Below are 57,671 nucleotides of genomic sequence, written 5' to 3' on the forward strand. Positions count from 1 at the left end.
ATCCTTGCTACGCAAGAATCATGGAGATTAAAAAAAGCAATTCTAATAAAACAGGCTTTTGATTCTGTTAGAGCCTTTGCTACTTAAGGGTTTAAGCTCATTTAAATTGCTAATTTGCCATAACCAGTCTAAGAGAGCCAAATTTTCCTGCTAATTTTAGTACTGGGGAATACCCTTGAGTCATTTCTAGTTGCTGCATTGGTTTTGTTGGCTTTTGGCTATAAAACAAGAATGGCGACTGTCTCTGTCCTGTTAATTGGCGGTTTGCTGGAAGCGTTATCGGCGGCTGTAGATGGGAAAAGAACGTTGCTACCTATGGTATTTTATATTCCCTTCTTCATGTCTATCATTAACGCTTGGGGACACACCTACTCCATAGACTCAATGCTCAGGAGACACAAAAGTGGAACTCAGGTTGATCCTCACGCTTCTAATTGGGACTATTTCTTGCCTGCTCGCGCCCTGCTTATCGTTTTTTCAATCTTATTCTTCGGTTCGGCAGTTTTTAAGATGGGTTTTGGAGGTGCCTGGCTTAGGCACTCTGATATGATGGCTAACTTTTTTCTCAATAGAAATATTGAGGCGGCAATATACAATTTACATTTAAATAGGTTGGCTCCCTTTATTTCTCAAATGCCATTAATATACCTGGCGGCACATGTCAATACACTTGTTTTTGAAACCTTTTTCTTTTTGTCTGTGATCAATCGAAAGGTAAGAGACCTGATTGTATCCATGACACTGATATTTCATGCTATTAATGCACTCTGGCTAGTCGTAACGACTACGCCTATTTTAATCGGATATTGCCTATTTATTGACTGGCAGGCAATTAAAGATTTTTTCTTTCCCTCTCGCAGACAAGAATTGGGCGATCCTACGGTATCGCCAAAGGTGTTAACGTTTCTAGCGCTCTTTGTAGCAACTATCTTGGGCTTGCTATGGCACAGTGACTTAGGAATCCGTACTTTGTTTCATTTGAATGGTCTAATTAATTGGAGAACGATTTGGTATCCAGTTCTTCCTCTTGCTTTAGCGTGGTTTGTGGCTACACTGATTCGTTTCCGCCAACCAGCCAGGACTTGATCATTTTTGTTCAATTGGGGTTGCTCAACGGAGTACTGCTATTAATTAGTTAGAGAGGATTGAACTAATTCTGTGCTTGTGACTTACCCAAAACCACAGAACCATAGCGTCGTGCCAATAGCGAGAATTAATACTAATCCCCAAACAATCAAGAAGACTAGGGAAACTTTACCTAAATCCGGATTATTGGCAGCCTCTTGACGAAGAGTAAACGGGAGAAAATTGAGGTGATTCAAATGGTTTAAATAGGGTCTCTTGTCCGGATTACTATTGACACAAAACTTAGACAATGAGCCGTTGCTCAAACAAACAATATTAATCAAACGCTGACCAATACGTAATTCAAGCCGAGACCCCGGCATTCCTACGTTAGCTTGATAAATTTCTAAGTTCATCGGCATTGCCACCGACGCAATTTGGAATAGAATCGCTAATGAGAGGATTCCTCGTAGTAGCCACACTTTTACCCCTTTAGCCGATAGAAGATGCTGGATAAACAGACCCGTCAGGGGAATAAGTAATAGGTGAACAGACGTCAGATGATACCTTGCTCCCCAAGCGCTATCCCCGTGCCAAAAACTGAGACGACTGGTGAGAATGATATGGATACCCACGTTGAGGATTCCCGTCACCAGATACCACTGTAGGTAGGGAGAAAGTCGCCGCCAAAATCTAATCGCTAACACCAAGCCCGGTAGTAATAATGGATCATAAATAAAAATACTTTTGGCTGGCGAAAAAAACACGCCCCAGAGTCCAGGATATCGATTTCTGGAAAACTCATCAGGCATATCAATTTTAGGTGCATTCGATGAATTTGATTCGGGGTTGATTTGATGCAATTGTAAGCTTTGTCCATGGGTTAAAAAATTACCATAGCGAATGTAGTCCAAAAGGCGTCCGAGGAAAGCTAAGGGAATAAAACCGACAATCCACAATCCAATGACTTTAATAACTTTGCGCGTATTCCGATTTTGATAAGCAGCACAGCCGAATAAGAACAAGACTACGGTGAAGGCATGAATAGCACTGGTCACCCGGATCAGCATAGCTGCCCCCAGTGCTAGTCCACTCCAGATCAGAAAACGAGGGTTTTGGCGCAGTAGAAAAGCCAGTGCATTAGCGTAACCGAGAGTAACAAATAGCAGGACTTGATTATTCTGATGATGAACTTGAGAGTAATGCAAAACTGTTGTCCCCAGTAACCAAGCAATACTCGCTAAACCCGCGATTCGTTCTTCAAATTTAAACAGTCTAAGTAACCAGAAACAGGAGACAACAACCGCCACGTTTAAAGGGATAAAAATTAACAGACTGACAACTAAAGCTCGAAAATCCTTCGCGGGTAATATGGGAAACCATTGATGAAGCTGAGTTCCTAACCAGTCACCCGGAAGCATCAGCATAGACTGTCCCGGTTCATAGGCGATGTAACGCTTACCCCCAACGCCGACGACTCCTAAACGAATGTCGGTTCGTCCTCTGGGTTTATAATCGGGAGCAACTTGTACTTCTTCGGTTCCTGTCCACCAACTATGAGCCATCTGCAACCTGAGTTCTGTATCTAGAACACCCAATGTTCCTGAGTTGATGACGGTAATCCATAAGAAGGCAATCAACGTTATCTTGGAAATTGTTTTCATGTAGCCTACTGGTTACCTGTTGCATGGTTGATGGTTCATGGTTGATGGTTCAAATTTTTGGGGAGATAGTTCCAAACAGGGTGCGATTAACGCTACAACTTGATTAGCGATCGCCTCATCGCCGCCGTCTGGCTAAGAATTGTTGCCCTGTGTGTCTCCCTGCTGGCAACCTTCCTGAGCTTATTGTACTACAAGATACACGTCAAATTGAAGTACAACATACGGGATACAAAACTATATACTATGTGAATCCGGCGCAATTTTATAGAATTGGCAGACTATTTAAAAGCTTGGGAACTCGATGAGTAGAATACACAGAAAGGCAGATTGCTTGGACAAGACATGCACAGGAGCGTCAGCAACAATGGTAACAACGATTAGAGAGCACTCGCGAAGAACTTGAAACAGTTTTGATGAATCCTCAACAAGTTATAGTAGAAGATAATGTCTTCATTGCACAATCTAGGCGTGGAGGGGGTTTACTGAGAGTTATCTTTGTTGAAATTGGTAACACCAAACGAATTTTGACCTTGTACTGGACAAATCAAGTCAATCGATACTGGCAGGGGTAAACTGATGAATGTTAAATATGATTCAGATGCAGATATTCTCATCTTTGTTTTGCGTGATGCTTTTCCAGCCAATGCTATTTCTGAACCAGGAGGCGTGATTGTTAGTTATGACGAAACTGGTAAGTATGTCCTGTAGGGGCGAGTCGCTGGATTATCTGGTATGGGAAAGCCTATTAATTTGATCGACTCGCCCTCATCGGTCATCTGGAAGCCTATAACAATGTGGCACTAGCAATAAAATTGCTACAGTCCACGCGGTCTAATAACGTACCTTTTGGGCGTAAAGTAGATGAAAATGAGAAATAGCAACGATCGCGCTAGTCATGACTAGAGGTGCTGAATGCTTTATTTTATGATTACCTGGCTTTTTCTGATTGGTGTTTGTTTCTCAATTGGCACAGCTATTGTGAATCGGTTGAAAGCCGATCGCATTGATCGTAGAGGCGATCGCTTCATCGCCGCCGTCTGGCTGGGAATCGTTGTCCTGTGCGTCTCTATGCTGGCAACCTCCCTGATTTTACCGTTATCCAGCGCCGTTGGCTTTGTCCTTGTCGTCGGTTTAGTCGCCGTATCTCTTCTGTCTCAGTCAACCCGGCGTGAACTGGCTGCGGTGCGCTCATTTCTTTCTCCCAGCTTTATCGTTGGATTTATTACCTTAGAATTAATTATTGCCGCTTTTACCAGTCAAAAAATAGTCTGGTTTGACACCGGACTTTATCACTTTGGTTCTATCCGTTGGATGTCTCAATTTGGCGCGGTTAATGGATTAGCACTCATTCATGGTAAGTTTGGCTTTACCTCTTCTTGGTTTGCTCTCGCTGCACCACTTACATCGCCAATTTTTGGCAGTCGAGTCAGTGCAATTACCAATGGTTTTGTCTTCCTTATCGCTATTTTACAATCTCTAATTACGCTGAATCAAATAGTCAGCCGCAAAGGACGCTTATCGGACTGGTTTTTACTGATATTTTCAGCGATCGCCATTCTCGTTTATACAGGAACCGTGTTGACGGGTTCACCAATACTTATTTCATTTTCCCCTGATGTAACCGTAGCGTTTCTTATTGGCGTGACAGCCTGGTCAATTCTAGTTATTTCCAACAGCGCTCAGTCTTCGTTAGGGAATAGTGATGGCAAAATGCCTCTCTTCGATGCCAAAACTATTCCCCTAATCCTATCAGCCGGAGCCGTAACTGTTAAGCTTTCGGCGCTACCTCTGCTCCCCATAGGATTTCTTTTTTATCTGATGGGTAATCAGTTGGAACTACAAATTAAGCGGCTATTGACAGGCAGTGCTATTACTCTATTAATCCTATCACCCATGGTTTTATATAGCCTGACCACATCCGGATGCCCCCTGTATCCTTCAACCTTTATGTGCCTAGACCTGCCTTGGTCAGTTCCCATCGAAGAAGCCATAAAGGAAACTAAGCCCATCAAGTTTTGGTGGGTGTTTTCGGATTCAAATGAGTCGGGAGTGACAGCTATAGCTTTAGGTGTTTGGCGATGGCTAAAAGGTTCGGTTAAGTCTCAAATAATGGCGTTTATCACAATTTTTGTTATTGTTTTCTCTATCCCTATATTCCGAAACTTTAGAAAACACCTCAAATTAGGGACTACCTGGATAGTATTATTGGGATTACTCGGCATTACATTTATTATGCTGCAAAGTCCTTTAATTCGGTTTGGCTTGGGCTATTTTCTGCTTATTCCAGCTTTATTTGGGGCGATATATGGTCAAACTTTGTTTGAGAAAATTCCCTCTAAATTGACCCAGCCGCTGTTTCGATTCACTCATACCCTAAAACAACCTCAAACAATCCTGTTGACTTCCCTATTTTTCCTTGGCTTAACTACCGTTGGTCTGATTCAGGGCAATGCTCAATCACGATTGATTTTACCTCCTCCCTTACCCAGTGTTAATCTAGTATCTGATCAAGTAAATGATGTGACTTATGTCTATCCAGCCGACTGGACAGTCCGATGTTGGGCATCTCCGTTACCCTGTTCAGCCGTACCGATTAAAAATATCAGGCTTCGCGACCCGTCACAAGGAATTGGTGCTGGGTTTGTGTCTGTCAAATAAGTACCTGGACATCAATTTTGTCGGACTGAGTTAAAGATTGTCAAAACCATGCTCTCTTTCCGAAGCGAAGGGTCAAAACTCTCGCACTCAGTCGGGGCGGGTTTAGTTACATCTAGGTGCTAAGGACAGGATAGTGGTGAAACCCGCCCCTACACAATCACGCGCCATGTCCGACTAGCGAAGCGAAGGATCATTTCTGTTCCCTGTTCCCTAGTCTCAACCGTAAACTTTAATGCAAGTCCGACTACTTAGTCTATTGTCAGATATGGCGACTTATCAAGACCGAGAAGCGTTTATTCCCTATCGCCGCAGCGACTTAATCGAACTGTGCCTAGACGATGGACAGTTGCCTCACGAGAAGGTGCAACAGTTCCGAGAATTCTGCACGCTACTTTCCGCCTATTATCATTTTAAATTTCATGCTTATTTGGAACGGTTAAAGGATAATTATGATCCGTTCAACCCTGATGCTGATACTCAATCGAGGATTGAACTCACTCCCGATAAGTTAGCCGAACGCGAAGCGAATGTGGTGACCGACTTTCAGACGATTCTCGAACGCGCCAATTATGTGCCTCTATCTCCGAATAGTTTACAACGCGCCTTTAAAGAAAAGTCCTTAATTCAACTGAAAACTGATGTTGATTTTGATGAATTTGGCCAACTCGTCTGCTACTGTCGCGGAGATTATGAAAAAACAATTCAGGTTAAAAAGTTTTTAAAGAAAAAAGACAAAACAATAAATCTTTTTGAACGAGTTGTTTTATTGATCAAATTCAAAGACGCCGATTATTTCAAGTACAAAGGCGATGAACTAGATTCTCTCCAGTTCACACCAGGGAAGATGTATCTCTATTTTTACAAGAATATCCCTAAGTTTGACTTGGAACTCCTTTTCCCCAATATCAAAATTAGCATGACCTGGAAAGACCGCCTCTTCTTAATCGTTCCGGCTATTGGCGCTGCTATTCCAGTCATCTTGAGAGTTCTGCCTAAACTTCTTGTTGTGATTGCAGCTATTTTATTTTTTACCATGGGACCATCGGTTCTGGACACGATTCAGGCAAGTGAAGAGGATGTCCGGGATATTATGCCCGTCCTCGTTGCTGTGTTATCGCTACTGGTGACATTAGGGGGTTTTGCCTATAAGCAGTATAGCAATTATAAGAGTAAGCAGATTAAATTCCGCCAAACTGTGACCGAAACCCTGTTTTTTAAGAATATGGCAAATAATGCCAGCGTGTTTCATGCCTTAATTGATGCGGCGGAAGAGGAGGAATGTAAAGAAATTATTCTAGTTTATTACCATCTTTTAATTAGCCAGAATCCCCTAACTCCTGCACAGTTGGACAACCGAATTGAAAGTTGGATGGATAATAAGTTTGGCACAAAGATTGATTTTGATATCAATGGTCCGATTCATAATTTAGAGAATATTCGGGGTAAACTGATGCAAGATGGCAAAGATACGGCAAGTCTCCCGGAAATTCCGTTATTGACGAAAGATAAGCGAGGATGTTGTCAGGTTCTGCCTTTAAATGATGCTAAACGATTAATCGATTACATTTGGGATCATATCTTTCTCTATACCTGAATCATTACAGCGCTTCGCGCTCTTATGGAGTACAGTATTAGCCCGCTATCCCTCAAACTGCTAGATTGATGTTGTACCTCATAGCAGAGGAAAGCGCTGTAAGCTTCGCTGAGGGAACGGGAAACAGGTAATAGGTTGAGTGTGGAACAAGTGGCGGAGGCATTAGGGTTTGAGGTGAAAGACGTGAGAGATTTCTGTCAAACGTAACTTTTGTTTCGGATATTGCGATTATCTGGCGGTATCGTTATACTGAATGTATCTTTTACCGTGTATACACGGTGTAAATAGGGTTTATATACTGTACTTCGGTACTTACACCTAATTCTTTATCTTACGCAAGAATCATGCCGAAAGAACATAAGACTTCTGTGCAGTTTATGGCTGAGGAGCGTGAAACATCACATATCAAACGGTTAGAACGCCTTTTGAATGCACAGAAATCACAGCCCCGATTGGTAGGAAGCAGCGGAGAAGAGATTCTACTGCCTGATTCTGTCTACCAAGCACTACGGCAAGTCATACACGCAATGGCATCTGGGCAAGGGATAACCCTTGTTCCCAATGATCGTGAAATGACAACTCAACAGGCGGCTGACTTCTTAAATATGTCGCGCCCTTATCTGATCAAACTGCTGGAACAGGGAGACATCTCTTACACAAAAGTTGGAGCGCATCGGCGTATTCGCTCCCAAGATATCATGGCATACAAGCAACAACGAGATGCTCAACGTCGCCAGCACCTCAGTGAATTTACGGCTTTCCTGGAGGATGAAGGGTTTTATGATCAGGAAAGTCATGAAATCGAGCGATAAATATTGTGCTTCATCGAGTTGTTTTAGATGCTTGTGTTATTTTTCCAATGCCCTTGTGTGATACTTTACTCCGTGCGGCTGAAGCAGAATTTTATCGTCCTTACTTTTCCCAAGAAATACTAGATGAGGTGACTCGTAATCTGGTCAAGCAGGAAAAAATGACAGAGGCTAAAGCAGCACGATACCAGTCACACATAAAAAGTGCATTTCCAGAGGCAATGGTTGAACTATCTGATCAGTTAGTCAACCTGATGACCAATCATCCGAAAGATCGCCATGTTGTGGCGGCTGCGGTCAAGGCAAAAGCTGAAGTAATTGTTACCTTCAACTTGAAGGATTTTCCCCAGAATTCTCTTGAACCTTTTGGGGTTGAGGCACAGCATCCAGACGATTTTTTGCTTGAGCTTTGTGAAAATTGTACAGCAAGCTCACTGTTACAGATTATCAAAGAGCAAGCAGAAGCTCTTAAACGACCACCCCATACTGTGAAGGATATACTCAGGAAGTTAAGTAACCAAGTCCCTCTTTTTGTAGAAAGGATACTATCTCAGGAGGGACAATATTGATCAGTAGAAAGAAATTAACCAGAGAGGGGAATCGGGTGTGGGAATGTTCCAGAGGTGTCATGGTACATCTGTAGGGGCGGGTTTTACTATTATCGTTTCTTCGCCTAACCCCGATGTGACTAAACCCGCCCCTACATCATGGCGACTATTCCACTTCCCATTCTGTTTGAAGACTCCCAAAGTGCTGTCCTGATTCAGCACAGTCGAGAGCAGTTGCGCGTCTCTATGAGAGATGCCGAAGCCTTGGATGGTCTGATTACCACTTTTGTGGAATACGAACGCCCAGAAGTGCGGGACTTTCGCTCTGCTATCAACAAGTTTAAAGAAGACATTCCCCACATTCTGAAAGCTCTGCGGGACATTATCACTCAACAGGAAGCCAGCAATAGAGAATTTAGGGAACGCCGCAACACTTTTCTGGAAGTCTGTCGCCAGTCTATCAACCCCGAAATCGAGATTTTTGACATCCATGAGATGTTAATTCAGCACATTCTTACGGAGGATATTTTTACCAATATTTTCCATGAGTCACAGTTTCATCGGGAAAACAATATTGCGCGGGAACTGTCGGAAATTATCAACACGTTTTTCACGGAAACCATTCGTAGGAATACTCTCAAGAGTATTGAACACTATTATGTGGTGATTCGTCGTAAGTCAGAAAACATCGCTAACCACCACGAAAAGCAGAAGTTTCTCAAAGCAGTCTACGAGAATTTTTACAAGGCGTATAACCCCAAGGCAGCAGATCGGTTGGGCATTGTCTACACGCCTAATGAAATTGTCCGCTTTATGATTGAGAGTGCGGATTATCTTGTGCATAAGCACTTTGGCAAATTACTGAGTGATCCGGGGGTGGAGATTCTTGACCCTTGTACGGGTACGGGAACCTATGTGACCGAACTGATCGAATATTTGCCGCCAGATAAGCTGGAACATAAATATAAGTACGAAATCCACTGCAATGAAGTGGCGATTTTGCCTTATTACATTGCTAATTTGAATATTGAATTTACCTATCAGCAAAAGATGGGGCAGTATGAAGAGTTTAAGAATATTTGCTTGGTGGATACGTTAGAGCATTGCGGATTTGAAGGGAAGCAGATTGATCTATTTGCTATGAGTGTGCAAAATACAGCACGAATCCAGGAGCAAAATAGTCGTAATATTTCAGTGATTATTGGAAATCCACCTTACTATGCAAACCAAAAAAGCGAAAATGATAATAATAAAAATCGTTGTTACAAAGCAGTAGACGAGCAAATTCGCAAAACTTATGTTGCCGATAGTACTGCTCAAAAGCTTAAAATCTACGATCCGTAAGAATTGTTTTATTGCGTGTAGTAATGGTCGAACCAAACCATTTGGAACTTTAGCTACAAACCAATGTGTAGACTTACACCTAATTGGTGACACAATTTGTCTTCCCCTCTATCGCTATGACGAAAACGGGAACCGCATCGACAACATCACCGACTGGGGTTTAACCCAATTCCATAAACACTACAACGACACCACTATCACCAAACAAGACATCTTCCACTACACCTACGCCGTTTTCCACCATCCCGCCTACCGCACCAAATACGAAATCAACCTCAAACGTGAATTTCCCCGCCTACCCTTCTATGTTGACTTCCATAAATGGGCAACCTGGGGCAAAGCCTTGATGAATCTGCATCTTACCTATGAAACCGCCGAACTTTACGGTTTAACTCGCAACGAAATCGCCACCAAAGCCACCCCTAAAGTCAAACTCAAAGCCGACAAAACGAAGGGCGTGATCATCTTGGATGAAAACACCCAACTCACAGGTGTTCCCGCTATTGCCTGGGATTATAAATTGGGCAACCGCTCCGCTCTAGAATGGATTCTCGACCAATACAAAGAGAAGAAACCTAGAGATCCTACCATCCGCGAAAAATTTAATACCTACAAGTTTGCCGATTACAAAGAACAGGTGATTGATTTGCTCCAACGAGTCTGCACTGTCAGCGTTAGGACAATGGAAATTATCCAACAAATGCCAGAAGATTGTATCTGAAACACTCATCGAATACTGCAATGAAGCAATTATCCCCACTCTAAATCATTCCCCTAACAGTCATCGGCATCCTGACCTTTCTGTAATTCGCGATCGCTCTGACTAAATTCTGTGCTATTCATTCCATCGGGGATTGGATACCGATAGAACTTTGATTAAATTAAATAATACACTTCCCAGTTAACATCGGTGGGTTACGGCGGATTGTTCATTAAATGGTTATCGCTTCCGTTTAAATCCCGCCTAACCCACCCTACGTTACTTGTGTTCTGGTAAACTGTTCGGCATTTAGACCTTAATGTTAACAATGGTGAAATCTTTGTAATGCGAGCCGGAAAGCTCGCTACTAATACCCAATTTAAATGCATGACAACTTATGGTAATCTTTACGCGATCGCACCCCATCCTCCACACGCTTCCTAACCCTTCCCCAAAGAGCGCTACACTAGAAAACGCTGCCTCACATTCGAGACTATGCCATCTTCTCACCAACCTCTGACCTACCCTACCACCCGCCAAGCTGATCAAGTAGACAACTATCATGGCACGAACGTCGCTGATCCCTATCGCTGGTTAGAAGATCCCGACTCTGACGAAACCAAAGCCTGGGTAGAAGCGCAAAATAAAGTCACCTTCGGCTATCTCGAAGACATCCCCCAACGGGAATCCCTGAAGCAGCGCATCACCAAACTCTGGAATTACGAAAAATATGGCATTCCCTATAAAGAAGGGAACCGCTACTTCTATTTCAAAAATAACGGACTGCAGAACCAAAGCGTTCTCTACACCTTAACCTCTCTCGATGGAGAACCCAGACTCCTGATTGACCCCAATACCCTCTCCGAAGACGGGACTATCGCCCTATCAGGTATCGCGATTAGTGACGACGGGAACCGCATGGCGTATGGTTTATCTACCTCCGGTTCCGACTGGCAAGAATGGAAAGTGCGGGATGTGGAAACCGGAGAAGATTTATCCGATCATCTCAAATGGGTGAAGTTTTCCGGTGCATCTTGGACAACGGATAATCAAGGCTTTTTCTATAGCCGTTATGACGAACCCAACGATGCCACAAAATTAGAAGATGCTAATTATTATCACAAACTCTATTATCACAAACTCGGCACAGACCAATCCGATGATCAGTTAATTTATCATCGCCCTGACCAGAAAGAATGGATGTTTAATGGATCAGTAACAGAAGATGGGCATTATCTGATTATTTATGTTAGTCAAGGAACTGATCCAAAAAATCTGGTTTTCTACAAAGACTTACAAACTCCCGATTCTCCTATCGTCGAATTAATTTCAGAATTTGAAGCGAATTTCAGTCTGATTGATAATGACGGGTCAATCTTCTGGGTTCAAACTGACTTAGACGCCCCACGAGGTCGGGTGATTGCCATTGATATTCATAACCCAGAACGGGAGAACTGGCAAGAACTGATTCCCCAAGCTGAAGAAACATTAGAAGATGTCGGTGTTCTGAATAACCAGTTTGTCGCCGATTACCTCAAAGATGCCCGTTCTTCGATTAAGATTTTTGACCTCAATGGTGCCTTTGTTCGGGAGGTGGAATTACCGGGAATTGGTTCAGCCGGGGGATTTGGCGGGAAGCGGTATGATACGGAAACCTTTTACGTATTTACCAGTTTTACCACCCCAGCCACAATTTATCGCTACGATATGGTAACCGGGGAACGTTCCCTATTTCGCCAACCAACCGTAGACTTTGATCCGACTCAATACGAAACGCGGCAAGTGTTTTACCCGAGTAAGGATGGGACACAAGTGCCGATGTTTATTACCCACAAAAAGGGGTTAGCATTGGATGGCTATAATCCCACCTATCTCTATGGTTACGGTGGGTTTAATGTCTCCCTAACTCCCAGCTTTTCGATTAGTAATCTGGTGTGGATGGAGATGGGAGGCGTGTATGCGATTCCGAATCTCCGAGGCGGTGGAGAGTATGGCGAAGATTGGCATCAAGCGGGAACAAAGCTGAACAAGCAAAATGTGTTTGATGATTTTATTGCGGCGGCGGAATGGTTAATTGAGAATAAATATACTCGTCCGCAAAAACTAGCAATTGGTGGCGGAAGTAATGGTGGTTTATTAGTCGGGGCTTGTATGACTCAGCGTCCTGATTTATTCCGTGCTGCACTTCCTTCTGTTGGGGTTCTGGATATGCTGCGCTTCCATAAGTTTACGATTGGTTGGGCATGGTGTTCTGATTTTGGTTCACCGGAGAATCCAGAGGAGTTTAAGGCGCTTTATGCCTATTCTCCGTTACATAATCTCAAGCCAGGAACGGCTTATCCAGCCACATTAATTACGACGGCGGATCATGATGACCGCGTGGTTCCAGCCCATAGTTTCAAATTTGCAGCAGCGTTACAAGCGGCACATTCTGGGGATAATCCGGTCTTAATTCGCATTGAAACTAAGGCGGGTCATGGTGCGGGAAAACCGACGGCTAAGATTATTGAAGAGATTGCCGATAAGTGGGCATTTTTGCAGCGAGTTATGGATGTATAGTAGAAGGCAGAGGGCAGAGGGTTCTAAGGCAAAAGAATCTAAGTGTTCAAGGGAGTTACTGAAGTAGATTTGGTATGACGAATGACGAATGACCAATGACAAATGATTAACAATAAGCACTGATATCTTCCCCACATTGATCAGCCAAGTAGCACAGGGCGCGAAAGCGAAGGCTAACAAATTCATCATAGAAAGGATTGAGTTTGCACAAGGGAGGAATGTGAGCAACCCGACGCCCAAGGAAACAGATATCGCGTTCAAAGGGACATTGGGCGGGAATCATTTTGCAGAAGAATCTAGCTTTGGTGGGGTTGTGAATTTCGATGTTCTCTAACCATTGCTTGATGGTTTGCAGTGGCTTGATGGGTTGTTGGGGCGAGGTGGGAGGGGTGATGGGGTTTGTCTTGGCTTCAACAGGGGTGGAATTGATCAGTCCGTTTTGGTAGGTGGTATACATGGTTGGATTTGCTCCGTGTGTGTGGTTTGTTTGTCTCTATTCATAATTTAACCCAATTTAGCGGCGGTGCAAATATAAAAAACTATTATCATTGATTAGCTCTGCTTGTAGGAATCGTCCTGTTGGGGGCAGATTGGCGGTGGGGGAAGCAGGGGGAGCCGGGGAAGCGGGGGGAGCGGGGGAAGCAGGGGAAGCGGGGGGAGCGGGGGGAGCGGGGGGAGCGGGGGGAGCAGGGGAAGCGGGGGAAGCAGGGGAAGCAGGGGAAGCTGAGGGAGCAATGATACATTTTCCCTGATAGCGGTGTAAGGGTATGAAAGAGTTTTACCTTATGTCCTTGAAGATGATCCAATGTCCATGTTACTCAAAGCATTGATAGATAATGGTTTTGGAGTTGTGCAGTAAACCCTAAGTAGGAAATCTCCTATGAATTAAAAGTTGGGCGAGTCGCCAACTTTAAGTGTTTATAACTTTAAGTATTTATATTTCCGTGGAATATTGTACTGATCGCAACACTTTATAATAGTAGTTATTAAGCTAGGGTGCGCGATGATGATGTTAACGTTACCAGTACCTGTTGCTTGTCAGCGTTAGAACACTGAGAACTGAAGCTAAAAGATGATTCAGATTACCGGACTAGATGGGACATGTTCTTGGTCAAATCTGGCGCTGTTGGCGTGGTAAAGGATTAAGGTTTGATCCTTGGCTTCGCTCAAGAACAGGGTTTTGATAATAAGGATAATTCGCAATGAGACAACTCTACAGCAAATCTTGGTTCATTGGCGCGATCGCGACTGGATTAATGAGTACTCTGGCAACGTCTGTGCAAGCTCAGGATATCTTTGATAATCGGGCAGTGCAATTCCCAGAGGATACGATTGTGGAATTTGAATTCCTGCAATCTCATGGCTCATACCTAGCCGCGTTTGGTGTACGGAATGAAACAACCGGGGAAGAAACGATTCTGTTTCAGGAAGTCAAACCCTATGATGCTTTTGGCACAAACCAGCCGATACAAAGCTCTCGTGGTCAAAATGATCTGGGAACGCAAGCGGATTTTGTCGGAACAGTTGAGGGGGGAACGATATCGAATCAATTCAACGAGTTTATGTTTAAAGCCAATAACCGCTATGTTTTCTTTCTTGAATCCGTAAGTCCTACGGGTCAAACCCGACGTCGTATTGTTTCGACCCAAAACTTGGCTCAGTTTAATGGTCGTTTGGACGGGGGGAGAAAGGGTACTATTACAGGAAGTCGCGTGTCTTGGGAAGATGGGGGACGGGTAGAAGTTGGCAGTGATGATGATTTCGATGATTTTGTGATTGAGGCAGGGGGATATTTAATTGATTTGAATTGTCCGCCGATTCGGTAATCTTAAGTTTATATGACGGATGCCTGAGTGATTGTTCCAGAGGTAGTCGGCTACCTCTGGAACGTCCCCATCTCCCTTATCCTCCTGAGAGAAGCGAAGGAACAGCGGTGCAGGGTACGTCACGAGCATTCCTGCACCCTGCACTCCCAAATTCAGCCAGATTGCGGAACTTGAGTGACCTGAAATCAGCCTTATGACCATATTTTGTCGCTCAGAGGAAATGTTATAATACCTGAAAGCTAGAGAGCCATAGTAGGTATAGGTTGTTATGAGTACAGTGTTAGTCGTAGAGGACGATCTCACCCAACAACATTTGCTCTCTAAGCTGCTTGAGCGTGTAGGGCTGACAGTGATTGCGGCTGGGGATGGTGTGGAGGCGCTGGAGAAAATTCAGCAGTTTCGCCCAAATTTGGTGATTTTGGATATTGTCCTTCCCCGGATGAATGGCTATGAAGTCTGTCGTCGTCTGAAATCGGAACCTGACACTGAGAATATCCCAGTGTTAATGTGTTCGGCGAAAAAAGAGGATTTTGACCGCTACTGGGGAATGAAGCAAGGCGCGGATGCTTACCTAGCCAAGCCTTGTCATCCCCAAGAAATTGTCGAGACTGTAAAGAAATTATTAAAGTCCCATCATCAAGCTGCTAGCTGATGGGCAATCGTCATTCGTCATGGCTTTAGTTATATTTACAATTAACTAATTCTAGAACTTAACATTAAGTCAGGGCAGGTTTAGTCACATCTGGGAAGACAATGATAGGAGTAAAACCGCCCCAGAAAGAAGCGCCAGAAAGACGCGCCATGGCACATCTCTACATTCAACACTCAAAACGTCCTAACCCCACAGATTGCAAAAGCCCTGCCAACACATCAGGATGAGTATGACGTAATTGTAGCGCGATCGCGAGTGACTCATGCCAAATTCAGGCTTCTGCATAGAGTTGGGCTTGCTGGAGGAAATCTCCTGTCTCCAACTGACTGACGGACTAATTCTGTGGCTAATTCTCGACGCTACTCTATTTTTGAAGAGGTAGAATATAATAAGTATAAGTAGCACCGCTCTAAATACAGCGTTTTCCGACTTGCTCATCTGTTCGGCATTTAATTAAACCTTATAAATGCCAAGAATGGCAAAATCCTTGTAGTGCGAGCATCTTGCTCGCTGCTAATACCCAATTTAAATGCATGACAGCTTATAATCCACCAACACAAGAGTAGGAAAAAACTATTTCCTGGTGACTGGACTACACTGTGTTAGAAAGTGCTGTAAATCCTAGCTCCAAGCTTAACAATTCACGGGGCAGACCATTTTTCCTTAAAAAGTAAGTTGCATACACCCTCTAGAAGTCTTTGAGAGGAAGATGTATTGATCGCATCTACAGTGCTTTGTCTGACGCCGAACAACTCGCGACTCAGAGAATTTTCCTCAAGTTAGTTGATATTGGCACAGATACAAAATCTGGAACAGACTGGAAACCTGTACGACGACGCGCTAACCGCTCAGAATTTAGCGCTCCACTGGAGCAAACTGTTTTAACTCAGTTAGTGAATCAAAACCTGCTGGTGAGTAATCGGGTAAAAGAGTCTCAAGACAGTACAATCGAGATCGCCCATGAAGTGTTACTTACCTCTTGGAAAACTCTAAATACTTGGATCACGGAAAACCGTCAGGCGATCGCCCTGCGTAACCGTTTGAACGATGATGTGATTCAGTGGCAAAAGACACAATCATCGGAGGATTTGTGGTCAGGATCTCGCTTAGAGCAGGCTTTAGAACTGAGACTGAATGAAACTTTTAATCAGGTTCTTGGAGGGTTTAGTCCAACCACAAACCAGTTTTTAGATGAAAGTCGGGATAAGCGCGATCATCTGGAAAAAGAGAAGCTGAGAAGGACTCAGTTAACAGCGATCGCTGCTGTCATAGTCGCAGCGTTATTAGGCGTTTTCTGGTTAAGAGCTGAACGATTGCGCCAGGAAACCAAACTAAGACAAGATATTGCTACGGCTAGAAATTTACTCATAACACAACCAACTCAAGGTTTGGTATCAGCAATTCAAGCAGTTGGCGCAAGTTACTCTAATTTTACTGATTTATTAGGAGCTGCTGAATCCAGTCTTTATAGCGCATTAGAAGCATCCAGAGAAGTTAATATTCTTCGAGGGCATGATGGAGCAGTTACTTCTGTAGCAATTAGCAAGAATAACCTCATTGCTAGTGCAGGAATTGATGGCAAGATTTGCCTTTGGAAAAAAACTGCCGATAATTCACTCGGTTGTCAAAAGTTGCAAGATCATAGCGGAGCAGTATTGACCATTACTTTCAGTCCTGATGGAAAAAACCTGGTAAGTGGTGGGGAAGATGGACAAATTTTGGTATGGAATCTAGAAAATTACGCTGCATCACCTATTTTACAAACTCCGAACTCACCCATTCGGGCTTTGGTGTTTCATCCACAACACAATAATACTCTCTACAGTGGTGGGGATGACGGTACGGTAAGGGAATTCAATATTAATCCTAGTCAAGACAGTGCTGATGTTCGGGTGATTGGTAATCGTCCAGGTGCTGTGACTGCGATCGCTGTCAATCCTGAAGGGAAGACTCTTGTAGTAGGAGGAGAAGGACATTCCTTAAGACTTTGGAATTTGGAAAGACTAGATATTGAACCACAAATATTAAGTGTAGTAGGGCGTAATGAGCCAGAACTGGCAGATATGCGACAAGTTGTTGGGCAAGTAACATCTATCGTTTTTGCTAAAGATACATCGAATCATCAGTTAATTGCTAGTACAGCACTGGGGAATGAACCCCATCGAGATACTATTCACATCCTCAGCATTGACCAGTCAAATGATTATACTCAACCAGTTAGTATCCAAGCCCATGAGTTTAATTCCTATGCATTAGCTTTTAATCCTGAAAATAACCAAATAATTAGTGCTGGCGATGATGGAACTATAAGATTTTTTCAGTTTTCGTATAGATTTAATAAATGGAATGAGCTTGACTATCCATTACTAGGGCATAGCGGTGGACGCATCAATGAAGGAAAAACTGATTTATTGAATAGATATGGAGGCTTAGAACAGCCTAATATAAACACTCTAGCTCTTAGTGATAATTATAATACTATTGTCAGTGGTGGAAATGATGGAACTGTTATAATTTGGGATATTGAACCTTTCACTGGCATTAGAAAATCAAAAGTAATTGACGATATTAAAGGGTATGAATTAAAGACGGTAAAGGTTAATATATACGAGTCGATTGATGATCCCATTCGGCGGTTTAACCCCTCTGATTTAAATACAGGATGGTTAGAAATAACCCAGGAAAGAGCATATTTAATATTACGAAAAGTTGCAGATACATCAGCCGAACCCAAATTTAACCAAAAACTCTATCCTGAATATTTTTTCAGTGATGATGCCCAATATATCGCAACGGTAGATAAAAATAACAACATCCAAGTTCTTGACAAGCAAGGAAATGCTTTAGGGTCGGATTTTGCTATTGGTAATGGCATAAATACAATCGCACTGAGTTTCGACTTCCTTCCAAGTTTTACCAGGTAGATGGGATACTGTTTTAGATATTGCCTGTCGCCGCCTTCGTCATCATCCTATCCTGACTAATCCCCAAGATGAGATTGCCAGAAGTGCCAGGGAAACGTGTCAGAGTTATGCTCCAAGCTGGCAAGCCGAATGATTGAAAAAGGTGTTAATGCTTGGTCAAAGTATTGGTGATTTGGCGTTTGTTCTGTGGGCTAAGAAATAGAGCGATCGCGTCGGCTCGTAGTTGCGCTGTGTTCGCCGACAATTCATTTGATCGCCACACCAAAATACTCTATGCCATGTTTGGCGCTTGACCCAACTAAATCAGGAGCGTTTGTCCATTGCACTTCCTCCAGGAATCCCCCAAGTTGCTCAGGCAGAATACTCCACAGCCATGGTTCCCCACCTACCTTGAGAATCCAAAGCACAAGTCCCGTCCAATCGCCAGCATCGGGCTGTCCGTCCGCACCCGTGCCAACATAGGTAAAGGCAATCCGACTCCCGACACCGGTCATCGCCGCACATTGGCGAAACAACTCCTGGGGAGCTGGGGGAGACAGATACATCAGCAGACCTTCAGCGATGATCACGGTAGATGCGGTTGTATCCCATAATCTATTAGTCTTCAGAACATCGACCAGTTTTCGTTGACCGAGATCCTCTGCCAACAAATAAAGATTCTCTCTGTCACCCATCCGTTCAATTCCCTTTGCTTTCAAGACGGCTGTGCCAGGATGATCGATCTCAAAAAAGTTAACCTCTGTAAATTCCGATGCCAGACGCCAACTCAAGGTATCATATCCGGCTCCCAAGACAAGAACCTGTGACGCCCCGGAACGAATTCCTTCCCTCACCTGACGTTCACAGAACGCTTTTCTATGTCCAAAGGCTTCAAATTGTCCTTTCATCATCCAGTCAAAAGCCTCGTACACCCAAACCATTCTGCGGGAACGAGACCATTGAACGGCAGTGGCACTAACCGCACCCGATGCTACCAGTAAATCTGCGGTGGCGTTGACAATTCCGGCTGGCAGTATCCTGTCCATTCCGGGCTTCGCACCCAGAGTGACAATGTTCAGTGCTACCTTACGCGCTGTGTTACTGGGTTGATCTTTGTACATTTAAACTTACCTATCAGAAAAATAACATTCAAAATTGCTAAGTAGTCGGACAAAAGAAAACGGCACTGTACTAAGTGCAAGTAAACAAGCCTCAAATCCTTACAAATGACGCAGCTTGCTTCTCGCTCTCGCGAGTACGACGAACGACGAATGACGATCTCCACCGTTCACGTTAATTATGTCCACCCACTTACAAGGCTAGTTGTCAAGATTTTTTAACGACTCCTGGGTATAATTCCTCACGATTGCGCTGGTGATAGAGGTTTGGTAATATTACACCTATTTAGGACTCGCGATCGCCAGAGTAACCCAGACCCTAGGACGTCGTCAAAATCAAGAACTTTATCGGCACTGATTTATTCATAGAATTAACCAATCAAATGACCTATCATTCATTGTCTAGACGTTCTTTTATTCAGTATGCCGTGGCGGGAACCGCCACGGTAAGCCTATTAGGGAGTTGCCGCCAAAAGCGATCGCACTCTCAATCTCAAGACTTGGAGTTGCCGCCTTTATCTCCCCAAGCCGATGGTTACAACATTTTGTTCATCTTCACCGATCAAGAAAGATATTTTCGTCAAAAACCATCAGGACTCACGTTGCCCGGACATGAACGGTTACAACAAACTGGTATTACGTTCCACAATCACTACACCTCATCAACGATGTGTACTGCATCACGATCAGTGCTTTTAACGGGGCTATCGACTCCAGTCAATGGTATGTTTGAAAATACCGATGTACGTTACGTTTCTAATCTATCCACTGACATTCCCACCTATGGGCATCTACTCCGTAAATCTGGCTATTACACTGCCTATAAAGGAAAGTGGCATCTCAGCCGTGATTTTGAGTCCGAGCATAAACCTTTAGATTTAACTCAGGCAATGGCAGAGTATGGCTTCTCAGACTACTACGATCCTGGTGATATCGTTGGTCATACTTTAGGCGGCTATCTCAATGACCATTTAGTAGCAGGAAGCGCAATTCGTTGGCTACGAAATCGTGGGCGTATGCTGAATGATCCTGATGTAGAAGGAGGGCAAAACTGTCAGGCGTTAACCTCCCATATTGATCTAGTTCCCACATTCCTGTCTCTGGCTGGAGTGAAGGTTGAGGAACAAGCTGATCTAGTAGGAAGCGAGTTACCGGGTAAAGATTTGACAACTTTATTGAGCCAACCCGAACAAGCCTCTGTCGATGCAGCGCGTGACAGTATTTTATTTACCTATAGCGGTTTAATGACCAATGACAGTGAACTGGTTCGCTTTCTATCTATTGTCAAAGATGAAGATGGAGGCATAAGAAAAGCGATTAAAGAAGGAACTCGCCCCAATCTGAAGAAAAGAGGTAGTCTTCGCACGGTCTTTGATGGTCGATATAAATTCACTCGATATTTTTCTCCCACTGAACATAATCAGCCCTCAAGTCTCGAAGATTTATATGCTGCCAATGATGTGGAGTTATTTGACTTAAAGGATGATCCACAAGAAATGAATAATCTTGCTCTAGACAAGTCTAAAAATGAAGATTTACTTTTATCAATGAACCAAAAGCTACAACAGCGGATTCAATCCGAAATTGGAAAAGATGATGGGAGTGAGTTGCCCAATGTCCCTGGGATTAACTGGTCGTTAGCCAAAATAGACTTGTAGTGTAGCTCAGTCACTTGTCTGCTATTGGAGATTTGTTAGCAACGTCTAAGGAATCGGATTTGGTATTAATTGTCATCCTCCAGCGATAAACTGGATTAATTATGAGAACTCTAAAGTGATGAATAATGATGCGATCAATACTGCCCTAAACTATCCTTGGACAGCCCGATATGCCAAGTTTCTGGCGTTGATTCTGCTCTACGGAGCTACCGTTCACATTAGCAACATCGCCGGATTGACGGGGACTCCTTGGTTATCTACACCACTCCTCTGGCGCGTCATGGATATTACCTTGTTGCTCTTTGATGTCGTGACAGCGATCGCTCTTTGGTGCGGGTTAGCTTGGTCGGTGTGGCTCGTGTTTGGCGGTATTACCCTGCTTCAATTTTTGCCTTATACGCTGTTGCGATCGCATTTTATCCTCAAACCTGAAGATGCCCAAACCTTGAACGGACTGTTGGAGACAGAAGCCTTACTCCTGATGGTTTTTGCACTGTTGCTGTGCTTGAAGAAATAGGGCGATCGCTCATCAGATAAAATTTTGCATGAGTTAAACATCATCAGAATCCTATATTTAGATTACTCTCAATAAACCACTATAATAATTAAGCCGCTTATCTTGAAATAATAGGACGAAATCTGTCAAAATAGATTCAGTAGACGTTTTCCTAAATACCGTTATGCCTCCAACCCATATCCGATTTGATTGGGCGATTAAAAAACTCCTGAGAAACAAAGCCAATTACGGTGTGTTGGCAGGTTTCTTGAGTGAGTTATTGAAAAAAACGATCGCGATCCAATCAATCCTCGAAAGTGAAAGCAATCAACAAGACGAGGCGGACAAGTTAAATCGAGTCGATATTCTTGCGGAAAATGACCAGGGAGAATTAATTCTGATTGAAGTACAAAACAGTACAGAGCAAGATTATTTTCATCGGATGCTTTATGGCACATCCCGATTAATTACCGACTTTCTGGAAAAAGGAGAGGCTTACGGGAAGGTCAAAAAAGTCTATTCAGTAAATATCGTCTACTTTTCACTGGGACAGGGAGATGATTATATTTATCAAGGTAGATTGGATTTTCTGGGCTTGCATCTAGAAGACAGGTTGGGGCTATCAATAAACCAGCGAAAGCTGTTTAATATCCAAGAGGTATATGAGATATTCCCGGAGTATTATGTAATTAAAGTCAACAACTTTAACGAGGTAGCAAAGGATACCTTAGACGAATGGATATATTTTCTAAAAAAGAGCCAAATCAAAGAAGAATTTACCGCCCAAGGATTAGCAGAAGCGAAGGAAAATTTACTCGTTGATAGTTTGAGTGAAGAAGAAAGAGCCAACTACCTAAGATTTATGGAGAATCGGCGCTATGAAATCAGTCTAATAGAAAGTTCACGCTCAGAGGTTCATTTATAACCTGTACTCTTGTCCTAAAGATTGAACCACTTATCTTGAAAGAATAGGACGAAATCTGTCAAAATAGATTCAGTAGACGTTCCCATCAATGCCGTTATGCCCCCAACCCACATCCGATTTGATTGGGCGATTAAAAAACTCCTGAGAAACAAAGCTAATTACGGTGTATTGGCAGGTTTCTTAAGCGAGTTATTGAGGAAATCGATCGCGATCCAATCCATCCTCGAAAGTGAAAGCAATCAACAAGACGAGGCGGACAAGTTAAATCGAGTCGATATTCTTGCGGAAAATGACCAGGGAGAATTACTTCTGATTGAAGTACAAAACAGTACAGAGCAAGATTATTTTCATCGGATGCTTTACGGCACATCCAGATTAATTACCCACTTTCTGGAAAGAGGAGAACTTTACGGAAATGTCACAAAAGTCTATTCAGTGAATATCGACTACTGTTCTTTGGGACAGGGAAATGATTATATTTACCAAGGCAAATTCTATTTTCGTGGTCTTCACTTAGACGATAAGTTAAGGCTATTAATCAAGCAGCAGGAGTTGTTTAATATCCAAGATGTCTATGAGATTTTTCCAGAGTATTATGTGATTAAAGTCAACAACTTTAACGAGGTGGCGAAGGATACCTTGGATGAATGGATATATTTCCTGAAAAAGAGTCAAATCAAAGAAGAATTTACCGCCCAAGGGTTAGCGGAAGCGAAGGAAAATTTACTCGTCGATAGTTTGAGTGAAGCAGAAAGAGCCAACTACCTGAGATTTATGGAGAATCGACGCTACGAAATTAGCCTAATAGAAAGTTCACGCTCAGAGGGAAGATTGGAGGGTTTAGAAGAGGGCATGGAGCAAGGTAAACAGCAGGAAAAGATTAACATAGCCAGAATCTTAAAACAACAAGGAACTGATCTTGACACAATCACAGCAGCAACAGGACTGACTAGAGAAGAGATTGAGCAACTGTAAATCATTTGAGTCTACAATCTATGCCAGTAAGATCCGCGAATTCTTTGAGAAATTGGGGATCTGGTAATCACTGACTGCTGAAACTATGAACCAGCCAATCATTCAAGTCGATGCCTTCACCTGTACCCCGTTTAAGGGTAATCCAGCCGCTGTCTGTGTTTTGCCGACTCCCCAACCGGATAGCTGGATGCAGAATGTGGCACAGGAGATGAATCTGTCTGAAACTGCCTTTTTGGTTCCCCAAGAGGATGGGTTTAATCTGCGTTGGTTTACCCCGATAGTAGAAGTCCCCCTTTGTGGTCACGCGACCTTAGCTAGCGCCCATGTGTTGTGGTCAGAGGGTTATCTGTCCCCGGAGAAACCCGCCCGTTTTTATACTCAAAGCGGGATACTCATCGCCCAGCGTCAGGGTGAATGGATTGAGTTAGATTTTCCGGTGAATCATTCCCAACCCATAACCGCCCCCCCAGATCTTGCGTCAGCGTTAGGCGTACCGATTCAATCAGTTTGGCAGAATTCTTTGGGCTATTTGGTGGAAGTGGAATCGGAAGAGATGGTGCGACATCTACAGCCCAATTTTGGCTTACTCAAAACTTTACCGATATCTGATGTTATTGTTACCAGTCAGACTGATTCGGGTTCGGAGTATGATTTTGTTTCTCGTTTCTTTGCACCGGGGTTAGGGATTGATGAAGATCCGGTGACGGGTGCAGCCCATTGTTGTCTAGCACCGTTCTGGCGCGATCGCCTGAATCAAGATGAGTTCTTAGCCTATCAAGCCTCCCATCGAGGCGGGGTAGTCAAGGTACGTTATACCGGGAGCGCTCGCGTCATTCTGGGCGGACAAGCGGTTACTGTGATGCGGGGGGAATTGACGGGGTAATGGAGAATCAGACGACTTAGTAGCGAGCAAGATGCCCGCACTACAAGGATTTCGTTATGATTGACATTACGGTTTAAATGCCGAACGGCTTACTTCATAACCTCGCTCTCTCTAGATATTCTAGATATATATATAAAGGAGAAGGCGTTTCTGCTTCCTCTTGCACTTGCAAGAAATCGCACAGAATCGTAGCCGCTAAATCTGCCACGCCAAATCTCTTTTTATAGACTTCTAAATGAGCGTGGGGAATCGCTTCAAACAGGAGGCGCTGTTGGGGAAATAGAATCCGCTCAAAGTACCAATTGGGAATATCGGTGATCCGAATGATCTGAATCTGTTTGCTAGTATTTGTATAGTAACAGAGAATTCGATTGGTGTATTCAGTCGGTAAGGAATTAAACATGGGAAGTGATACCACAGGAAGGAACAAATTATCGATGCGTTAAGCCACAGTCCACCCCATCGAGGTGTTCAGCATAGGTGGCAAAGGGGGAAATAGCTAAAGGACAAGCTTTCCATTTTCCCTGTACAGCCACGCCTAGCTGTTGACAGTAACCTCCCCAGCCTTTTTGGGGTTGATAGTGACCGCAATGACGACAGATTGATACTGCATAGTTTATGGTTCTCATGATTTGATTAGAATGGGTTGATTAAAAAAGAATTCAATGAAAGCAGAATGTAAATAAAAGTATTGCCTATTGCCTATTGCCTATTGCCTATTCCCTATTCCCTATTCCCGAAATTGAAACCGTGGTAAGTATCTGACAATAAACAATTCATGCCTTCACGAATATAGGATTCCAGATGTAATCGCATCTCCAACGAATAATAGGGAAACGTATGCTTACTGCACAGTTTTTTGCCTTGTTTAACCGCAACAGCCTGGGGATCATTCGATAGTTTACACAAAACGTAGCATAGTAAGTCCTGGCGTAGGTTGGTACAGGTAAAAAAAATTTGGCAAAACTTGTTCGGATAAGCGTCTAAGGCGTTTTCAATTTCTTCTTGAATGACTTTCAAGAGGCGGGTTTGGACTGGCACATTGTTGCTCATGGTTATAACTTCAAAGTTGATTCAGGGGTTTAGGTTGTAACACAAGTCAAGGATATCGATTCAGTCGTTGAACTTTAACCCCAAAATTGTCTTGACTAGACACATCATTTTGTGTCTATAAGTAGTCAGACAAAATTAAGGTTAACAATGAAAATTAATACTCGCTTCCCGAAAAGAAGCAAGCTACATCTATGGTTAATTTCGGATTGTGCCAAAGGGACCAAAGTAGTAAACACACCAAGGATCATGGGTAATGACTTCCAGCCAATAGGCTAATCCTAGTTTGGACAAGATTTCTAAAGACGGTTCTGTTTTTAAGTTCATATCATGATCATCTCCCTCAATGTTATCAGACGGCTGGTTAACTAAAGGTTAACCAGTTTCGGCGACAAAATCCTCGATCGCCTCCTGTAAGGCTTGAGTCATCTGGTGTACCGAGTCTTGAATCATTTGCAGATACTCTAACTGTTGATCGTCGCTCAGGTGTCCCTGGGAATCTTCTAGGAGTTTGAGGAAAATCTTGATCAGGAGCATCTGCTCTTCTAGCTCTTGGGAGATTTTATAGGTAAATCCGTACTTTAAGCGACTCAAGTTAGTTTGGGGGGAGTCAGTGGGTCTTACCTGTTGTAAAAGTTGCATTTTATCAAAACCTACCTTCTCATTTTTCAAAAGCTTGTAAACTTATAATCCTTATCTGTCTTACAGACTACACGATCCCCGGAGTTCGTCAAGGTTTTTGTTGATTTTTTCTTCCCTTAATTTGTCTGATTTAAATGATAAATGTTTTCGTTTGATGTTTTTTTACGCAACTTAAATAATTGGATGATTGTTTTTAAGTTAATTTAACACATGTATAGTTTAGATAAACTTATGCTAGACTCCAGTTTGAGGAGCTTTATCCTAGTCTATAGGGTGATATATCAACATCGCGTTGAGATTTATGGTCAATATGTATAAGTTGGTATGATTTGGTGTGTTTTTTCTATATCACCTAAATCGGTAGCGCCAATCAGAGAACTGAATTGAGGTATCATAGAGTACATGGATTCAGTCATCCCAGTTGAGGAGAACCAGATTGGATGTTGATATGCACCTTGTCGCGTCCATTCAATATAAATAAAGAGGTTATTGGATAGCTGTGTTACCATTTTTTCAGAACCTCCCTGACAGGATGCGATCGCTGAATCAGTGTCCGAGGAGGGTTAAGGTGTGATATGGGTAAACGATCGCTTTCGGCAAATACAAAGGGTATCGTCCAAGCCAAAGAAGCGATGGCGCGGAAACAGTGGATTCATCAAGTGCTGGCAAAAAAGGTCGGCGTTAAGACTCGCCTATCCATCAGTAAATTTTTTGCGGGTCGTCCCGTTGAGCGACGGATTTTCATCGAGATTTGCTCGCAACTTGATTTATCCTGGCAAGCGGTGGCGACTCAGGTTCCAGACGAGAGGCTATCCCAACCGATGAATTTTTCGGGAAATCAGCCCGTTGAAGTCAACGCCTTAGTTGCAGAGGTTCGTGCTTGCTGCCAGGATCAGATTGAGACTCAATTGGGTACCGTGCAGTTATGGGATTTGCCGAAACCGATTTCCCTAGCGGATATTTATATTGATGTGGAGGTTTGGCAAGATATCCCCAACCGATGCTGGTTCGACTTGGTGGATTGGCGGCGACATTTTCAAGTGAATCGGGAGAGGGGTTATGGGTTGAGTGTGGATGGAATCTCTCAGGAACGAGTGTTGGCAATGGCGGTGTTGGCAAGACAAACCAACCTAATCCTTTGGGGGAAACCGGGAACGGGTAAAACTACGTTGTTGCAGTATGTGGCGATTCAGTGTAATCAAGGCAAATTTGCGGCAGATCGGGTGCCGATTTATATTGAATTGAGGGTTTTGGTGCAACAAGCCAATACGCTGAGTTTGCTGGATTATATCTGCCAAGATTTTAGCGATCGCGGTGTCTCTGGGGAAACGGTGAAAACCTTACTCCAGGAGGGTAAACTGCTAATTTTGCTAGATGGCTGGGATGAAATCTCCCCGTCGAGGCGTTTTTCCCTATTCAACAAACTGCGTTGGTTCTGTAATCGTTATGCTAAAAATCGCTATGTGATCACCTGTCGCACTGGGGTGGAATTGTATCGGTTTGGCGGATTTACTGAGGTGGAACTTGCCAATTGGACGTTGACTCAAATTAGTCATTTTGCCCGGAAGTACTTTGTGGCTTTGGCTGGTGTTAATTGGGAGAGGGGGTTAGCGAAAACGACTGAGTTTATTGCCCAACTGGAGTATCCGGAAAACCAGATAATTCAGGACATGGCGAAAACCCCTCTATTACTCAGTTTCATCTGCCATGTCTTCCAATCCCAAGCCCGTTTTCCTCGCCAACAGGCTAGACTTTATCAGGAAGGATTGGATATTCTGCTCCAGAAATGGGATCACTCGAAAGGGGTTGAGCGAGATTTCGCTGAGCAACCGTTGTCCTTGGTGAATCGGTTGAAGCTGTTGGATCAAGTGGCGTCTGTTACCTTTACCCAACAGCAGTATTGCTTTGCCCAATCTCAGTTGGAACACTATATTGGCGACTATCTGCAAACACTCCCAGATTATCAGGAGGTTGATCCGGTTGGCTTACAGATACAGAGTCAAGGGATTTTAAAAGCGATTGAATGTCACCATGGAGTATTGGTGGAGCGATCGCGGCGCATCTATTCTTTTGCTAATTTGAGTGTTCAGCAATACTTCACCGCTAGAGAGTTTACCACGAAAACGAATCAGAACTCTAACGCGATCGCGGAATTAGTGACGCACTTGACTGAACAATCCTGGCGAGAGGTATTTTTATTCACTTTCACCCTATTGCGTCACCCTGAACAATTAATCCAGGCGATGAAACAAGGGGTGGATCAGTTATTGATACCGGATCAGCGATTAGGGCAATTCGTGAACTGGATAGACCATCAATCCAAATCTAGTCCATTATCCCACAAGTCATCCGCTGTGCGATCCTTTGATTTTGCCCTGGCTTTAATTTTGGATCAGGCGTTAGCCCAGACACTCAATTCATATCTGCTTGATCAACCTTGCGAAGCGCCACCGTTACAGCAATTACTCTCATGCTTATCCTTACCCCGAAAGTTAGACGTTAAGTTTATATTACCGGAGGCGTTAGCGTTTAAGGTGGCGGATTATTTGCCCAACGAGTCGTTTTCGCCACCGTTATACCGGGCATTAATTCTGAACGCTACCTTGAATTATAGTCTAGCATTTAACCTAGCGGTTGATCCTGAGCGTCTGGGTACATTAGCGCGATCACTAAACACTTTACTCGATCCGGTGTTTGAGTTTCAATCTAACCTGGAGATGTTGAACCAATGGTGGTTTAATCATCGTCAATCTTGGATCAGACGAGTTCGCTTTTTCCTGGGACAACATGAACAGGAGCAACATGATTGGCAGTTTAGCACAAACCAGACGCGATCGCTATGGGATTATTATGATGCGAATCAATTATTGGTGGATTGTTTAAGGATCAGTGATGAGATAAATACTGAGGTGCAGCAAGATATTGAGGACGAGTTATTTTTGTATCGGGAATAGGGAGATGGGGGAGATGATTTAACCCTGAGTCAGGGCGGGTTTTGTATCAACGTTAGCATCAATCGCCACAAGAGAGTTCCTAAACCCGCCCCTACACCATCAAAATTTGGTCATTTGGGCGGGTTTTGTATCAACGTTAGCATCAATCGCGACAAGAGAGTTCCTAAACCCGCCCCTACACCATCAAAATTTGGTCATTTGGGCGGGTTTTGTATCAACGTTAGCATCAATCGCCACAAGAGAGTTCCTAAACCCGCCCCTACTATTTCAATCCTAACAACTGCGCCACAATCGGCAAAACCGTATTCGCGCGATCGCAATCCAATTCCTCCTCCTCTATCCCTGGTGTTTCAACCGAGGTTCCCCGTTTGACTCGTTCACCGATTTGGCGTCGTTCAGCCGTAGAAAAGCTGGCAAAAGTACGACGTAATAACGGTAATATCTCGGTAAAGGTTTCTCCTGGAAGCTGAATAACCCAATCATCAATTATCTGCCACAAGGTATGGTCATGCAAGAGTAACAATCCACTCCCCTGCAAAAACCCTTCTATCCAAGCCGCCGTTTGAGGAGGTTCGCTGGCGTGAGATAGAGCAAATTCTAACCGACGGGAGGTGTCATTTCGATTAAATACCCCAGCATCCAATAATAATCGACAACTTCGACCTGCGAGTAACCCATGCAGGTTGGCTTGATCCGCCAGTTGCAATAATACCTGTTGCCAGGATTGTTTATACTCCGAATTATTCAACAGTGAAATCGCGTAATTCATTTGTTGGATACGCTGATCGATATGCTGCGCCGCTTGATCATCCAGAGATGCACAAGCTAGAGGTAAACCCAGACAAATCCGAGTCACTAATCCCTCTACCACCGAGATAATCATCCGAGTGTCGGTTTGGCGGACATTTCCATAGCGTAAGACTTGCGCCAATGGGGGTAATGCCTCCATTAATTGGGCGACATCTCGGTTAAGAGTGGCTTCAGTTTGCAGGCGATGCATCACTTCTGGTAACGCATTGGGTAAATTTGCCAATAAGACAGTTTCAACTAACTGAGTCAAACTCGGTAACGCTTGAGCCTGTTGTGCCTGATTTCGGGTGTATGCTGTCGCCGATGAATCGATTGTATTCCCCCAAATCCCGGCTTCAATTAGTTTCACCGCAAATTCCGGATGCCATTGCAGCCGCCATCCTTCTTTAAAGGTTCCTTTCCCCCTTGTCGATTGCCGTATCCCCCAAGGAATACCGAGTAAATCCAGACGATGGAGTAAATGCGATCGCGCTAAGTCATTTGTTTTGCGTAAATCGAGTTCATACTGTTTCTCGGTAGGATTAGCCCGGAGGCGTAAGCGTTTCTGCTGCTGCTGTAAATCTCGTTGTAAGGGAACCATGGGCGTATCATCGGGAACCTCTCCCAATCGTTCACCCACAATCAGTTGATCCTGAATTAACCGCATCGGCAGATCACTGCCAAAACAGAGAACCGTTTGCGTGGCTTCATTTAACTCAAGCAAACCCGGCAGAGAGCGATCGCGTAATGCTGCCAAAGATTCCGCCAACCGTACCGCCTCAATCATAAGGGCAGATGAGGCATCTAAATCTTCCTGACGCAATAACCGCGCCACCTTAATCAACCAACGAATCGCGATCGCTGATTGTTGATTGTTGATTGTTGATGCTGTAGGGGCGGGTTTAGGGACTTTCTGGTCACGATTGATAGTAACGTTTGTACAAAACCCGCCCAAATGACCAAGTTTTGATGGTGTAGGGGCGGGTTTAGGGACTCTCTTGTCGCGATTGATAGTAACATTTGTACAAAACCCGCCCTGACTCAGACTTGAATCAACTCCCTCATCTCCCCCGGCTCCCCCGGCTCCCCCGGCTCCCTCATCTCCCCCTGCTTCCCCGGCTCCCCCGGCTCCCCCGGCTCCCCCGGCTCCCCCGGCTCCCCCAATTCCCCCATCCTGATAACAATCCCACAAATGACCATACCAACCCGGCGATTCAATCCCCGCCCCATAGCCACTCTTAAATGCCAGTCGCCCATAAGTCCAAGGTATCCAAGTGACTTCAACTTTTGTTTTCGCCAATCCCTTAAGCAACGCATTATCCGCTTTCGCCGCAGGCATATCCACCAAAGCGGGGGCGTGCCATGCACCACAGACGACAGCAATACGTTGAAATCCCTCTTTTTGCGCCGCCCGAATCCGTTTCCGCATATAGGCTTCCCGTTGCGCTTCCCTAGGGTTATCTCTGGGGGGTACATCCTGACGCAACGCCGTCATTGCCGCTAAAATCGCCTCAAATACATCCGTACTCTCCTGGCGATGTTCGACTAACTGTTCCCACCAGCGTTCCCCATCACTATACCCAGCAATTCTTGCCAAATAACCCAACGGATCATAGTAAATCTCATCCTTTCCCTCATCTATGAAAAGGGGTTTGGAGACCAAACCCCTACAACTCCCATCTCCCCCATCTCCCTCATCTTCCCCATCTCCCTCATCTCCCCCATCTCCCCCATCTCCCCCATCTCCCTCATCTTCCCCTGCCAACTGATGCACCAAGGGCAAGTCCATAAACCGCACCGGAATCCCTTGATTTAAGGCATAATCAATCCCTTGCCATTCCGGGGAAAAGATGGCAAAAGGATAATAAACCGCTTTCTGGGGTTGGTCGGGTCTATAAACCAATAACGCCACAGGTGGTTGCATCTGGGGATGGGCAACTAAAGGCAGCATCCCATCCCCATCTGGGGGACCTTCCACCAACAGGATATCCGGGTTGAGACTCTGCAGAGCATGACAGAGCGATCGCGCACATCCAGGTCCATGATGACGTATGCCAAAGATATGGATGCTCATTTTTTCGTCTGACTCCCCTGCATATAGCGTTTTTTTTGTCAAATCAGCCACGGATGGCGTTGCCAAAATTGTGTCGTTGAGATCGGCGTGTAGTATTTGTAGTGTTTAATTCTTAAAACTATCAGATTGTTGGCGTAATCGGCAATTGGGAGGTTTTTTGACTCAATTTATCGATAAAAGCGAATATAAACCCAACGTCTCATGTTTAATTTATCTTCATAAATCATACTACAGTCCCGGCACAACGGCAAGATAAGGGTTTCCAGTTGTTTTTTAGGGGTTCACATTCCTTAACAGAAAACGTATCATTTGCGTTACTTGACAGATTTAAAAGGTTAACCGACAGACTATCAAGTTTTACTTATACTGATACCCTTTCAAAACAGATCATAAGAAATAGGAGGATCGTCATTCGTGAATGTTGGGTGTTGGTGTGTATGATCTAATGATAAACAGCAAACAACAAAACTCTGGAATTGGGACTACAAACTCTGCTTCTGTTTTCCCTACCGACTGGGTTAAATCGGATTAGTTGGAAACATTGTAGGGGCGCATAGACGTGCGCCCTTACCACAATTGCGCCGAGCAAGCCCTAGGTTAACTCTTTCATTCAGCAAAAATCAGCGAACAGGTTTTTTCCGAATCCGCCCTCTGACGATGAATTGCTAAATGATCCGGTGTCTGGGACGCTGTAACTTTATAGACAAAATTATACCGCTGTTGGTGATAAGATTGGTCAGGCTCATAGAAATTTCGTCTCATTTGAGCTAACTCCTCATTTCGATAAGCCTCTAAGGGTTTAAACCGCTCATCTCGTTGCCGTTGTTCATGCTTCAGGGCTAATTGTTGCCCATAAGCGGGATGGTGAGCAAATTCTTCAGCAACGAATTGAATCTGCTGGCAAAAACTGTCAGGTTGTTCCGCAAACGCCTGATCAATCAGTCCAATTTCTTGGGCGACTTGAGTCCCCATGGGCATACAAATATCCGTCAATTCCCGGGCTTTTTGAGAACCCACCCGCTTGGGTAAAGAATACGTCCAATATTCTGATCCATATAATCCCATGCGCTTATAATGGGGATTTAAAACAATCCCCCGACGGGCATAAACCTTATCCGCTGCTAACGCTAACATTACCCCACCAGCCGCCGCATTTCCCTGTAACCCTGCAATAACTAGATGACTATCCGTTGTCAGAATGGTATGAATTAAATCATTCATCGCGTTAATATTGCGCCACGACTCATCCGCCGGATTATCCGCCGCTTCAATCACATTCAGATGAATCCCATTAAACCAGAAATCCTGTCCCCCCATCAAGACAATCACCTTAGTTTTCCGGCTACGGGCATAAATAAAGGCGTCGCGTAATCGTTGACAGTGATCTGTACTCATCGCCCCATTGTAGACGTCAAAATGCAGGTAGCCTACCTGATTTTTTTCCTCATACCAGATATCTTTATAGGTTTGACGATTAGGAGAAACCGTTAACGGGACATCGGATTCCGGTACAGTTGCTAACTCATCCGCCAATACTAAAGCGGCTGGTAATTTTAAGGATAAACGATTTCGGGTTTTCGGTTTCAGATGAGAAATCCAAACCGCCCCATCAACCGTAGCCCGACAAATCGCCCCTTGGCGTTGGGCAATAATATCTCCTGGTGTTCCGGTTAAGGTATCTTCAGGATGAGCGCCATAGAGATAATATCGTTTGCCATGAATCCAATCCAATAAACCGGGTTGACTATCGGCAGATCGGATTTTCTGGACAATAGTAGAAGTCGAGTCACTACGCCAATCAATGGCTCGAAATCGCTGTTTCATATAGGGACGTAAACACCCCTGCACATCCGGTTTTGTATAATCTAAAGGTTCGGGAGTAAACGTTCCCGACTCAAACCGTTCCACTGTTTGTAGAATCGCCTGAATAGCGGCTTGAGTCACTTGGCTGCGATACAAACAACTTTTACTCATCGGCTGCATCGGAAAATTAACCGACGCCCAAATATCCCCCGCATCCATTTCTCCAGTTGCCTGTAACGCCGTGACGCCCCAAGACTCAACATTATTCGCGATCGCCCAATCCAACGCCGAAGGTCCGCGATCGCCTTTTATACCCGGATGGAGAATAATACAGACATGATGCCGCCAAATTGCTTCCGGAATCACCTGTTTCAGCATCGGCGCAATAATTAAATCCGGCTGATAGAGTTCCACGGCTTCTATCATCACCTGATCATTTAAGCCTAATTCAATCGAAACCTGATCCCCTCGATAGGCTAACTCTAAATGAGTGCGCTGGGTTAAACTATTGTATGCTGTGGCTAACAGTAATATCTTCATAGATGCAACCTCTCAATTCTATTGGTTTGAACGAACTCGTGATCAAAAAGAAACAAATGAATACTGACGTAGCTGGCTTGGCGCTTCGCGAGTATAACAAATGACAAATAACAAATGACAAATGACAAATACCCCTTAAACTTCACAGGTTTCCCGTAACGGTTTCGGGGATACTGAAGCACCAAGATTTCTACTTTGAGTTTGAGAAATGGGAATATCGACCCAAAACTCCGTCCCTTCGCCAAGTTGGGATAAACAGTGCAATGTACCCTTGTGTGTTTCCACGACAATTTGATAACTAATCGACAATCCTAACCCCGTACCCTGACCCACGGGTTTAGTCGTGAAAAACGGGTCAAACAAATGAGTTTTAACGTCCTCAGGAATACCCTGACCCGTGTCTTGAATCCGAATCCGGACATGATCCGTCTCCTCTAGCACCTCAGTGGCGATCGTGATTTGTAACGGCGGAGATTGATGATCCAGGGCATCAATGGCATTATCCAGGAGATTCATAAACACCTGATTTAATTGCCCGCCATAACACTCCACCTGGGGCAATTGACCATACTGTTTGATAATCTCAATAGGAGCATAAGTCTCCTTGGCTTTGAGTCGATTACCCAAAATCAATAACGTATTATCAATTCCTTGATGGATATCCATCGGCTTCACATCCGCCTCATCCAAGCGGCAGAAATTCCGCAGAGATTTGACTAAATCTCGGATACGCACCGCCCCCATTTTCAGAGACCCTAAGAGTTTGGGAAAATCTTGGATCACAAAGTCGAGATTCATGATCTCAGCTTGTTCCTGAATAGCAGCCGGGGGTTCGGGATAATGCTGCTGATAAAGCTTTAATAGCCGCAGCAAGTCTTGGGCATATTGATGAGCGGGTTTAATATTTCCATAGATAAACGAAACCGGATTATTCAGTTCATGGGTAATCCCAGCAATCATTTGACCCAAGCTGGACATCTTTTCACTTTGAATCAATTGCGCCTGAGCTTGTTGTAACTTCTGCAAAGTTTGCTGCAATTCCTTCGCTTGCGCCGTCGCCCTCGTTGCCGTGCTATGGGCAGAGGCATAAAGTTGGGCTTGGTCGATCGCGATCGCCAGTTGATCGACAACCGCACTCAGGAGTTCGACTTCACTCTGACTCCAAGCATGAGGTTGCCGATAATCGGTACAAACTAAAGCACCAATTTGACCGGAATTAGTTTTCAGGGGGAGAATCAGTTGAGCCGTAACCTGAGACCGAGTTAGGAGTTGCCGTTGAGCGGTATCCAAGTCTGGGTCTTTAGTGACATCATTAATCTGAATCATCTCTAAATCCTGGATGGATTGGATCAAAGAGATGACTTCTGGATTCGAGTAGTACCCGACGCGACTGGGTAAACCCGATTTTCGCGCCTCGTGAGTAATGGCGATACTGGGTTTTCCCTGATTCTGGGTGCGCCAGAGGAATTGACAGCGATCGAGATTTAACAAGCTGCGAACCGAGAAAACAGCCGTGTCTAGAATTGTATTCACGTCCAAAGAATTGCGAATCTCTCGCCCTAGATAATTGAGTAAAGCTTCCCGTTGGGCAAGGGAATGAGCTTCCTGTTCCGACTTTTGCAGTGCCTGAAACGTCTGCTTACAGTCGGTAATATCGTGATAGGTGAGGACAATTCCCGCCACACTCGGCAAACGCAACAGGTTATTGGCGATGACTTCAAACTCTCGCACCTCACCTGAGGCGTTAGGTACACGCAATTCAACCGTTACATTAGCGTTAGGGGAATCCAGGGCTTGGGTTAACAGACTATCAGCGATGGGATTATCGTCATTTAAGACAAATTCCCCGATACTTTTACCTTGCCAATCCTCCGTGTCATAGCCCAACACACGGGGTAAGGAAGGACTGGTATAGCGAATCATCCCCTCGGCTGTCACCACGGTGATGAAATCAGAAGCATTTTGCAGCAACGCCTGAAACCGTTCTTCACTTTGGCGCAAGGTTTCGGCTTTTGCCTTCTCCACATTCAGGCGTTGATCAAATAAGGAGACAATTAGGGGTAATGCTAAGATAAACAACGTCACCACAGCGATAAATCGAGCCAGCCACAGGTTATCAATCGTTGAGGATGAAGGCAGAACCAGGGAATCCGCCCTTTGGAAGTGAACCGCCGCCATCCCGATATAATGCATTCCCGAAATGGCTAATCCCATAACAATCGCACTCGCCAGCTTGGGTAAGGTTCTCGAATCAGTCTGGATATGCCGCAATTGGAATACTAACCCTAAGGCAATAAAAGAGGCTGCGATCGCAACCGCTATTGAAACCGCCACCAGCGTCAGGTTATAATGGGCAACTGCTTCTAATTTCATTGCCATCATCCCCGTATAATGCATCGCGGCAATCCCTAATCCCATAAACACACTACCCAAGAATAGTTGCAGCCACCTTATATGAGGACGAGAACCCAGCCACAACGCCACTCCCGAACCCAGAATTCCCACCAGCAGCGACACCCAGACACGAGAAAGGTTGTATGATATCGGAATCGGCAAGTTATACGCCAACATACCGATAAAATGCATTGACCAAATGCCAATCCCCATCGCCACCGCACCCCCAGCTAACCAAAACTGGCGAGTTCGCCCTTTTGCCACGGTGACACGCCCCACCGAATCGAGTGCGGTGTAAGACGCAATAATGGCAATAGCAATAGAAAGGAGAACGAGGTTGAAGTTATAGGTAGCCGTCATAGTTGTATCCGTGTGAGTTAGATTACGTTTTACCCGTTGGGATAGGTCGAAAATATAGATGGCTTTAACAGCCATTAGTGGTGAAATGAATTCAACCTTCACTAGAGAGTTGAATCACTGTTGTTAGTGCAGTAGGGTTTCAAATTACTCATCCGCACCAATCACCCCTGCTTTTTTGCCTAAGCCGAGGCAGTCACTACAGGTTGGCTGCTTAAGATTATGCCTACAATCTCACGTTGAACCCCAAAATCCATCCTAATCCTGGCTATCTGTTTGATTTAGTTCGATACAACTAAGTTTAGAGACGATGGGGATAGCTATTCAGTAAAACTGACTATACCTAACTGTAAGAAAAACAACCCGTTCTTGCCATGACTCTTAAGATTTAGATGAGACTGTATCTTAAGGCGTAAGTAAAATAACCGTTACCTATGTACCTGAGGACAGGGTTAAGCTGTTGTGCATTTAAACTTCATATTATTCAGTTAGGAAAAGTAGGGGCTGTAGGGGCGAGTCGCTGCATATCGTTACGGGGAGATCCATTAATTATCTCGACTCGCCCCACTATCGTTACGGGGAGATCCATTATTTTGACAACGTGGTGGGTTACGGCGAAGCGCCAATTAAAGGATTTGTGTTGTGAATTAATTACCGCCTAACCTACCCTACTGGCGTGGCACACCTTATTTGGTGGATTAGAATTGTAGGGGCGCAAGGCTTGCGCCCGGTTTAAACGTCAAATCTATTCCACCATTTTAGCTGGGTCAGTCCACTACGAATTACAGTTGATATGGGTCTATAGGACGGCACATTTTTCCATGATATAAAAGTACCTAAAATCTCCCGCAAAGTCAAGGGCTAATTCGTTTTTTTAGCGTCAATAGTTCTAATTTTGGCTTCTAAGTAGGTTGGTGGAAATAAACTTAACTAGATTAAGTTATGTAAACAAGCCTCAAACCCTTACTGTTCCCTGTGACACACCGAGCGCAGCCGAGGTGTTCCCTGTTCCCTAATCTCCACCGCTAACTTTAATTGAAACGCTGACAAATGACAAATGACCAATGACCAATGACCAATTAACCCTCCACCTGATCCCGACGCACTCGGTAGTAAATCGCCTTCACATTAGGACCAAAGACAATCTCCTCTTCATTTTGCAATTCATAGCTTTGGTGCTTTTGACCATTAATTAACAAGCCATTAGAACTTAACTTCCCTTTGAGATTGCCATCAACAATGCGATAGGCATCATGGCCATCCTCACCCTCTACTCGCATTAACGTGGCGTGGTGACGGGAGACAAACTGTGAGAACAGCCGAATATCACAATCATGTTCTCTGCCAATGGAATAGAGTTCACGGTCTAGGACAAACCGATGTCGTCCTCGGTCATCTTGAACAATGAGAACATGTCCCTCCGGAAAATCAGACGTATCAGAACTTACCGCATCAGTAGATGACTGATCCGATGAGGGTGAAGACTCTGGAGTTGGTTCTATGGGCAACATCTCACTTATGCTCAAGCACTACAGGTAATGGTAGCGACAGGAGTCGCCGACTGAAACAACTTGATCCTAATAGCCAACATCTCGGCAAGCACGATACAGGTCTGTCCAGTCTTTGCGTTCTTTGACCACAGTTTCAAGATACTCGTTCCACACTAACGTATCTTGGATCGGATCTTTCACCACAGCACCCACCAGTCCCGAAGCAATATCCTTAGCGCTGAGGTGTCCATCGCCAAAATGGGCGGCTAGGGCTAACCCACTATTCACCACCGAAATTGCCTCGGCTGTACTCAGGGTACTACTGGGAGATTTTAGTTTAGTTTTACCATCGTCGCTGATACCGCTACGCAATTCGCGGAAAATCGTCACCACCCGCCGGACTTCAGTTAAAGCAGGGGCTTGCACCGGGAGTTCTAAAGCACGTCCTAAGCTTTCGACTCGTTGTTGAACGATCTCAACTTCCTCATCAATGGTTTTCGGTAACGGCAAAACAACGGTATTAAAACGGCGTTTCAGGGCGCTAGACAAGTCATTGACACCCTTGTCGCGATTATTCGCTGTGGCGATAATATTAAAGCCTTTAATCGCTTGCACCTCATCCCCCAATTCAGGAATTGGTAGCATCTTTTCCGAGAGAATCGTAATCAGCGTATCTTGGACATCTGCCGGAATCCGAGTTAACTCTTCCACCCGGGCAATTTTACCCTCCCGCATCGCCACCATCAGCGGACTCGCCACTAACGCTTCCATCGAGGGACCGTCTGCCAGTAATCGGGCATAGTTCCACCCATAGCGAATGGATTCTTCACTGGTTCCGGCTGTACCTTGAATCAGTAACGTTGAATCCCCAGAAACAGCGGCGGCTAAATGTTCTGATACCCATGACTTGGCGGTTCCCGGAACCCCCATCAGCAGTAATGATCGGTCTGTGGTGAGGGTAGCAACAGCTATTTCGATCAGTCTGCGATCGCCAATATACTTGGGCGATACCACAAACCCGTTCTCCAGTGTACCTCCCAATAGATATGTTGTGACTGCCCAGGGGGATAAATTCCAGTTCGGCGGGCGCTGGCGTTGATCTGCTTTTGCCAATTCCGCCAACTCTTCAGCAAACTGTTGTTCCGCATGTTCACGCAATAAAAAGTTTTGAGGGTTTAGCTTTGAACGATTCACCGTTGTTTGTCCTGAAAAAGACTCTTCCGTACCTGCTATATTAAACTAACTTTATCTCAATTCGTTAGATTTAGTCCTTCTGTAGAGACACCAGTCAGTCAGTCGGTAGGTACAATAAAAGTTAACAGTGGAGTCGTCATTCCTCCTTTGTCATACTCGCTCCCTTGAGAAGCAAGCTACGTCCTTTGTAAGGGTTTGAGGACTATTTACAAAACTTAGTACAGCCTACGTTTACGTCCAGGTACTTAGAAATAGTTTAAATCAGGAATAAATCATGACTAAGAGTAAATTTATTAGTCCAAAGATAGATTATGCCTTCAAAAAAATATTTGGTTCAGACCAAAGTGAAGACATTCTGATCAGCTTCTTAAATGCAATCGTCTACAATGGAGAGAATGTCATTTCTAGTTTAACCATTGTTAACCCTTACAACCCTGGTCAGGTTGAAACCTTAAAAGATAGTTACTTGGATATCAGGGCTGTTCTAAATAATGGAGAAATTGTTCTCATTGAAATCCAGGTCGCCCGGATAGCCGCTTTTCATAAGCGAGGGATTTACAATCTCTGCAAAGCTTATGCTAATCAGTTGACATCAAAAGACTATTACCTGGAGATTACGCCAGTTATTGCCGTAACAATCACCGATTTTATTCTGTTCAAAGAAAGCCATAAATGTATTCATCATTTTGTGTTCAAAGACAAAGAAAGCTCATCTGAATATCCTGAACATGAATTGCAGCTAATTTTTGTAGAATTACCGAGATTTGTGAAAAAATTGCCAGAGTTACAGACCTTGGCAGAGAAATGGATTTATTTTATGACGCAAGCTCAAGACTTAGAAGAAATCCCAGAAAGTTTGGCAGAAGTTAGGGCAATAGAAAAAGCGTTAACGATAGCCAATCAAGCGAACCTGACACCAGCAGAAGCTGAGGAAGTCAGTCGTCGAGCTATGCAGTTGCGAGATGAGATAGGACGCATCAAATATGCTACCGAAGAAGGTCGCCAAGAAGGTCGTCAGGAAGGTCGCATTACAGAAGCACGCGCTTTAGTTCTGCGTCTGCTGAACAAGCGATTTCCAGACCAGACAGCGGAACTCAATAGCTTAGTAGAAGGTTTGTCTTTGTCAGCTTTAGAAGAGTTAAGTGATGCTATGTTTGAGTTGAATAATTGGGAAGATTTATTAAGTTTATTGGCAGATATAGACCAATAAGTAAAGTCTGCTGAATAAGTGTTTTGGTGGGGTAAGGAGCTGGGGGAGATGAGGGAGCTGGGGGAGCTGGGGGAGCTGGGGAAGCTGGGGAAGCTGGGGAAGCTGGGGAAGCTGGGGAAGCAATGATACATTTTCCCTGATAGCGGTGCAAGGGTATGAAAGGGTTTTACCTTATGTCCTTTGACGCTCAAATTTCTCTGTCCATTTCATAGCGTAAACTCAAAACTGCCAATACTTCATCGATAATTTCTGTCCAATAGGAGGCTAAAGCCGACCGTTGCGGAACAATATTGTTGAAACGGGTCGAAAGTTCGGGGACAATATCAGGACTCATAAAATAGGCAAACTCTTTTAGTCCAGTAGACAGCGACCAATCGTAAGGATTATCCGTCTTCTTCAGATAGCGGCGCACACCGTCTAAAACAATCTCGGTTAGTTCTATACTCCAAGGAACATGGCAATGGGTTAATAAACTAAACGCCGGATCTTTACTATTGAAGGGAACCTTACTAGATGGGAATAAATTCAGAAAAAAACTATTCCTTTGTTCAGGATAGAGAACATTTATTAATCCAGAAATTAATTGCTTTTGCGGGATTAAATAGCCCTTAAACGTACCATAAAACGGCAGTAAAGCCTCTGCCCAGTCCGGATTCTGTTGGCGCATCGCCGCTACCGCCCAGCCTTCAACCAAGGAATGATCCCACTCACTCCGTTTTGCAGCTTGTATCCATTCAGTCGGGGATTCTTCCTGAAGGTCTGACCACAGAGAAAGGGGAGTCGCGGCGACGATTTGTAAAATTATCCAGGCTTTATTGCCTAATAACTGAGGTGGCTGTTTGCTATCAATCCCATCTCTAGTTATCTCTTGGTCATGATTATCTGGGAGGATAAAATCCAGGTGTAAACGGTTACGCTTGCGCCGAAATGTGATAGCCGATTGGATGCGTTGTTTCATCCGCTGACATAAACTTGATTCCGGTAACTGTGCTAATAAATTAGCCGCTTGGCGTCGCACCTCTTGACGACGGTCATCCAGCGCCATCTCTAAAAATGCCTCATCTTCCAGGTTTAAGCCAATTTGCAGGGTGTCTAACAACGCAATTCTGACATCTGATGATGCTTGTTGCCACACAGTTACAAGTCGTTCCCGTGCTGAGGCGGGATGTTCACGCCGTAGATGTTGCAATAGAAGTTTGCGGGCGTCTAGACTTCCAGTTGTCCACGTTTGTTCGATATCCTCATCTCCCACATAATTCCAATCCGGATTATGGGTGGCTAACCAACGTCCTCGCTGACCCAAAACCGGGAGAATCGCGGGGCGTAACTGAGGTGAGGTGCGTCCAACTTCGAGTAACTCTGGTAAACAATAGTCGGGGACACGGTATCCGGCGGTAGCGGCACTGGCTAACCATTCCGGTAACAGTTTTACCCGCTCTTTTTGTAGCATCAATTTCAGATAATGGGCGGCGCGGGGGCTACAGGGAGGTTTATCTTCAGGTGGACAAGGTTCGGGTAAAGGTTGGTTATCGGTAATCGGGCGTTGTCCAGCGCGGTGATAGAGAGAAATTGTCCCAGCCGCGCTGAGTAATGTGGCTTCTGGGTCAGTAGAGTTAAGTTGGGATAAAAGTTGACTGAGTGGGTTAGTAGCTGGAGTAAGGGTGAGAGTTCGTCTCTCTGTGCCAACTAAGGCGGTGGTGATTACGTCTTGCCAGAGACTCATGGAGGCTTTACCGAAGATAGGATGTTAAATCGATTTTAATCGAACAGGTTCCTCTGAATTGATTACTCTATTACTGTTAGTTAACCCTTCTACCCTTTTACTCTAAAATTCCCACTAAAATATTTACTAACTCTCTCAAATCATCGGGCAAGGTATAAGACCCAATATCTCTTATAATGGTTAACGTACTTCGCTCTAACTTACCAAAAACCCACAACTCCCCAATCGTCACCACTCCATACAACACCTCCGGTGATTCCTGGAGCATTGCCAACGCAATCAACTCCACCGCCAGTTGAGTGAACCCCCGCGTCAAATCATCCCGCTTCGCTTCAACGTATCGCGGGAGTCCCCACCCTCAACAGACGGATTTTCGTAGCCGTCAGGCAAGAATGAACGGCTGTAGGGTGGGGAGGGATAGCGGATTGCCGTAGGGACGGAGGCAATCAATCTTGCGGCTCTTCTGGGTCTTCCGTAGTTGGTGTGCTCGCATTGTTAGTTGGAAAGTCCAAAATTATGGACAGCAAGAGCTTCAACCATTTCAACCCGGATTTCAAGCCGTTTTGATGAGCTTAGATGCTATAGTCCTTGTGCAGTTTGCTCTGTGGCTATTAAGACTGATAGTTTAGCACACGCTTGTCCGGAAGACCCGAATACAGAGTGTGAACCCTTTCTTGGCTGCACTTGACATACCCCCAGCTGAATGTGCTAAAAGTATCAAAACTTCTTTGTTTCAGCAAATGCCAGTTCGACGTGCAACTTTTCGGCTATACCCCAATAAGAAACAATCGGCAATATTGCGGTATCACCGGAAGTTGCACAAAGACCTGTACAACGCGGCGGTTTCCAATCGGTTTACCCAGTACCAAAGGTTTGCTCATCGAGTTGATTACATCGAGCAGCAAAACTCTCTACCAGCTTTTAAGGAAGTTTGGCCAGAATATAAAGAGTGTAACTGCATGACTCTGCAAGCCACATTGAAGCGCGTTGACTACGCATTTCAGAGGTGGTTTAAAGGGTTGGGTAAACGACCAAGGTACAAGTCGATTAGGCACTATTCAGGCTGGACTTATCCAAGTAAGACTGGATGGAAAGTTCACACAACGGGTGATAACGGTTATCTGGAATTAGCCAAAATCGGTTCTATTCAGATGCGAGGAAAAGCTCGTAACTGGGGGACACCAACAACTTGTACGATTGTCTACCGCAATGGGAAATGGTATGCCAGTATAACTGTTAACTTGACTGAATTGCAGGCGGCGGCAAGGCAAACTGATTTTGGTGCTGTAGGTATTGATTTTGGATGCAAGTCCGCACTGGCAATTACTGATGGTGAAAACCACTCCTTTGTGGAGGCCCCTAAGTTTTTACGAAATGCTGAGAAGAAAATCAAGCATCTTTCCAAGGACAAACGACGTAAAGTAGCACCACTACGAAAGAAAAAACAGAAGGGTTCTAGTCGGTGGAAAAAAGCCCAAGCTCGAATCAGTAAAGCAACCCGTAAAGTTGCTAATCAAAGAGCTAATTGGGTACACCAAGTTGCCACAGAAATAGTTCGCTGTAATAGCTTCGTTGCAACGGAAAAACTAGAAGTCTCAAAGATGACCCGTAAAGCCCAAAAAGGCAAGCGTAAAAAGCAAAAGGCAGGATTAAACAAGTCTATTTTAGATGTTGGTTTTGGGATGTTACGCTCAGCTATTGAGTACAAGGTTGTCGAAGCTGGCGGAGTCTTTGTGGAGGTTCCTACCCGCAAGGTAAAACCATCCCAGACCTGTCCAAATTGTGGACATCAGCACAAGAAAACACTCGACCAAAGGGTTCACAAATGCAGCGAGTGTAATTTCGAGATGGACAGAGACTTGGCCGCTGCCTTGGTAATGCTTTTATGGGCGCAAGGAAAATTGCCGGGGTTTGAAACGAGCCTCGTAGACGCTGATGCCACTAGCTCTACTTCTGGCACCCGTAAGCGCAAGCAAGCGGGAAGCCAGAAGCAACTCGGGCAATTGAAGCGTCAGAAATCAGCTACGAAACTTACAGGGTTGGACGCAAAAACCAGCCCTTCAACGAAGTAAGGGCTGGTAGTTTATTAACAATTAATCCCATCTCCGACTCAATAAAATAATCTAAATTCCCCTGAAGTTGCTCATTAACCTTCAATGGGTACTCAATGCGTAGCAAACGGCGGCACATTACCGCCACTCGCGCCAACACTGGCGCAATCAAAATTTCCCGCTTGGCTGTTTCACTACTGAGAGTGACATAAGGAATCGTGTCTTCTAACTGCTGCTGTAACTCCGAAAGATACTCAATCTCACGAGTGGTTTTGGGTAAGTGAAGGCGCTGGCGTTCAAACTTATAGCCAAACTCTGCCAGGATTTCATCGGTATCATTGGGTAGCTCAAAGTAGGAACGAAAACTATAGCTGGTTCCCTCTTGCAAAATTTTGGGCTTAGACATAAATACTCCTGAGTTTTAGGTATTGTAGGTTGGGTAGAGCGATAGCAAAACCCAACAGGATTTAGGTTGAAGCCAGCAAACCTAACAAAATATAAGGCTAAAGCCTTTACTACGAACATTATCGAAACACAATAAACTGCTCTTGGGAAAAAGCACTTAAGGGAAAAAAGTCCTCCCCATTCCATTCGCCAAACACGGTGATGGGATGTCCGCCACTCAGGGCAAATAACTGCCAATTCTCTGTAAAGTTAGGGGCGAGGTGTAATATCTGGTTAGCATCGTCGCGCAATGCCCATCCTGATTTATACTTCTGGGGAATAACTCCTTGTAAACTGAGGGGAAATTGGTCTAACCAGGGTTGACAAGCTAAGGCATTTGTGTATTGAGCCAGTGCCGTTGCGATCGCGCTTTCCCCCTGCATCTGTGTAAACGGTATGGCTGGGGCGTGACGGGTTTTGACAATTGCCCGCAACGGATAAGCGCTGGCAAAGAATCCCAAATCGGCGTCGAGGAGAGTACCGGGAATGAGACTGGTGTCTAGGGGTTGAGAATGATGGGCAAAGGTAAGGATGAGGGCGAATCGATGCGTCTGTTGTCCTTGTAACCACATCCGTTGCGCCCTGAGGTTATCCTGGTCTTCGATACACTGTCCTAAAATTAACCAGCGATCGCGGATCATTGAGGTAGCCGTTTCTTCTTTTTGCCCCCAACCAATCACCGTGCGGATATCGGCTTGCCTGTCTGCGGGTAATATTTCTAGGCGTTGAAATCCTTGCAGTAACAAATACAAACGCCCCAACCGTTGCAAGAGGCGTTCTTGCCAACCCACTCCCGTATATGGAATCCCCGACATCTCCTGTAACTGACGCGCCAATCCTGGGGCTTGAGCATCAATCATCCGGGCGGCTACCGTATCCCAAAACTGATAGTCTTTTTCCGGTAAGTTGGCTAATCCCTGACGGACTAAATCACGCAACCAACGGTCTAATTCTTGCACCCCTGCGGTAACATTTTCCTCCCGTTTGGCGGCGCGTTTGGCTTTAGCTGCGGGATCAGCCACTTTTTCGGATTTTTCTACCTTTTTCGCCTGTTTTTGACGGCGAGTTTTAATCCAATCGTTTACCCAATCAGGGGATTGATTTTGGTTAAACCTATCGGGTTGATTGGCAAAGAGTAATAAGAGTCCGAGTCCATGTTTGCAGGGAAATTTACGACTCGGACAACTGCATTTAAACGCCGTTTCACCTAAATCGATTTGGGTTTGATAGGGGTTACTTCCACTTCCTTGGCATTCTCCCCACACCGCCTCCTGATTTCGTCCCAATCCTTGCCATTTCGATAAACGTGCCAAGCCTTGACCATTTTGGGCAGACTTAGCATCGGGGGCGAGTGCGAGGATTTGTTCCGGAGTCCAGGTAATAGGCATATTAATCGGATTGATTCTGGGTTAAATCAAGATTGCGAATAGTCCGATTGATCAAGCTGAGATAGTTAAACTCTACGGCAAAACCCTTTCATCCTTCCACTGATTCCGCCACGGGCAAGATTATCGTAAACGTGGTTCCTGCGCCAACTTTACTCTCGAACTCCACTCTACCTTGATGCAATTCTACACATTCTTTCACAATCACTAATCCCAAGCCCACACCAGGAGTAATGCCAATATTACTGGCGCGATAGAATGCTTTGAATAATTTTCCCTGATCATCGGGGGGAATACCAATGCCTTCGTCAGAAACCCGCAGTCGTATTTCCTGGGCTTGAGGAGTTAGTTCTACCTCAATTAATCCTCCCTCTGGAGAATATTTGATCGCATTAGACAATAAGTTATCCAGAATGAGTCGGAGTAGGTTGCCATCTAAGACGCGATCGCACTCACTAGGGCAGATCAGATTTAGGCGATGTTTTTCAGTGAATTTAGGGCGCACCGCTTCAATCACCTCGCCCACAATTTCCTCAACATTAACCAAAGTGGGATTAAATTCTAGGGCTTGAGTTTCGGCTTGCTCAATGAAAATCATATCGTTGACTAGATTCGTCAGATGCTCAACCGACTGTTTCACCCGTTGGAAATGGGTTTGTTTTTTCTCCGGCGTCAAGCGATCGCTATATCTTTGTAACATTTCCGTAGACGACAAAATCGTTGTCAGCGGAGTCCGGTATTCATGAGACACTGTAGCAACAATTCGAGATTTTAATTGGCTCAATTCTCGTTCTCTAGCTAGCGCTACCCGTAACTCTTCTTCTAGCTGCTGGCGTCGGGCAATTTCGGCTTCTAGTTGTTGGTTTTGCTGTCTTAATTGGGCTGTACTTTCAGCGACTCTTTGTTCTAAGTCGGCATTAGTCCGCTTCAGCAAAGCTTGGATTTGCTGTTGCTCGATGACATCATGAAACACCAATACAGCTCCCAGAATCTGTTCGCTATCATTCTTAATCGGAGCCGCACTATCATCAATAGGAATTTCTTCACCCTCTTTATCAATCAGCAGTGTATGGTTTTCTATAGTTACAGTTTTACCTGTTTGTAGAGACACAGTGACTGGGTTCGGAATGGCTTCTCGTGTCGTTTCATTAATAGTTAGAAAGATTTGATTCAAATCCTGACCCAAGGCGTCTTGTTGCGTCCATTTTGTTAGCGCCTCAGCTACCGGATTCATAAACGTGATCGCCTGTTGCGGATCAGTGGTAATAACTGCATCACCGATACTTTTTAGCGTCGTAGCTAGCCATTGCTCTCGCTCCCGAAGCTGTTGCTCCATTTTATGTTTGTAGAGCGCTACTTCAATCGTGGTTGCTAAATCTTTGGATTCAAAGGGCTTAAGCAAGTAACCATAGGGTTCAGTGAGTTTAGCCCGCTCCAGCGTCTCCTCGTCATTATAGGCAGTCAGATAGACAACGGGGAGTTGAAACTGTTGGCGCATTTGAGCCGCCGCTTCAATTCCATCGATTTTACCTTTGAGCCGAATATCCATCAACACCAAGTCGGGAGGATTTTGAGAAATTCCCGCGATCGCGGCTTCGGCAGATGTCACATTGGCGGTTACAATATATCCGAGAGATTCCAGTCGATTTTGAATGCTGAGAGCGACAACTCTTTCATCTTCCACGACTAAAATTTTTGCTTTAACCATTTGTTTAATTGAACAATCAAAATACACAATAAAATAAAGTACACTGATTAAAACAGGCGTCCCCTAGCACATCTTTACAGTTTAGTTGAAACTTTCGATTGGGAAACTAATATTTACTTCTGTTCCCTTATCCATGTTAAAACTTAGATTGCCCTCCAATTGTTCAGTCAGAACATTAATTAATTGTAAGCCTAATGACTTAGGATTGGTAAATTCAATATCCGGTGGAAATCCAACGCCGTTATCTTTGACCGTTAGGTGACATCGATCCTCAGATGCTGCGGTCAGGATCACCTCGATCGTCCCTTCTTGACCATTCGGAAAGGCATATTTTAGAGCATTAGACACTAATTCACTAATAATCAAACCACAGGGAATAGCGGCATCAATTGTTAAATCAACCTCATGAATATGAAATTCTAAGTTAACTTGGTTATATTCAAAAATATAGATTTGGAACAAATAACTGGTCAAATTCTCAATGTACTCGGCAAAATTGATCCGGGCAAAATCTTGAGACTGATACAATTTCTCATGAACCAACGCCATTGACTTAACCCGATTCTGACTTTCCTGAAACAGTTCCACCGTCGTTGGATCGGTAATGTACTGAGATTGTAAATCCAAAAGACTGGAAATCACCTGCAAATTATTTTTAACCCGATGGTGAATTTCCTGGAGCAAGACTTCTTTTTCCCGCAAAGAGGCTTGAATTTGGATTTCAGCCTGCTTGCGCTCCGTGATATCCAGATTAATTCCCATCATCCGCACAGGCTGATTCGTTTCATCGTAAAATACCTGAGATTTGCTTTCCACCCAACGCAGGTTACCATCGGTTCTGATAATCCGAAATTCAATATCATAGCAATCTTCCTGCTCATCAATCGCTCGTCGATCCGCTTGGTGAACGCGATCGCGATCCTCAGGATGAACCATTTCCAGAAATGTTTTGTAGCTAATCTGCGTGGTTTTGGCATCTAATCCATACAGGTGTTGTAGGTGATAGGAACAGGTAATTTGTTCCGTCTCCAGGTTTCTATCCCAGAATCCCATACGCGCCGCATCTAGGGCTAAACGCAACTGTTCTTCCCGCTGACGTAGCTGTTCTTCAGCCAGCTTACGTTCTGTCACATCTAGGTTCAGCCCAATTGTCCAAATAGGCTGATCGGTTTTGTCATAAATAATTTGACCTTTGCTTTGAATCCAGCGCACAATCTGATCGGGCCAAATAATCCGATATTCAAGGTCATAATCCTCCCCAGTTTGAATCGCCCATTCCATACTTTGCTTAACCAGTTCTTGGTCTTCCGGGTGAACCTTTTCTAAAAAGGTTTTGTAGGGAATTTCTGGACGATCAAATGCCAATCCATAGAGTTGTTCTAAGCGATAAGACCAAGTAATCATTCCGGTTTGCAAATTCCAATCCCACTTTGCCATTTGTGCGGCATCGAGGGCAAGACGTAAGCGGGCTTCACTTTGTTGTAAGAGATCCTCTGCCAGTTTACGGGCGGTGATATCGGTACTCACACCGAGGACTTGAGTCACCTGTCCATCTGGAGCCACCAACGGAGTTTTAATGGTTTGATACCAGCGAATTTTACCGTTTTGATCCCAGGAAAACTCTTCCGGAATGAACTTCGGCTGTAAGGTAGTCAATATCTCTTGATCTTCAGCCATGAAGCGTTCCACATCTGCTGGATCATTATGGAGTTGGGCTGTTGTTTTTCCCAGCAATTCCTCGACAGGAATCCCCCGATGTTCGGCAAACATGCGATTGGCTAAAATATACTGACCATCTTGGTCTTTGACATAAATTATATTGGGATTGGTATCAATAATAGTTTGCAGGAAGTCTTTTTGATCCTGCAAGGCTTGCTGGGCTTTTTGGCTCTGAGTGACATCAATGCCCACACAAACAATATTGGTTCCTTGCTGATATTTTTGAGCGGCAATTAGATGATAGTGATGGGAACCATTGATGTTAATCTCCAGGATCTTTTGGTCAGTTTGAGCCGAACTTGCGAGAAACTGTTCAATATAGTTGACAAACGTCGGATTACTATTGAGAAAGCCGAGGGGTTGACCAACAAAGTCCTCCGGTGACAGGTTGAACATATCTGCCAAAAATTGATTAACTCCCAGATATTGTCCTTGGCGACTCATCCAGGAGACGCAACCGGGTACTGCATCCAAAACCGCTTGCAGTTGTTCCTTGGCTTGTTGTAATTGTATTTCTATGGTTTGACTGTGAGTAATTTCTTGCTGGAGGCGAGTATTCGTTTGTTCGAGTTCGGCGGTGCGTTCGCTAACCCGTTGTTCCAAATGGAGATGAGCCTGTTGCAGCAGGAATTCCGCTTGTTTGCGATCGCTAATATCTTGAATCAGAGCAATCGTGTACTCAGATAACCCATTCGCGCCACGAACGGCTGACGCCGACACATGCACCCAGACTACATGACCTTGGTTATGAATATAGCGTTTTTCAGCGTTTAGGTGAGTGATTTCCCCCATGCTCAGTTTATGTAAGTCTTGATAGCACTGTGTCAGATCATCGGGATGGATAAACAGATGAAACGACTGATTTAATAATTGGTCAGCCCTGTAGCCGAGGATATCTTGCAGCGCCTGATTGGTATGCATAACCCGCCCTTGAGTATTCGCGATCGCCATGCCAATGGGTGCCAATTCAAATACTGTGCGGAAACGCGCTTCACTGTCACGCACCGCTTGTTGAGCCTGGTGAATGTCGGTAATATCGCGGCACACGCTGAGGACAAATTCAACGGAACCATCTGGGGCAAATTCGGGAACCAGACGCGATTGGTAATACCGTTGTCCATGGGGAGTCAAGAACGTGAATTCACTCTCATTTTCCTCACCCTTTTGGAACACCGTTTGTAAGGAGTCCTCCCAGACGGAAATAAGAGTTTCTGGTAATCCTAATTCCCGGTGGGTTTTGTCCAAAAAGTCTTGATAGGGAATACCGGTTTCCTGTTCAATGACGGGGTTGACGTAGACATGACGCAGATGGCGATCAAACCGAGCCACAATATCTGGAGAATGATCCAGTAGAACTCGAAATTCGAGTTCTCGCTGATTGAGTGTGTCCTTAACCTGTTTGTCTTCGGTAATATCTTCGGTAATCGTGGCGAGGAGGATTTGAGGAACATCTGTCTGGCTTTCTCCCCAGGGATTCGGGATGAGAAAAGAGCGCGATCGCACCCATCGGATTGAGCGATCAGATTTGATAATCCGATACTCTTGTGGCACTTCACTGGTGGGGTGTTGCATCCAAGCTGCCGCTACTCGCTCTCGATCCCGGTGATCGATCGCATCCAGGATACACGGCATATACCCTCCCGGATGACTGGATAATTGGTCAGGGGTGTGACCCCACATCTGCTCAGTTGCCGCATTAGCGTATAATAATTGATGCCGATTTACCGAGGTCAACCAAAAGACATCCGCAAAAGGTTCTGTCATCACTGTATCCTTGATCTGGATCGGGCTTAAAAAGATCTGCCTAGAAAAATTTTAAAGACAACCAACCTGGTTGTCTTCGACAGCTCTAATAAAAAAATACGATTTTACGGAATTCGGTTCGGGATTGTCAACCAACTGTCCCTTGTCAGCCTTAAGCAAGATCCCCGACTTCTCCAAGAAGTCGGGGATCTGTCTGTGTAAAGGGGGAGTGTCAATTTTTCTAAAAGGGAGAGTGTCAACCTTTCGCTGCCATGGACAGGATCAGGTCAATCATGCGATTAGAATAGCCCCACTCGTTGTCATACCAAGCCACGACTTTGAAGAAGTTGGAGTTGAGTTCCATACCCGCCCCCGCGTCAAAGATGCTAGAACGGGGATCAGTGGTGAAGTCTGTGGACACCACGGAGTCATCTGTATATCCCAGAACCCCTTTGAGTTCTCCTTCCGAGGCTTTCTTCATCGCGTCACAGATTTCTTGATAGCTGGTGGCTTTATCAGTACGGAAGGTGAGGTCAACCACCGAAACATCAGGCGTGGGTACGCGGAATGCCATCCCGGTAAGTTTACCTTTGAGTTCAGGTAGAACCAAGGTAACGGCTTTGGCTGCACCGGTAGAGGCGGGGATAATGTTTTGAGCCGCACTGCGTCCAGCCCGCAAGTCTTTCTTACTCGGTCCGTCTACGGTGGGTTGGGTAGCAGTCATGGCGTGAACGGTGGTCATTAAACCTTCTGCAAAACCGAAGTTGTCTTGAATGACTTTGGCAACGGGAGCGAGGCAGTTTGTGGTACAACTGGCGTTGGATACGACGGTATGCTTGTTGGGATCGTAGCTCTGATGATTCACACCCATCAAGAGAGTGGGGACTTTTTCCGGGTCTTTTTCTTTGGTGGGAGCCGAGATGACGACTCGCTTCGCCCCGGCGGTGAGGTGCTTGGATGCACCGTCATAGGTGGTAAATAGACCGGTGGACTCAACCACATACTCGACGCCGTATTTACTCCAGGGTAGTTCCTCTGGATTCTTGATCGAGACGCAGGGGATTACCTTATCATTGACCACAATGGCGTCGGGTTTGGCTTCTACCGTACCGTTGAACCGACCATGGGTGGAGTCGTACTTTAACAAATAGGCGATACCCTCTGGTGGAACCAGATCGTTAATGCAGCAAAACTCGATATTGGGGTTTTCTAGTCCAGCCCGGAAAACCAGGCGTCCGATGCGACCAAATCCATTAATGCCAACTTTGATAGGTGCCATAAAATTCTCCTTTTGGTTAAGTTGTACAGAGTATGCCAGGGAAGGCTATTGGGTACAGCGTCAAGGGGAGCGTACTATGTATCAGCTAATGTCAGCGTTCTGACGTAGCATTCGTCTGACCATCTGACATGAACTGTACCCGCGTCTGCTTTAGGTTTTCTTTAGACTGCTCCCTAATTAACGGTTAGCTATCCCCTACTGTTTATAGACGCATTGCCAGTTCTTTTCAAGCTTGCAGGTTTCGGCAAGATTCGTCAATTGGTTTTTGCAGAATCATTGTCCAGGACTTTGAATCTAAATTTGCTACAACTGATACTGAAAAATCAGTCAAGCTGATCAGGTATAGACAGATGTTGCCTGTGTCTATCTCTACGATTGAAAAACTTGATTGATCAGCTTGCCCATTGTAGAGACGTTGCATGCAACGTCTCTACAACGGTGCCGAACGTCCTAATCGATGCGTCTATTGCTCTATCTACCGATTTACTCTCTGGGGAACGGGAATCTGGATGATGGAGAAGACTCTATATTATAACAAGATAAAGTTAAGAGAAGGTCACTGAGATTTTGACTGGTGGGCAATGCCCACCCTACGGTATATTAAGGAATTTTGTCAGACTACTTATTTTAAAAGATGAAATCAATATGAATAAAAAATGAATAGATATGGAAAATAGCTTCTGAATTGAATCTCTGAGACTACTCGATAAAAAAAATAAATTATGCTATATTAAAAAATAATGAAAGGGAGTAGCTCCTGGTCAAACATTACCAGGATACCTGAATCAACATACTGGTGATGAGCCTGGTTCAGGTGACAAGGGATTGAAGCTTCAGGTCATTTGAATCTACAGAATCTGAGCTGAATAGTTAGTTCCTTGGTAGCGAGACTTTCACTGAGTTCACACGTTGATGTGAGCTTGGTGGGGTCTGCCTTTTCTCATCAAGCTCCATCAACAGCAATTAGTTAAGGAGCTTGAAAAATGTTAACTGCATTTACCGCTGGATTATTACTAATTACGATTTCTGAGTTAGGGGATAAGACGTTTTTTATTGGCGTAATCTTATCCATGCGTTATTCGCGGCGGCTGGTATTTTTTGGAGTTCTGGCGGCGTTAGCAGCGATGACGGTACTATCCGTATTATTGGGACAGGTGGTGTCGTTGCTGCCTGACTATTATATCCGTTATGGGGAAATTGCCTTATTTTTAGGATTTGGCTTCAAACTATTGTATGATGCCAGTAAAATGCCCGCTCAAGCTGAAAATACAGGCGCAAAGGAAGCAGCAGTGGAAGTCGCCAAACAGAATAAGAAAGATAAGTTACAGTCTGCCAATTTCGCGATTCTACTGCAAGCTTTTACCATGACCTTTCTGGCGGAGTGGGGCGATCGCACTCAAATTAGCACCATCGCTTTAGCCGCCGCCCATCAACCTGTTGGCGTTACTGTGGGGGCAATTTTAGGTCATGGGATTTGCACCGCGATCGCAGTAATTGGTGGACGGTTAATTGCAGGACGAATTTCTGAGAAATGGGTAACAGCATTAGGAGGCGTATTATTTCTGATTTTCGGTGTTGTAGCGATGTTAGAACAAGTTTAGGTAGGTAGGGACAATAAAAGTTAACGGCGGGAATCGTCATTCGTTTATGTCATTCGTCATTCGTCATACTCGCGCAAGCAAGAAGCAAGCTACGTCATTCGTAAGGGTTTGAGGCTTTTGCAGCAAGCCCTACTTATGGCTCTGAATTGCCAACAAATTGCTGAATGGCATTAAAAAACTGGTTGTGATCCAGGGATAGTCTGATATTGTGACCCGCATTTTCAATTTAATAGTAACTGAAATAGTGAGGCTTCGTCTAACACTATTTTACTGAGAACAAATTTCTGGATCGCTTCAAAGTATTGCCACATACCCATGCGGAACATTTCGCTTTTAAACTTCATGCAGATTACCAAATAAAGTTAAATGATAAGCCGCCAGTCACGGGCGTCAACAGTCCAAAACTATGAATCGACTCATGGCAAGACAATTTAAATAGAAACGCCGCTTTCATTGAGAGCTTGATCAAGAATTTCCCAAGTTTCTTTTTGCTCCTGTTCATCGCCCTCTTCTACCCATGAATTTAGCAGTGCGATCGCGGCTTGATTTCTTTTGACTCGTTCTTCTTGCGGTAATTGACTAAAAGCTATTAACTTAGCATAAGCTGATGATTCTTGCTCCACAACCACAATTTCCCGAAACAGGCGAATCATCTGAAGTAATTTGGGTAAGTATGCTTGAGGAATTTTGGCGACGAGAGTGCTTATCTGTTCTAAAGCCTCTGTTGAGTCAATTTCAGTGGCTAGAATCGTATTATTTAAATCAGGCTCAGACATACTGTTCTCCTTTATCTGTTCTCTTCCCTACCTTAACAATAAGTAAGGTGAGCCAGAGTTCATTACACACACCCTGTCTCAATCCCAGAGGCGGGAAGGGTAAGATGCGATCGCACTTCCTAAACATCAAGGCTGTGTTTCTTCTAGCATCGACTCTTTGACCGCCTGCACTAACTCTTCTTCGGTGCATTGATACAAGTCACGCAAGCGGAATACTTGCCAAACTTCCATCATTGGTGTTGTTCTCCCCTTTTCCCAGTTGCGGATTGAAGATTCGGAGCATTTTAGTTCACGAGCGACATTACGAATAATCAGCCCTGCGCTTTTTCTCAAGGCTCTCAGGTTCATAAGTGACTGAATGTTCCCACTAAAGTAGCGTTAAAACTTAGCGTCAAGTATTGACAATTGACAAATATTGTGTATTGCTATTTAATCATAAAAGAAAAAGCGTTAGTACATCCCCACCAAGAGACTGACTAACGCCCTTTCCTTTGTTCCTTACGGACTATCTAATTATGCCATACAATTCCAATCAAATCACTTACCGACAACGGCTAACTCCCTGGGCGATCGCTCAACTCCTACCGAATATGCAACGAACGATCGTGGGTCGGTTCCGCAGTCGGTCTGATGCGGATGGTCATTTGCGGTGTCTGCGTCAACTTATACCTCATGCGTCGTTTGTCGTGGTGTTTGACCCGCAACCGGATGAAGAAACGGTATCTGTGTCTGTTGCAACGGCGCAAAAAGCGGTTATTGGAGGATGAGGGGAGGCGATCGCATGTTCTGGATATGAGAGTGCGATCGCAGGGAATGACCTCTCCCCCAACCCCTCTCCTACAAGGAGAGGGGAGCCGGAGTCTCTTGTTCCCCCTTCCCTACGAGGGAAGGGGGTTAGGTTTCTTCAAACTTTTTTATGACAACATCGAGATATCCTGTCACTTCCTTCGGCACATTTGCTGCATTAATTCGATAGTCTATGCTAAAGGATGAGGCTCCTTCATAGGAATCAAAAACTACATATAATGGCTCAATAGATTCTGGCATTCTTTGCTTGAGTTTCTTGACCTGAAACTCAACTAAGTCGCCATTCCCACTCTGAATCGCAGGTAGTGAAACATTAGGGTATGTAGACCTGTTGAACAATCCAACTGGAATTTCTAGTGGGTTTCGATTCAACGGACTGTTATTGAGATTTTCTAAAATCGTCTTCGGTTCTTGAGGTGGTTCTGGTGGACTTGGGATATTAGGACGCTTATTTTTATCGTACAACCTAACCTGAGCGGGGAAGTGTAAAAATATACTCACATCCTCGGCTGGACAAGTCCCCTCGTTTACGAGTTCAATAAGCAGTTCAATCGTTCTGCGTTCCTTATTTTGGTAATGTGATAATCTAGTTAATTAATGTTCGTAGTCTTTGTAAAATTTCTCAAACCCTGCGTTGTATCTCGAAATATCTTCAGGCGAAAATGAAAGCTCTGGACGTCTTACTACTCCCGACCCACCCAATGATTTTTTAGGATAGTTCTTTTTGACTTGATCTAGTTGGTATTCAATCTGATTATTTGACAGATATTCAATTGGTTTTTCCAGAAAAAATTCTGCATATTTGACATCGAGAATCTAACAATACTATTGAAGCTCATAGAATGGTTTAGATAGATACCGGATCTTCTTCTAGTGCCTTACGGAGAATTTCAGCCGTTTCTGTTTGCTCCTGTTCATCTCCCTCTTCTTCCCATTGCCTCAGCAGTTCACTCAGCGCAATTTGCCGTACTGATTTCTTTACAGGATCAGGATTTTTTATTTCGTCCATTGCCTTTTCCCCAGTCTGCGATCGCACTGGCTTCATAGTGACGCTTTCACGGAATAGGCGCACGATTTGCAGTAAATTCGGCAAATGGTCTTCCGGTGTTTGCTGAATTTCAAGAATTAGCTTGGCTAAGACGTGATTGTCCTTTACGGGAGTGTTTTCTTTAGAGGATGCGCTTTCGGTACTCGGTGTATTGGTTATGCTGCTTAAATCTTGCTTAGACATAGTGTTCTCCTTTATCTCTTCTCTTCCCTAGCTTAACAATAAGTAAGGTATGGAATGGGGGTAAATTAGGTAAGTAACTTTTTGTCCGATAACAATATTATGTGTTGACACCTTTTTGGGTATGGGGGGTGGCGAGGGAGTGGGGTTATTCATAATAAAGGATTAAGATAGGGTTTTATCGTTACATTTTAAATGACCTCTCCCCCAGCCCCTCTCCTACAAGGAGAGGGGAGCCGGAATGCCGGAACTCTTGTTCCCCCTTCCGTGCAAAAAAAGCGAAGCATCCGCTGTCCTCCCCCCTCTTGTAGGGGGGAACGAGGGGGGTGGGAA

At 44.6% G+C, this 57,671-nt stretch carries 46 protein-coding genes and 2 pseudogenes; 23 read left to right on the forward strand and 25 right to left on the reverse strand.

Features of this window, described 5'->3' with window-relative positions:
* Positions 1-231 precede the first annotated feature (231 nt).
* Entirely contained in the window at positions 232-1,086 is an 855-nt protein-coding gene (locus tag RIB93_RS22455; RefSeq protein WP_446375795.1) for a hypothetical protein, read from the forward strand.
* Positions 1,087-1,169: 83 nt separating this feature from the next.
* Here RIB93_RS22455 and RIB93_RS22460 read toward each other — a convergent pair whose 3' ends face one another.
* Positions 1,170-2,729 (reverse strand): hypothetical protein, encoded by a 1,560-nt coding sequence (locus tag RIB93_RS22460; RefSeq protein ID WP_446375797.1) that lies wholly within the window; start codon positions 2,727-2,729, stop codon positions 1,170-1,172.
* A 576-nt stretch (positions 2,730-3,305) separates the two neighbouring features.
* Between RIB93_RS22460 and RIB93_RS22465 the strand changes: the two genes are divergently transcribed.
* The 8 genes and pseudogenes from RIB93_RS22465 to RIB93_RS22500 all read left to right on the forward strand — a co-directional run bounded on the left by RIB93_RS22465 (position 3,306) and on the right by RIB93_RS22500 (position 12,941).
* Complete coding sequence (locus RIB93_RS22465) at positions 3,306-3,437, forward strand: DUF2283 domain-containing protein (RefSeq protein ID WP_446375799.1); 132 nt, start codon at positions 3,306-3,308, stop codon at positions 3,435-3,437.
* Between the two features lie 216 nt (positions 3,438-3,653).
* The gene (locus RIB93_RS22470) at positions 3,654-5,387 is read left to right on the forward strand and encodes an LIC_10190 family membrane protein (protein WP_446375801.1); all 1,734 of its coding nucleotides are present in this window, start codon (positions 3,654-3,656) and stop codon (positions 5,385-5,387) included.
* A gap of 232 nt (positions 5,388-5,619) precedes the next feature.
* Positions 5,620-6,981, forward strand: a complete 1,362-nt coding sequence (locus tag RIB93_RS22475; protein WP_446375803.1) for a TMEM143 family protein — start codon at positions 5,620-5,622, stop codon at positions 6,979-6,981.
* Positions 6,982-7,325: 344 nt separating this feature from the next.
* On the forward strand, positions 7,326-7,793 hold the full coding sequence (locus RIB93_RS22480; protein ID WP_446375805.1) for a helix-turn-helix domain-containing protein: 468 nt from the start codon (positions 7,326-7,328) through the stop codon (positions 7,791-7,793).
* Positions 7,794-7,798: 5 nt separating this feature from the next.
* Positions 7,799-8,359: a PIN domain-containing protein gene (locus tag RIB93_RS22485; RefSeq protein WP_446375807.1), complete on the forward strand. Its 561-nt coding sequence runs from the start codon at positions 7,799-7,801 to the stop codon at positions 8,357-8,359.
* Positions 8,360-8,518: 159 nt separating this feature from the next.
* Positions 8,519-9,676 (forward strand): annotated as a pseudogene (locus RIB93_RS22490) (N-6 DNA methylase); the annotation flags it as partial.
* A 31-nt stretch (positions 9,677-9,707) separates the two neighbouring features.
* Positions 9,708-10,403: pseudogene (locus RIB93_RS22495) on the forward strand (type ISP restriction/modification enzyme); the annotation flags it as partial.
* Between the two features lie 474 nt (positions 10,404-10,877).
* Entirely contained in the window at positions 10,878-12,941 is a 2,064-nt protein-coding gene (locus tag RIB93_RS22500) for a prolyl oligopeptidase family serine peptidase (RefSeq protein ID WP_446375809.1), read from the forward strand.
* A gap of 106 nt (positions 12,942-13,047) precedes the next feature.
* Here RIB93_RS22500 and RIB93_RS22505 read toward each other — a convergent pair whose 3' ends face one another.
* Entirely contained in the window at positions 13,048-13,398 is a 351-nt protein-coding gene (locus RIB93_RS22505) for a Mo-dependent nitrogenase C-terminal domain-containing protein (protein ID WP_446375811.1), read from the reverse strand.
* 91 nt (positions 13,399-13,489) lie between these two features.
* Between RIB93_RS22505 and RIB93_RS22510 the strand changes: the two genes are divergently transcribed.
* The 4 genes from RIB93_RS22510 (at position 13,490) to RIB93_RS22525 (ending at position 18,343) form a co-directional block, all read left to right on the forward strand.
* Positions 13,490-13,693: a hypothetical protein gene (locus tag RIB93_RS22510; protein ID WP_446375813.1), complete on the forward strand. Its 204-nt coding sequence runs from the start codon at positions 13,490-13,492 to the stop codon at positions 13,691-13,693.
* 450 nt (positions 13,694-14,143) lie between these two features.
* Positions 14,144-14,767: a hypothetical protein gene (locus RIB93_RS22515; protein ID WP_446375815.1), complete on the forward strand. Its 624-nt coding sequence runs from the start codon at positions 14,144-14,146 to the stop codon at positions 14,765-14,767.
* Positions 14,768-15,035: 268 nt separating this feature from the next.
* The gene (locus RIB93_RS22520) at positions 15,036-15,419 is read left to right on the forward strand and encodes a response regulator transcription factor (protein ID WP_446375817.1); all 384 of its coding nucleotides are present in this window, start codon (positions 15,036-15,038) and stop codon (positions 15,417-15,419) included.
* 698 nt (positions 15,420-16,117) lie between these two features.
* The gene (locus tag RIB93_RS22525) at positions 16,118-18,343 is read left to right on the forward strand and encodes a WD40 repeat domain-containing protein (protein WP_446375819.1); all 2,226 of its coding nucleotides are present in this window, start codon (positions 16,118-16,120) and stop codon (positions 18,341-18,343) included.
* 245 nt (positions 18,344-18,588) lie between these two features.
* Here the strand turns inward: RIB93_RS22525 and RIB93_RS22530 are convergent, their stop codons facing one another.
* Entirely contained in the window at positions 18,589-19,443 is an 855-nt protein-coding gene (locus RIB93_RS22530; protein ID WP_446375821.1) for a class I SAM-dependent methyltransferase, read from the reverse strand.
* 380 nt (positions 19,444-19,823) lie between these two features.
* Between RIB93_RS22530 and RIB93_RS22535 the strand changes: the two genes are divergently transcribed.
* From RIB93_RS22535 to RIB93_RS22555, 5 genes are all read left to right on the forward strand, one after another.
* Positions 19,824-21,098, forward strand: coding sequence for a sulfatase-like hydrolase/transferase (locus RIB93_RS22535; protein ID WP_446375823.1), 1,275 nt, complete (start codon positions 19,824-19,826; stop codon positions 21,096-21,098).
* A 118-nt stretch (positions 21,099-21,216) separates the two neighbouring features.
* Complete coding sequence (locus RIB93_RS22540) at positions 21,217-21,615, forward strand: hypothetical protein (protein WP_446375884.1); 399 nt, start codon at positions 21,217-21,219, stop codon at positions 21,613-21,615.
* 163 nt (positions 21,616-21,778) lie between these two features.
* Positions 21,779-22,519, forward strand: coding sequence for an Rpn family recombination-promoting nuclease/putative transposase (locus tag RIB93_RS22545; protein ID WP_446375825.1), 741 nt, complete (start codon positions 21,779-21,781; stop codon positions 22,517-22,519).
* A 96-nt stretch (positions 22,520-22,615) separates the two neighbouring features.
* Entirely contained in the window at positions 22,616-23,494 is an 879-nt protein-coding gene (locus RIB93_RS22550) for an Rpn family recombination-promoting nuclease/putative transposase (RefSeq protein WP_446375827.1), read from the forward strand.
* 85 nt (positions 23,495-23,579) lie between these two features.
* A complete protein-coding gene (locus RIB93_RS22555) occupies positions 23,580-24,377 on the forward strand; it encodes a PhzF family phenazine biosynthesis protein (RefSeq protein WP_446375829.1) in 798 nt (265 codons plus the stop codon).
* A gap of 94 nt (positions 24,378-24,471) precedes the next feature.
* Here the strand turns inward: RIB93_RS22555 and RIB93_RS22560 are convergent, their stop codons facing one another.
* The 5 genes from RIB93_RS22560 to RIB93_RS22580 form a co-directional block, all read right to left on the reverse strand.
* Positions 24,472-24,780: a DUF1830 domain-containing protein gene (locus RIB93_RS22560; RefSeq protein WP_446375831.1), complete on the reverse strand. Its 309-nt coding sequence runs from the start codon at positions 24,778-24,780 to the stop codon at positions 24,472-24,474.
* Positions 24,781-24,808: 28 nt separating this feature from the next.
* Positions 24,809-25,006, reverse strand: coding sequence for a hypothetical protein (locus tag RIB93_RS22565; protein WP_446375832.1), 198 nt, complete (start codon positions 25,004-25,006; stop codon positions 24,809-24,811).
* Between the two features lie 94 nt (positions 25,007-25,100).
* Positions 25,101-25,430, reverse strand: coding sequence for a hypothetical protein (locus RIB93_RS22570; protein WP_446375834.1), 330 nt, complete (start codon positions 25,428-25,430; stop codon positions 25,101-25,103).
* A 195-nt stretch (positions 25,431-25,625) separates the two neighbouring features.
* Positions 25,626-25,754 carry a DUF1816 domain-containing protein gene (locus RIB93_RS22575; RefSeq protein WP_446375836.1) on the reverse strand — a complete coding sequence of 43 codons (129 nt, stop codon included), beginning with the start codon at positions 25,752-25,754 and terminating at the stop codon, positions 25,626-25,628.
* 48 nt (positions 25,755-25,802) lie between these two features.
* Positions 25,803-26,069, reverse strand: coding sequence for a hypothetical protein (locus tag RIB93_RS22580; protein WP_446375838.1), 267 nt, complete (start codon positions 26,067-26,069; stop codon positions 25,803-25,805).
* Positions 26,070-26,644: 575 nt separating this feature from the next.
* On the opposite strand from RIB93_RS22580, the gene RIB93_RS22585 reads away from it, so the two are divergent.
* Complete coding sequence (locus tag RIB93_RS22585) at positions 26,645-29,023, forward strand: NACHT domain-containing protein (RefSeq protein WP_446375840.1); 2,379 nt, start codon at positions 26,645-26,647, stop codon at positions 29,021-29,023.
* 262 nt (positions 29,024-29,285) lie between these two features.
* Here the strand turns inward: RIB93_RS22585 and RIB93_RS22590 are convergent, their stop codons facing one another.
* The 5 genes from RIB93_RS22590 to RIB93_RS22610 form a co-directional block, all read right to left on the reverse strand.
* A complete protein-coding gene (locus RIB93_RS22590; RefSeq protein WP_446375885.1) occupies positions 29,286-31,886 on the reverse strand; it encodes a DUF5682 family protein in 2,601 nt (866 codons plus the stop codon).
* 606 nt (positions 31,887-32,492) lie between these two features.
* Positions 32,493-34,229, reverse strand: coding sequence for a hydrogenase maturation protein (locus RIB93_RS22595; protein ID WP_446375842.1), 1,737 nt, complete (start codon positions 34,227-34,229; stop codon positions 32,493-32,495).
* A 135-nt stretch (positions 34,230-34,364) separates the two neighbouring features.
* Positions 34,365-37,058, reverse strand: coding sequence for an MHYT domain-containing protein (locus RIB93_RS22600; protein ID WP_446375844.1), 2,694 nt, complete (start codon positions 37,056-37,058; stop codon positions 34,365-34,367).
* 1,001 nt (positions 37,059-38,059) lie between these two features.
* The gene (locus RIB93_RS22605) at positions 38,060-38,491 is read right to left on the reverse strand and encodes an FHA domain-containing protein (protein WP_446375846.1); all 432 of its coding nucleotides are present in this window, start codon (positions 38,489-38,491) and stop codon (positions 38,060-38,062) included.
* 66 nt (positions 38,492-38,557) lie between these two features.
* Positions 38,558-39,664: an ATP-binding protein gene (locus tag RIB93_RS22610; RefSeq protein WP_446375848.1), complete on the reverse strand. Its 1,107-nt coding sequence runs from the start codon at positions 39,662-39,664 to the stop codon at positions 38,558-38,560.
* A gap of 274 nt (positions 39,665-39,938) precedes the next feature.
* On the opposite strand from RIB93_RS22610, the gene RIB93_RS22615 reads away from it, so the two are divergent.
* Complete coding sequence (locus RIB93_RS22615; RefSeq protein ID WP_446375850.1) at positions 39,939-40,874, forward strand: Rpn family recombination-promoting nuclease/putative transposase; 936 nt, start codon at positions 39,939-39,941, stop codon at positions 40,872-40,874.
* A gap of 187 nt (positions 40,875-41,061) precedes the next feature.
* On the opposite strand, the gene RIB93_RS22620 is transcribed toward RIB93_RS22615, so the two are convergent.
* The gene (locus tag RIB93_RS22620) at positions 41,062-42,597 is read right to left on the reverse strand and encodes a DUF5691 domain-containing protein (protein WP_446375852.1); all 1,536 of its coding nucleotides are present in this window, start codon (positions 42,595-42,597) and stop codon (positions 41,062-41,064) included.
* Positions 42,598-42,694: 97 nt separating this feature from the next.
* Entirely contained in the window at positions 42,695-42,913 is a 219-nt protein-coding gene (locus RIB93_RS22625) for a hypothetical protein (RefSeq protein WP_446375854.1), read from the reverse strand.
* Positions 42,914-43,337: 424 nt separating this feature from the next.
* Between RIB93_RS22625 and RIB93_RS22630 the strand changes: the two genes are divergently transcribed.
* Positions 43,338-44,669 (forward strand): RNA-guided endonuclease InsQ/TnpB family protein, encoded by a 1,332-nt coding sequence (locus RIB93_RS22630; RefSeq protein WP_446375856.1) that lies wholly within the window; start codon positions 43,338-43,340, stop codon positions 44,667-44,669.
* Here RIB93_RS22630 and RIB93_RS22635 read toward each other — a convergent pair.
* The 5 genes from RIB93_RS22635 to gap form a co-directional block, all read right to left on the reverse strand.
* Complete coding sequence (locus RIB93_RS22635) at positions 44,629-45,054, reverse strand: hypothetical protein (protein WP_446375858.1); 426 nt, start codon at positions 45,052-45,054, stop codon at positions 44,629-44,631. The genes RIB93_RS22630 and RIB93_RS22635 overlap by 41 nt on opposite strands.
* A 118-nt stretch (positions 45,055-45,172) precedes the next feature.
* Complete coding sequence (locus tag RIB93_RS22640) at positions 45,173-46,480, reverse strand: SWIM zinc finger family protein (RefSeq protein WP_446375860.1); 1,308 nt, start codon at positions 46,478-46,480, stop codon at positions 45,173-45,175.
* 88 nt (positions 46,481-46,568) lie between these two features.
* On the reverse strand, positions 46,569-48,185 hold the full coding sequence (locus tag RIB93_RS22645) for an ATP-binding protein (protein ID WP_446375862.1): 1,617 nt from the start codon (positions 48,183-48,185) through the stop codon (positions 46,569-46,571).
* 81 nt (positions 48,186-48,266) lie between these two features.
* Positions 48,267-51,668: a PAS domain S-box protein gene (locus RIB93_RS22650; protein ID WP_446375864.1), complete on the reverse strand. Its 3,402-nt coding sequence runs from the start codon at positions 51,666-51,668 to the stop codon at positions 48,267-48,269.
* A 235-nt stretch (positions 51,669-51,903) separates the two neighbouring features.
* Positions 51,904-52,926, reverse strand: coding sequence for a type I glyceraldehyde-3-phosphate dehydrogenase (gene gap / locus RIB93_RS22655; RefSeq protein WP_446375866.1), 1,023 nt, complete (start codon positions 52,924-52,926; stop codon positions 51,904-51,906).
* A 983-nt stretch (positions 52,927-53,909) separates the two neighbouring features.
* Between gap and RIB93_RS22660 the strand changes: the two genes are divergently transcribed.
* Positions 53,910-54,527 carry a TMEM165/GDT1 family protein gene (locus RIB93_RS22660; protein WP_446375868.1) on the forward strand — a complete coding sequence of 206 codons (618 nt, stop codon included), beginning with the start codon at positions 53,910-53,912 and terminating at the stop codon, positions 54,525-54,527.
* 221 nt (positions 54,528-54,748) lie between these two features.
* Here the strand turns inward: RIB93_RS22660 and RIB93_RS22665 are convergent, their stop codons facing one another.
* The 3 genes from RIB93_RS22665 to RIB93_RS22675 form a co-directional block, all read right to left on the reverse strand.
* The gene (locus RIB93_RS22665) at positions 54,749-54,871 is read right to left on the reverse strand and encodes a hypothetical protein (RefSeq protein ID WP_446375870.1); all 123 of its coding nucleotides are present in this window, start codon (positions 54,869-54,871) and stop codon (positions 54,749-54,751) included.
* Between the two features lie 87 nt (positions 54,872-54,958).
* Positions 54,959-55,303, reverse strand: coding sequence for a hypothetical protein (locus RIB93_RS22670; RefSeq protein ID WP_446375872.1), 345 nt, complete (start codon positions 55,301-55,303; stop codon positions 54,959-54,961).
* Between the two features lie 126 nt (positions 55,304-55,429).
* Positions 55,430-55,651: a helix-turn-helix domain-containing protein gene (locus RIB93_RS22675; RefSeq protein WP_446375874.1), complete on the reverse strand. Its 222-nt coding sequence runs from the start codon at positions 55,649-55,651 to the stop codon at positions 55,430-55,432.
* Between the two features lie 167 nt (positions 55,652-55,818).
* On the opposite strand from RIB93_RS22675, the gene RIB93_RS22680 reads away from it, so the two are divergent.
* Positions 55,819-56,070, forward strand: a complete 252-nt coding sequence (locus RIB93_RS22680) for a hypothetical protein (protein ID WP_446375876.1) — start codon at positions 55,819-55,821, stop codon at positions 56,068-56,070.
* 127 nt (positions 56,071-56,197) lie between these two features.
* Here the strand turns inward: RIB93_RS22680 and RIB93_RS22685 are convergent, their stop codons facing one another.
* Together RIB93_RS22685 and RIB93_RS22690 are read right to left on the reverse strand one after the other, a co-directional pair.
* Positions 56,198-56,611: a hypothetical protein gene (locus RIB93_RS22685; protein WP_446375878.1), complete on the reverse strand. Its 414-nt coding sequence runs from the start codon at positions 56,609-56,611 to the stop codon at positions 56,198-56,200.
* 346 nt (positions 56,612-56,957) lie between these two features.
* Positions 56,958-57,341: a hypothetical protein gene (locus tag RIB93_RS22690; protein WP_446375880.1), complete on the reverse strand. Its 384-nt coding sequence runs from the start codon at positions 57,339-57,341 to the stop codon at positions 56,958-56,960.
* Positions 57,342-57,671: the final 330 nt, after the last annotated feature.

It is taken from the genome of Coleofasciculus sp. D1-CHI-01, assembly GCF_040218875.1.
In the GTDB taxonomy this organism is placed as follows: Bacteria; Cyanobacteriota; Cyanobacteriia; order Cyanobacteriales; family Coleofasciculaceae; genus Coleofasciculus.

Coding starts and splice junctions, on each gene's coding strand:
- RIB93_RS22640 (WP_446375860.1), bottom strand. CDS start 46,480: ATGCCTATTACCTGGACTCCGGAACAAATCCTCGCACTCGCCCCCGAT.
- RIB93_RS22550 (WP_446375827.1), top strand. CDS start 22,616: ATGCCCCCAACCCACATCCGATTTGATTGGGCGATTAAAAAACTCCTG.
- RIB93_RS22680 (WP_446375876.1), top strand. CDS start 55,819: ATGCCATACAATTCCAATCAAATCACTTACCGACAACGGCTAACTCCC.
- RIB93_RS22630 (WP_446375856.1), top strand. CDS start 43,338: ATGCCAGTTCGACGTGCAACTTTTCGGCTATACCCCAATAAGAAACAA.
- RIB93_RS22460 (WP_446375797.1), bottom strand. CDS start 2,729: ATGAAAACAATTTCCAAGATAACGTTGATTGCCTTCTTATGGATTACC.
- RIB93_RS22475 (WP_446375803.1), top strand. CDS start 5,620: ATGCAAGTCCGACTACTTAGTCTATTGTCAGATATGGCGACTTATCAA.
- RIB93_RS22675 (WP_446375874.1), bottom strand. CDS start 55,651: ATGAACCTGAGAGCCTTGAGAAAAAGCGCAGGGCTGATTATTCGTAAT.
- RIB93_RS22465 (WP_446375799.1), top strand. CDS start 3,306: ATGAATGTTAAATATGATTCAGATGCAGATATTCTCATCTTTGTTTTG.
- RIB93_RS22535 (WP_446375823.1), top strand. CDS start 19,824: ATGACCTATCATTCATTGTCTAGACGTTCTTTTATTCAGTATGCCGTG.
- RIB93_RS22515 (WP_446375815.1), top strand. CDS start 14,144: ATGAGACAACTCTACAGCAAATCTTGGTTCATTGGCGCGATCGCGACT.
- RIB93_RS22560 (WP_446375831.1), bottom strand. CDS start 24,780: ATGTTTAATTCCTTACCGACTGAATACACCAATCGAATTCTCTGTTAC.
- RIB93_RS22600 (WP_446375844.1), bottom strand. CDS start 37,058: ATGGCTGTTAAAGCCATCTATATTTTCGACCTATCCCAACGGGTAAAA.
- RIB93_RS22590 (WP_446375885.1), bottom strand. CDS start 31,886: ATGAGCATCCATATCTTTGGCATACGTCATCATGGACCTGGATGTGCG.
- RIB93_RS22635 (WP_446375858.1), bottom strand. CDS start 45,054: ATGTCTAAGCCCAAAATTTTGCAAGAGGGAACCAGCTATAGTTTTCGT.
- RIB93_RS22595 (WP_446375842.1), bottom strand. CDS start 34,229: ATGAAGATATTACTGTTAGCCACAGCATACAATAGTTTAACCCAGCGC.
- RIB93_RS22650 (WP_446375864.1), bottom strand. CDS start 51,668: ATGACAGAACCTTTTGCGGATGTCTTTTGGTTGACCTCGGTAAATCGG.
- RIB93_RS22565 (WP_446375832.1), bottom strand. CDS start 25,006: ATGAGAACCATAAACTATGCAGTATCAATCTGTCGTCATTGCGGTCAC.
- RIB93_RS22470 (WP_446375801.1), top strand. CDS start 3,654: ATGATTACCTGGCTTTTTCTGATTGGTGTTTGTTTCTCAATTGGCACA.
- RIB93_RS22585 (WP_446375840.1), top strand. CDS start 26,645: ATGGGTAAACGATCGCTTTCGGCAAATACAAAGGGTATCGTCCAAGCC.
- RIB93_RS22690 (WP_446375880.1), bottom strand. CDS start 57,341: ATGTCTAAGCAAGATTTAAGCAGCATAACCAATACACCGAGTACCGAA.
- RIB93_RS22575 (WP_446375836.1), bottom strand. CDS start 25,754: ATGAACTTAAAAACAGAACCGTCTTTAGAAATCTTGTCCAAACTAGGA.
- RIB93_RS22505 (WP_446375811.1), bottom strand. CDS start 13,398: ATGTATACCACCTACCAAAACGGACTGATCAATTCCACCCCTGTTGAA.
- RIB93_RS22545 (WP_446375825.1), top strand. CDS start 21,779: ATGCCTCCAACCCATATCCGATTTGATTGGGCGATTAAAAAACTCCTG.
- RIB93_RS22480 (WP_446375805.1), top strand. CDS start 7,326: ATGCCGAAAGAACATAAGACTTCTGTGCAGTTTATGGCTGAGGAGCGT.
- RIB93_RS22670 (WP_446375872.1), bottom strand. CDS start 55,303: ATGTCTGAGCCTGATTTAAATAATACGATTCTAGCCACTGAAATTGAC.
- RIB93_RS22580 (WP_446375838.1), bottom strand. CDS start 26,069: ATGCAACTTTTACAACAGGTAAGACCCACTGACTCCCCCCAAACTAAC.
- RIB93_RS22570 (WP_446375834.1), bottom strand. CDS start 25,430: ATGAGCAACAATGTGCCAGTCCAAACCCGCCTCTTGAAAGTCATTCAA.
- RIB93_RS22455 (WP_446375795.1), top strand. CDS start 232: ATGGCGACTGTCTCTGTCCTGTTAATTGGCGGTTTGCTGGAAGCGTTA.
- RIB93_RS22500 (WP_446375809.1), top strand. CDS start 10,878: ATGCCATCTTCTCACCAACCTCTGACCTACCCTACCACCCGCCAAGCT.
- RIB93_RS22555 (WP_446375829.1), top strand. CDS start 23,580: ATGAACCAGCCAATCATTCAAGTCGATGCCTTCACCTGTACCCCGTTT.
- RIB93_RS22520 (WP_446375817.1), top strand. CDS start 15,036: ATGAGTACAGTGTTAGTCGTAGAGGACGATCTCACCCAACAACATTTG.
- RIB93_RS22645 (WP_446375862.1), bottom strand. CDS start 48,185: ATGGTTAAAGCAAAAATTTTAGTCGTGGAAGATGAAAGAGTTGTCGCT.
- RIB93_RS22615 (WP_446375850.1), top strand. CDS start 39,939: ATGACTAAGAGTAAATTTATTAGTCCAAAGATAGATTATGCCTTCAAA.
- RIB93_RS22660 (WP_446375868.1), top strand. CDS start 53,910: ATGTTAACTGCATTTACCGCTGGATTATTACTAATTACGATTTCTGAG.
- RIB93_RS22530 (WP_446375821.1), bottom strand. CDS start 19,443: ATGTACAAAGATCAACCCAGTAACACAGCGCGTAAGGTAGCACTGAAC.
- gap (WP_446375866.1), bottom strand. CDS start 52,926: ATGGCACCTATCAAAGTTGGCATTAATGGATTTGGTCGCATCGGACGC.
- RIB93_RS22605 (WP_446375846.1), bottom strand. CDS start 38,491: ATGTTGCCCATAGAACCAACTCCAGAGTCTTCACCCTCATCGGATCAG.
- RIB93_RS22540 (WP_446375884.1), top strand. CDS start 21,217: ATGAATAATGATGCGATCAATACTGCCCTAAACTATCCTTGGACAGCC.
- RIB93_RS22665 (WP_446375870.1), bottom strand. CDS start 54,871: ATGAAGTTTAAAAGCGAAATGTTCCGCATGGGTATGTGGCAATACTTT.
- RIB93_RS22620 (WP_446375852.1), bottom strand. CDS start 42,597: ATGAGTCTCTGGCAAGACGTAATCACCACCGCCTTAGTTGGCACAGAG.